General features: G+C 66.1%; 50 protein-coding genes, 2 tRNA genes and 1 pseudogene (2 of these 53 cut by a window edge). 21 read left to right on the top strand and 32 right to left on the bottom strand.

Features of this window, described 5'->3' with window-relative positions; translation table 11 throughout:
- The 3 genes from orn to ACNQVK_RS14860 form a co-directional block, all read left to right on the top strand.
- Positions 1 to 499: the 3' portion of an oligoribonuclease gene (gene orn, locus ACNQVK_RS14870; protein ID WP_418030111.1), read on the top strand. The gene continues 149 nt to the left of window position 1, outside the view; the window shows 499 of its 648 coding nt (coding positions 150–648); its start codon lies beyond the left edge, outside the window; the stop codon is at positions 497 to 499.
- Between the two features lie 40 nt (positions 500 to 539).
- Positions 540 to 612 (top strand) — tRNA-His (locus tag ACNQVK_RS14865).
- A 138-nt stretch (positions 613 to 750) separates the two neighbouring features.
- The gene (locus ACNQVK_RS14860; protein WP_418030110.1) at positions 751 to 1,149 is read left to right on the top strand and encodes a hypothetical protein; all 399 of its coding nucleotides are present in this window, start codon (positions 751 to 753) and stop codon (positions 1,147 to 1,149) included.
- A 29-nt stretch (positions 1,150 to 1,178) separates the two neighbouring features.
- On the opposite strand, the gene ACNQVK_RS14855 is transcribed toward ACNQVK_RS14860, so the two are convergent.
- Together ACNQVK_RS14855 and ACNQVK_RS14850 are read right to left on the bottom strand one after the other, a co-directional pair.
- Positions 1,179 to 2,693, bottom strand: a complete 1,515-nt coding sequence (locus ACNQVK_RS14855; protein ID WP_418030109.1) for a PPE domain-containing protein — start codon at positions 2,691 to 2,693, stop codon at positions 1,179 to 1,181.
- A 339-nt stretch (positions 2,694 to 3,032) separates the two neighbouring features.
- Positions 3,033 to 3,806 (bottom strand): SDR family oxidoreductase, encoded by a 774-nt coding sequence (locus ACNQVK_RS14850; protein ID WP_418030107.1) that lies wholly within the window; start codon positions 3,804 to 3,806, stop codon positions 3,033 to 3,035.
- A gap of 141 nt (positions 3,807 to 3,947) precedes the next feature.
- Between ACNQVK_RS14850 and ACNQVK_RS14845 the strand changes: the two genes are divergently transcribed.
- Positions 3,948 to 4,634 (top strand): DUF899 domain-containing protein, encoded by a 687-nt coding sequence (locus tag ACNQVK_RS14845; RefSeq protein ID WP_418030106.1) that lies wholly within the window; start codon positions 3,948 to 3,950, stop codon positions 4,632 to 4,634.
- Complete coding sequence (locus ACNQVK_RS14840; protein WP_418030105.1) at positions 4,631 to 5,110, top strand: ATPase; 480 nt, start codon at positions 4,631 to 4,633, stop codon at positions 5,108 to 5,110. The genes ACNQVK_RS14845 and ACNQVK_RS14840 overlap by 4 nt, the downstream gene beginning before the upstream one ends.
- On the opposite strand, the gene ACNQVK_RS14835 is transcribed toward ACNQVK_RS14840, so the two are convergent.
- Both ACNQVK_RS14835 and ACNQVK_RS14830 read right to left on the bottom strand, forming a co-directional pair.
- Positions 5,111 to 5,482, bottom strand: a complete 372-nt coding sequence (locus ACNQVK_RS14835) for a nuclear transport factor 2 family protein (RefSeq protein ID WP_418030104.1) — start codon at positions 5,480 to 5,482, stop codon at positions 5,111 to 5,113.
- A gap of 97 nt (positions 5,483 to 5,579) precedes the next feature.
- Entirely contained in the window at positions 5,580 to 6,800 is a 1,221-nt protein-coding gene (locus ACNQVK_RS14830; RefSeq protein WP_418030103.1) for a L,D-transpeptidase, read from the bottom strand.
- A gap of 147 nt (positions 6,801 to 6,947) precedes the next feature.
- Here ACNQVK_RS14830 and ACNQVK_RS14825 point away from each other — a divergent pair.
- Positions 6,948 to 7,023, top strand: a tRNA-Lys gene (locus tag ACNQVK_RS14825).
- 65 nt (positions 7,024 to 7,088) lie between these two features.
- On the opposite strand, the gene ACNQVK_RS14820 is transcribed toward ACNQVK_RS14825, so the two are convergent.
- Together ACNQVK_RS14820 and ACNQVK_RS14815 are read right to left on the bottom strand one after the other, a co-directional pair.
- A complete protein-coding gene (locus tag ACNQVK_RS14820; RefSeq protein ID WP_044522430.1) occupies positions 7,089 to 7,271 on the bottom strand; it encodes a hypothetical protein in 183 nt (60 codons plus the stop codon).
- Between the two features lie 1,130 nt (positions 7,272 to 8,401).
- Positions 8,402 to 8,629 carry a DUF3618 domain-containing protein gene (locus tag ACNQVK_RS14815; protein ID WP_044524135.1) on the bottom strand — a complete coding sequence of 76 codons (228 nt, stop codon included), beginning with the start codon at positions 8,627 to 8,629 and terminating at the stop codon, positions 8,402 to 8,404.
- 105 nt (positions 8,630 to 8,734) lie between these two features.
- Here ACNQVK_RS14815 and bcp point away from each other — a divergent pair, with 105 nt between their 5' ends.
- Positions 8,735 to 9,208, top strand: a complete 474-nt coding sequence (bcp, locus tag ACNQVK_RS14810; RefSeq protein WP_044524133.1) for a thioredoxin-dependent thiol peroxidase — start codon at positions 8,735 to 8,737, stop codon at positions 9,206 to 9,208.
- A gap of 10 nt (positions 9,209 to 9,218) precedes the next feature.
- Here bcp and ACNQVK_RS14805 read toward each other — a convergent pair whose 3' ends face one another.
- The 6 genes and pseudogenes from ACNQVK_RS14805 to ACNQVK_RS14780 all read right to left on the bottom strand — a co-directional run bounded on the left by ACNQVK_RS14805 (position 9,219) and on the right by ACNQVK_RS14780 (position 23,299).
- Positions 9,219 to 10,208, bottom strand: a complete 990-nt coding sequence (locus ACNQVK_RS14805; RefSeq protein ID WP_418030102.1) for a calcium/sodium antiporter — start codon at positions 10,206 to 10,208, stop codon at positions 9,219 to 9,221.
- A 6-nt stretch (positions 10,209 to 10,214) separates the two neighbouring features.
- Positions 10,215 to 11,543 carry a dipeptidase gene (locus tag ACNQVK_RS14800; protein WP_418030101.1) on the bottom strand — a complete coding sequence of 443 codons (1,329 nt, stop codon included), beginning with the start codon at positions 11,541 to 11,543 and terminating at the stop codon, positions 10,215 to 10,217.
- A 104-nt stretch (positions 11,544 to 11,647) separates the two neighbouring features.
- Positions 11,648 to 12,040, bottom strand: coding sequence for a holo-ACP synthase (locus tag ACNQVK_RS14795; protein WP_044522422.1), 393 nt, complete (start codon positions 12,038 to 12,040; stop codon positions 11,648 to 11,650).
- Positions 12,041 to 12,075: 35 nt separating this feature from the next.
- Positions 12,076 to 21,329 (bottom strand): annotated as a pseudogene (locus tag ACNQVK_RS14790) (fatty acid synthase subunit beta domain-containing protein).
- 520 nt (positions 21,330 to 21,849) lie between these two features.
- Positions 21,850 to 22,584 (bottom strand): DUF1906 domain-containing protein, encoded by a 735-nt coding sequence (locus tag ACNQVK_RS14785; RefSeq protein WP_418030100.1) that lies wholly within the window; start codon positions 22,582 to 22,584, stop codon positions 21,850 to 21,852.
- 100 nt (positions 22,585 to 22,684) lie between these two features.
- Positions 22,685 to 23,299 (bottom strand): MerR family transcriptional regulator, encoded by a 615-nt coding sequence (locus ACNQVK_RS14780; RefSeq protein ID WP_418030098.1) that lies wholly within the window; start codon positions 23,297 to 23,299, stop codon positions 22,685 to 22,687.
- Positions 23,300 to 23,617: 318 nt separating this feature from the next.
- Between ACNQVK_RS14780 and ACNQVK_RS14775 the strand changes: the two genes are divergently transcribed.
- Positions 23,618 to 24,886 carry an MFS transporter gene (locus ACNQVK_RS14775; protein ID WP_418030097.1) on the top strand — a complete coding sequence of 423 codons (1,269 nt, stop codon included), beginning with the start codon at positions 23,618 to 23,620 and terminating at the stop codon, positions 24,884 to 24,886.
- On the opposite strand, the gene ACNQVK_RS14770 is transcribed toward ACNQVK_RS14775, so the two are convergent.
- Complete coding sequence (locus ACNQVK_RS14770) at positions 24,871 to 26,091, bottom strand: low temperature requirement protein A (RefSeq protein ID WP_418030096.1); 1,221 nt, start codon at positions 26,089 to 26,091, stop codon at positions 24,871 to 24,873. The genes ACNQVK_RS14775 and ACNQVK_RS14770 overlap by 16 nt on opposite strands.
- Before the next feature lie 203 nt (positions 26,092 to 26,294).
- Between ACNQVK_RS14770 and ACNQVK_RS14765 the strand changes: the two genes are divergently transcribed.
- Positions 26,295 to 26,993, top strand: coding sequence for an AfsR/SARP family transcriptional regulator (locus ACNQVK_RS14765; RefSeq protein ID WP_418030095.1), 699 nt, complete (start codon positions 26,295 to 26,297; stop codon positions 26,991 to 26,993).
- A 22-nt stretch (positions 26,994 to 27,015) separates the two neighbouring features.
- Here ACNQVK_RS14765 and ACNQVK_RS14760 read toward each other — a convergent pair whose 3' ends face one another.
- The 5 genes from ACNQVK_RS14760 to ACNQVK_RS14740 form a co-directional block, all read right to left on the bottom strand.
- On the bottom strand, positions 27,016 to 27,669 hold the full coding sequence (locus ACNQVK_RS14760; protein WP_418030094.1) for a twin-arginine translocation pathway signal: 654 nt from the start codon (positions 27,667 to 27,669) through the stop codon (positions 27,016 to 27,018).
- A complete protein-coding gene (locus tag ACNQVK_RS14755; RefSeq protein WP_418030093.1) occupies positions 27,666 to 28,574 on the bottom strand; it encodes a hypothetical protein in 909 nt (302 codons plus the stop codon). Before ACNQVK_RS14755 ends, ACNQVK_RS14760 begins: the two co-directional genes overlap by 4 nt.
- 143 nt (positions 28,575 to 28,717) lie before the next feature.
- The gene (locus ACNQVK_RS14750) at positions 28,718 to 30,229 is read right to left on the bottom strand and encodes a FadD3 family acyl-CoA ligase (RefSeq protein ID WP_418030092.1); all 1,512 of its coding nucleotides are present in this window, start codon (positions 30,227 to 30,229) and stop codon (positions 28,718 to 28,720) included.
- Positions 30,226 to 31,416, bottom strand: a complete 1,191-nt coding sequence (locus ACNQVK_RS14745; protein WP_418030091.1) for an amidohydrolase family protein — start codon at positions 31,414 to 31,416, stop codon at positions 30,226 to 30,228. The genes ACNQVK_RS14750 and ACNQVK_RS14745 overlap by 4 nt, the downstream gene beginning before the upstream one ends.
- A gap of 79 nt (positions 31,417 to 31,495) precedes the next feature.
- The gene (locus tag ACNQVK_RS14740; RefSeq protein ID WP_418030090.1) at positions 31,496 to 33,067 is read right to left on the bottom strand and encodes an AMP-binding protein; all 1,572 of its coding nucleotides are present in this window, start codon (positions 33,065 to 33,067) and stop codon (positions 31,496 to 31,498) included.
- A 58-nt stretch (positions 33,068 to 33,125) separates the two neighbouring features.
- Between ACNQVK_RS14740 and ACNQVK_RS14735 the strand changes: the two genes are divergently transcribed.
- Positions 33,126 to 33,842 (top strand): enoyl-CoA hydratase/isomerase family protein, encoded by a 717-nt coding sequence (locus tag ACNQVK_RS14735; protein WP_044522398.1) that lies wholly within the window; start codon positions 33,126 to 33,128, stop codon positions 33,840 to 33,842.
- Between the two features lie 25 nt (positions 33,843 to 33,867).
- On the opposite strand, the gene ACNQVK_RS14730 is transcribed toward ACNQVK_RS14735, so the two are convergent.
- Positions 33,868 to 34,392: a VOC family protein gene (locus tag ACNQVK_RS14730; RefSeq protein ID WP_418030089.1), complete on the bottom strand. Its 525-nt coding sequence runs from the start codon at positions 34,390 to 34,392 to the stop codon at positions 33,868 to 33,870.
- An 88-nt stretch (positions 34,393 to 34,480) separates the two neighbouring features.
- Between ACNQVK_RS14730 and ACNQVK_RS14725 the strand changes: the two genes are divergently transcribed.
- Both ACNQVK_RS14725 and ACNQVK_RS14720 read left to right on the top strand, forming a co-directional pair.
- The gene (locus ACNQVK_RS14725) at positions 34,481 to 34,924 is read left to right on the top strand and encodes a Zn-ribbon domain-containing OB-fold protein (protein ID WP_409542965.1); all 444 of its coding nucleotides are present in this window, start codon (positions 34,481 to 34,483) and stop codon (positions 34,922 to 34,924) included.
- A gap of 13 nt (positions 34,925 to 34,937) precedes the next feature.
- On the top strand, positions 34,938 to 36,083 hold the full coding sequence (locus ACNQVK_RS14720; protein WP_409551530.1) for a thiolase family protein: 1,146 nt from the start codon (positions 34,938 to 34,940) through the stop codon (positions 36,081 to 36,083).
- 80 nt (positions 36,084 to 36,163) lie between these two features.
- Here the strand turns inward: ACNQVK_RS14720 and ACNQVK_RS14715 are convergent, their stop codons facing one another.
- On the bottom strand, positions 36,164 to 36,769 hold the full coding sequence (locus ACNQVK_RS14715; RefSeq protein WP_418030088.1) for a TetR/AcrR family transcriptional regulator: 606 nt from the start codon (positions 36,767 to 36,769) through the stop codon (positions 36,164 to 36,166).
- 188 nt (positions 36,770 to 36,957) lie between these two features.
- Here ACNQVK_RS14715 and ACNQVK_RS14710 point away from each other — a divergent pair, with 188 nt between their 5' ends.
- The 3 genes from ACNQVK_RS14710 to ACNQVK_RS14700 all read left to right on the top strand — a co-directional run bounded on the left by ACNQVK_RS14710 (position 36,958) and on the right by ACNQVK_RS14700 (position 39,342).
- Positions 36,958 to 38,250 carry a cytochrome P450 gene (locus tag ACNQVK_RS14710; protein ID WP_418030087.1) on the top strand — a complete coding sequence of 431 codons (1,293 nt, stop codon included), beginning with the start codon at positions 36,958 to 36,960 and terminating at the stop codon, positions 38,248 to 38,250.
- 168 nt (positions 38,251 to 38,418) lie between these two features.
- A complete protein-coding gene (locus ACNQVK_RS14705) occupies positions 38,419 to 38,892 on the top strand; it encodes a hypothetical protein (protein WP_418030086.1) in 474 nt (157 codons plus the stop codon).
- 15 nt (positions 38,893 to 38,907) lie between these two features.
- Positions 38,908 to 39,342, top strand: coding sequence for a hypothetical protein (locus ACNQVK_RS14700; RefSeq protein ID WP_418030085.1), 435 nt, complete (start codon positions 38,908 to 38,910; stop codon positions 39,340 to 39,342).
- A 76-nt stretch (positions 39,343 to 39,418) separates the two neighbouring features.
- On the opposite strand, the gene ACNQVK_RS14695 is transcribed toward ACNQVK_RS14700, so the two are convergent.
- Complete coding sequence (locus ACNQVK_RS14695) at positions 39,419 to 39,790, bottom strand: hypothetical protein (RefSeq protein WP_418030084.1); 372 nt, start codon at positions 39,788 to 39,790, stop codon at positions 39,419 to 39,421.
- A 213-nt stretch (positions 39,791 to 40,003) separates the two neighbouring features.
- Between ACNQVK_RS14695 and ACNQVK_RS14690 the strand changes: the two genes are divergently transcribed.
- Positions 40,004 to 40,513, top strand: a complete 510-nt coding sequence (locus tag ACNQVK_RS14690) for a hypothetical protein (protein WP_418030083.1) — start codon at positions 40,004 to 40,006, stop codon at positions 40,511 to 40,513.
- 73 nt (positions 40,514 to 40,586) lie between these two features.
- Here the strand turns inward: ACNQVK_RS14690 and ACNQVK_RS14685 are convergent, their stop codons facing one another.
- From ACNQVK_RS14685 to ACNQVK_RS14640, 10 genes are all read right to left on the bottom strand, one after another.
- Positions 40,587 to 42,329: an MCE family protein gene (locus ACNQVK_RS14685; protein ID WP_418030082.1), complete on the bottom strand. Its 1,743-nt coding sequence runs from the start codon at positions 42,327 to 42,329 to the stop codon at positions 40,587 to 40,589.
- Positions 42,330 to 43,700, bottom strand: a complete 1,371-nt coding sequence (locus ACNQVK_RS14680; protein WP_418030081.1) for an MCE family protein — start codon at positions 43,698 to 43,700, stop codon at positions 42,330 to 42,332. It abuts the gene before it with no gap.
- Positions 43,697 to 45,160 carry an MCE family protein gene (locus tag ACNQVK_RS14675; RefSeq protein ID WP_418030080.1) on the bottom strand — a complete coding sequence of 488 codons (1,464 nt, stop codon included), beginning with the start codon at positions 45,158 to 45,160 and terminating at the stop codon, positions 43,697 to 43,699. The genes ACNQVK_RS14680 and ACNQVK_RS14675 overlap by 4 nt, the downstream gene beginning before the upstream one ends.
- Positions 45,160 to 46,242 (bottom strand): MCE family protein, encoded by a 1,083-nt coding sequence (locus tag ACNQVK_RS14670; protein WP_418034166.1) that lies wholly within the window; start codon positions 46,240 to 46,242, stop codon positions 45,160 to 45,162. The genes ACNQVK_RS14675 and ACNQVK_RS14670 overlap by 1 nt, the downstream gene beginning before the upstream one ends.
- Positions 46,242 to 47,267 (bottom strand): MCE family protein, encoded by a 1,026-nt coding sequence (locus ACNQVK_RS14665; RefSeq protein WP_418030079.1) that lies wholly within the window; start codon positions 47,265 to 47,267, stop codon positions 46,242 to 46,244. The genes ACNQVK_RS14670 and ACNQVK_RS14665 overlap by 1 nt, the downstream gene beginning before the upstream one ends.
- Positions 47,264 to 48,541 carry an MCE family protein gene (locus ACNQVK_RS14660; RefSeq protein WP_418030078.1) on the bottom strand — a complete coding sequence of 426 codons (1,278 nt, stop codon included), beginning with the start codon at positions 48,539 to 48,541 and terminating at the stop codon, positions 47,264 to 47,266. The genes ACNQVK_RS14665 and ACNQVK_RS14660 overlap by 4 nt, the downstream gene beginning before the upstream one ends.
- 9 nt (positions 48,542 to 48,550) lie before the next feature.
- The gene (locus tag ACNQVK_RS14655) at positions 48,551 to 49,408 is read right to left on the bottom strand and encodes an MlaE family ABC transporter permease (RefSeq protein ID WP_418030077.1); all 858 of its coding nucleotides are present in this window, start codon (positions 49,406 to 49,408) and stop codon (positions 48,551 to 48,553) included.
- A gap of 13 nt (positions 49,409 to 49,421) precedes the next feature.
- Positions 49,422 to 50,216 carry an MlaE family ABC transporter permease gene (locus ACNQVK_RS14650; RefSeq protein WP_047037647.1) on the bottom strand — a complete coding sequence of 265 codons (795 nt, stop codon included), beginning with the start codon at positions 50,214 to 50,216 and terminating at the stop codon, positions 49,422 to 49,424.
- 570 nt (positions 50,217 to 50,786) lie between these two features.
- Positions 50,787 to 51,995, bottom strand: a complete 1,209-nt coding sequence (locus ACNQVK_RS14645) for a CaiB/BaiF CoA transferase family protein (RefSeq protein WP_418030076.1) — start codon at positions 51,993 to 51,995, stop codon at positions 50,787 to 50,789.
- A complete protein-coding gene (locus ACNQVK_RS14640; protein WP_418030075.1) occupies positions 51,992 to 53,470 on the bottom strand; it encodes an aldehyde dehydrogenase family protein in 1,479 nt (492 codons plus the stop codon). Before ACNQVK_RS14640 ends, ACNQVK_RS14645 begins: the two co-directional genes overlap by 4 nt.
- Before the next feature lie 263 nt (positions 53,471 to 53,733).
- Here ACNQVK_RS14640 and ACNQVK_RS14635 point away from each other — a divergent pair, with 263 nt between their 5' ends.
- The 5 genes from ACNQVK_RS14635 (at position 53,734) to ACNQVK_RS14615 (ending at position 57,443) form a co-directional block, all read left to right on the top strand.
- The gene (locus tag ACNQVK_RS14635) at positions 53,734 to 54,435 is read left to right on the top strand and encodes an SDR family NAD(P)-dependent oxidoreductase (RefSeq protein WP_418030074.1); all 702 of its coding nucleotides are present in this window, start codon (positions 53,734 to 53,736) and stop codon (positions 54,433 to 54,435) included.
- Between the two features lie 45 nt (positions 54,436 to 54,480).
- Positions 54,481 to 55,356 (top strand): mycofactocin-coupled SDR family oxidoreductase, encoded by an 876-nt coding sequence (locus ACNQVK_RS14630; protein ID WP_090435247.1) that lies wholly within the window; start codon positions 54,481 to 54,483, stop codon positions 55,354 to 55,356.
- Positions 55,357 to 55,390: 34 nt separating this feature from the next.
- Positions 55,391 to 55,585, top strand: a complete 195-nt coding sequence (locus ACNQVK_RS14625) for a ferredoxin (protein ID WP_003880083.1) — start codon at positions 55,391 to 55,393, stop codon at positions 55,583 to 55,585.
- Between the two features lie 31 nt (positions 55,586 to 55,616).
- Positions 55,617 to 56,978 carry a cytochrome P450 gene (locus tag ACNQVK_RS14620; RefSeq protein WP_418030073.1) on the top strand — a complete coding sequence of 454 codons (1,362 nt, stop codon included), beginning with the start codon at positions 55,617 to 55,619 and terminating at the stop codon, positions 56,976 to 56,978.
- 117 nt (positions 56,979 to 57,095) lie between these two features.
- Positions 57,096 to 57,443 carry a hemophore-related protein gene (locus ACNQVK_RS14615; protein WP_276128572.1) on the top strand — a complete coding sequence of 116 codons (348 nt, stop codon included), beginning with the start codon at positions 57,096 to 57,098 and terminating at the stop codon, positions 57,441 to 57,443.
- A gap of 102 nt (positions 57,444 to 57,545) precedes the next feature.
- Here ACNQVK_RS14615 and ACNQVK_RS14610 read toward each other — a convergent pair whose 3' ends face one another.
- A protein-coding gene (locus ACNQVK_RS14610) for a spirocyclase AveC family protein (RefSeq protein ID WP_418030072.1) crosses the window boundary here: on the bottom strand, positions 57,546 to 57,671 show its 3' end. 654 nt of this gene lie beyond the right edge of the window; only the last 126 of its 780 coding nucleotides appear in the window; its start codon lies beyond the right edge, outside the window; it ends in the stop codon at positions 57,546 to 57,548.

Raw genomic sequence — 57,671 nt, 5'->3', positions numbered from 1 at the left:
GGCGCTGTCCTCCATGGTCGACGTGGTCAAACAGATGCACACCCGGTCCGGGTTGATCGAGGAAGTCCGGGTATCGACCGTCGATGTGGCCACCGCCGAGCAGATGGTGCTCGACTACATCCGCGAACACGTGAAGACAGCCAAGTCGGCCCCCTTGTGCGGCAACTCGATCGGCACCGATCGCGGCTTCATCGCCCGTGACATGCCCAAACTCGACGATTACCTGCACTACCGCATGATCGACGTCAGCTCGATCAAGGAGCTGTGCCGGCGCTGGTACCCCCGGATCTACTTCGGTCAGCCGGAAAAAGGTCTCGCACACCGCGCCCTGGCCGACATCCACGAGTCGATCCGCGAACTCAAGTACTACCGCTCCACTGCGTTCGTCGCCCAGCCCGGCCCTTCTACCAGCGACATTGCCGCCATCGCGGCCGAGCTCGGTCCGCCGAAGGACGACGCGCCAGAAACCGATTCGGCTCTGGAGCACCCGAGCAGTTAGTATCTACGAGCCGCATATGCCGAAAGGCTGAGCGGCGATGGTGGCTGTAGTTCAGTTGGTAGAGCACCAGGTTGTGATCCTGGCTGTCGCGGGTTCGAGTCCCGTCAGCCACCCCGATATCGGGAACGCCGTCTGCGCAAGCAGGCGGCGTTTCTGTTTTCGGTGCGCTGCCAGGTTTGCGACCAGCTCGGGCTCGGGGAGACCATCCCGAAGGTGTCGCCCGCCACCTCGCCTGCCCTACAGTCGGGATCATGAAAGTGCTTGTGGCCAAGCGTCCCTCACGACCGATGGCTGCCACTGACCGCTGGTCTGCCACCGAAGGAGAGGTCGTCGTCGCGCCTTTCGTCTGCAGTGATGCCGGGTGCGGATGCGACGACGTCCACCAGGGCATCACATCGCACGGCTACTCGACTCTGGCCGCCGTCGGTGAGATCCCGGCCGCGCCGGTCGACCTGATCACCGCCTGCCGGACGCATCTGGCGGCCAGCCCTTGGGCGGGCGTGGTGAACGAACCAGCCGAACTGGACCTCATCGCCGAGGACCTCATCCATGACATGTGCGACGTCGCTGCACGGCATCCGGCCGGGACACTGCTGCGCATGACTTTCGACCGGCGCCGCGGCAGCTGGGGCTACCAGCCGCTGGATTGACCTGCGGATTTGCGCAACGGCAGGTCCGCTCAGTCCTTCGGGTCCCGATCCCAGGTCGACGGCAACATCGGCGCCGTCGGACCGTCACCGAACCCGGCATCGCCCAGCGTCGTCAATCCCGTCGTCGTGGCATCCGTCTTGTCCCGCACACCAGAAAAGCCCAGTGGCCCCGCACCGCGATCCGACACCAGCGTCGGCGCCTCCGGCGCGGCACCTCCTTGCGGGTCATCCTGCAGGTCCATGTATTCGTTGCCATGGCCTCTGTCCCGCATCCCGGCTCGCCGACGTCGCCGAGCCCGCGCCTCACGGGCGTTGGCTCCGGCTCCGGTAGCGGCCATATCGGGCTCGGGGGCTTTCTTCTTGGCGGTCGTCGCCGCGGTGGCCCGTGTCGCGGCCGCGACGCCGACGCCGGGAGCCCCGATCAAGTACGGCGGGACGAATCCTGATCCACCGCCCGGAGCGGCCGAGGGCCCTGGCGCGGAGGTGACGGTTGCGGTCGCCGACGCCCCGGTGGCCGGCGCCGTGGGGGCCGAGGGAGCGGTCGGAGCCGGTGGGCTTCCGGACACCGTCGACGCGCTCCCCGCGGCCGGCCATGACCCAGGTTCGGCACCGGCCGGAATCTCCGCGACAACGGGTGCGGGCGGCTGGATCGCAGCCAGGCCGGCTATCGCCCACCCCAGGTTCGCGGTCACGATACCCAGAGCCGGCTGAATCAACGCCGGGGACAACTGGACGACGACCTGCAACAGCTGGGCCGCGTGGAAAGCCATGTCGGCCAACACCATAGGGAGGTTGGTCAACAAGGCAGCGGGGTCATTGAGCAGATTGTCGATCAGTAGGCTGATGTTCTCGATCTGTTCCTGGCCGACTTCCAGCCACCATCGCGGGTCGAGTGGGCTCAAGTCTCCGTGGCCATGGTCGTCGTGGTCGTGATCGTGATCGTGATCGTGGTCATGGTCGTGGTCATGGTCATGGTCATGGTCGTCGTGGTCGTCGTGGTCGTGCTCGCTGTGCAGGATCCGCGGGGCCGCCGGGGTGGGCGGGGTGGATGCCACGGCAGCCTCTGACACCCCTTGATAGCCCTCCATCGTGCTGGCGGCCAGGATCCACATCCGCACGTAATCGGCCTCATTCACGGCGATCGGAATGGTGTTGACGCCAAAGAAGTTGGTGGACACCAGGACTGCGTTCCGTGCATGGTTGGCGGCCAACTCGACCAGGGTGGGCATCACCGCCAAGGCACTGGCGTAGGCCGCGGCTGCGGTTTCATGCCGGGCAGCGACCGCTGCGCTGTCGGCGCCGGCCTGATGCAACCACGCCAGATACGGCAGATGAGCGGCGACGTACCGTTCCGCACTCGGGCCCTGCCACGCACCTGCCTGCACCCCACCGAGCACCGCTGCGAGTTCTTCTGCGACTGCGGCATATTCGACGCCCAACGACGCCCATGCGCCGGCGGCGGCCAGCATCGCCCCCGGCCCGGGGCCGCTGCTGAGCAACGCGGAATGCACCTCCGGTGGCGAGGCCATCCATACCGCGGCCATGAGAACCCTCCTTGTAGACCGTCTACTCGAAGCGTCCAAATTATTGAATATGATTGTCATTATCAATGAATCTGGTGAAACTCATAGAAACACCGGCCGGAGGCAGCTTCAGGTGCTGCAAGGTCGCCACAGCACCGCGCCGGAACGGAGCGGTGAAAGTTATTGCAGTTCAAGACATCTGGTGACGTACTGATGACACGTCGGCCACGCCCGGAAAGCACACGGCGGTCACCAACGGCGCACCGCAACAGTCAGGCAGTCAAAAATGTGCCTGCGCGGATACCGGCCCATCCACTACGGCGGCCAGAAATGATCGAGCCGGGACATCCCGGCCGACCGCTACTTCGGCGCGCGCCCGGCGCCCTTCTTGATCCGCGGGGCCAGCTGCACGACTTCGGGCACGACGGTCGGATTCTCGTACGCGGTGGTCACCAGCGACACCAGGGTGTTGGCGACGTCGCGCAGGGCCGACATCCGGGCCGGCAGGGCACCTTGGGCCACCCACGTCGTGACCAACTGGTCCAGCAGGTCGCGGTCGGCCCCGCGAAGGATCTCGGTGTCATCGGTGGGGCCGACGCCGACTCGGATCAGCGACAGCTCGGGATGCTCGATGCGCCACGAGTGCAGGATCTCGTCGAGGGCGGCCTTGCTTGCGCTGTACGCCGCGACACCGGCCCGCGGGCGACCCACGTCGTAGCTGGACGCCACCAGGACCACACCGTTCTCGGCCAGTCGGGGCGCCGCAGCGCGCAGCACATTGTTGGCGCCGACAGTGTTGACGCTGAATGCGTGCAGCCACGTGGCGACGTCGGTGTCCTCGATATAGGCGAACGGGATCACCGTACTGGTGAACACCACGGCATCCAGGCCCCCGAGGGCGTCCGCCGCGTCGTTGACCACTCGGTTGATCGCCGTGGAGTCCTCGACGTCGAGTTCGAAGGCGTGCCCGCCGGTGACCTCCGCCAGGGATTTCAGCAGGTCGATGCGCCGCGCCGCCACCGCGACCTTGGCGCCGCGTTCGGTGGCACTGACCGCAACAGCGTGGCCGATGCCCGACGAGGCACCGACGACGAGGAGACGCAGCCCGGCTGCATCGGCTCGCTGACTGCTCATTCTGGATCAACCTCCATGGCTCATCTCGAGGTGTTAGGTCACCCTTCGCTCGTCGGACATTACCGCGTGCGATGAGTTCCGGACGCGCGGCGGGTCCACTTAGGAGAACGAGATTCTCCGAACCGCAATCAGGAGTCCTTCATGACGACAGGAAAACCTCCGATAGTCGACCCGCAGGCATGGCGCACCGCGCTGGACGACCTGCGGCGTCGAGAGAAGGCCGCCACCCGCGAACTGGACGCGATCGCTGCGGCGCGACGGCACCTACCGATGGTGGAGTTGCCGGACTACACGCTCATCGGCGCCGACGGGCCGGTGCGGCTCGCCGACGTATTCGACGGCCGCACCCAGCTGATCACCTACCACCACATGTGGACCGACGGCGCCGAATGGCAGTGCGGCGGCTGCACGGGGTTCACGTCGCAGTTCACCCGCCTCGACTTCCTGGACAACTACGACGCCCGCTTCGTCATCGTCACCAACGGACCGATCGAGGAGGCACTGGCCTACCGCGACAAGGTCGGTAACCAGATGGACTGGTACTCGTCGTCGGACAGCTCCTTCGGCACCGACGTCGACGCCGCGCCGGGCGAAGGCTTCGCGGTCAATGTTTTCCTGCGTGACGGCGATACCGTGTACCGCACCTGGCACACCAATGGCCGTGGCACCGAACAGCTCAGCCACTCCTTCGCCCTGATCGACCTGCTGCCGTACGGCCGGCAGGAGGAATGGCTCGATTCCCCCGAAGGGTGGCCCTCGCGACCCACATACTCGGGCTGGCTCGACAGCCCGGACATTGCCCGCCTGTATGGAAAGGACCCTCGATGACCGCTTCAACCGACCAGGAACGCTTTGTCGTCACCCGCACCATCTCCGCGTCCCCGGCCCAGGTGTTCGCCGTCCTGGCCGACCCGGCCCGGCATTGCGACACCGAGCCGGGCGACTGGGTGCGCGACGCGATCGATCCCGAGCCGATCACCGGGACCGGCCAGGTCTTCGCGATCAACATGTTCCTGCCGGCCGCCGGCGGACACTACGTGATGCACAACCTGGTGACTGTCTTCGACAAGGACCGGACCATCGCTTGGCTGCCCGGCCAACTCGACGACGCCGGCCACATTGCACCGGGCGGCTGGAGCTGGCGCTACGACCTGGCCCCCAACGGCGACCAGACCGACGTCACCATCACCTACGACTGGACAGACACCCCGCAGAGTTTCCGCGACCAGATCGGCGGGATGCCGCCGTTCGACAGCGACTTCCTCGCCGAATCGCTTGCGGCACTGGACCGCGCGGCGAAGTAATCAGGCGGGCACCGCGGGCACCTGGTCCAGGAACCCGAGCACGGTCTGTATCCGTCCGTCGGGGTCGGTGGAGAGCACGTCGAAACCGACCACCACCGGCTCGGCATCGCGCGGACCGAGACCCCACTGGAAACGCGCCTGCTGGTGGTGGGCGTCCGGCCCGCTGACGAGCGTGAACACATAGCCCGGGAACTGGGCCTGTACGGCCTCGATGGCCCCGGAGATACCGTCGTGCCCACTCACCTGAGCCAGCGGATCGGTGTAGGTGACGCTCTGCGCCCAATGCCGTTCCAGCAGCGCCCGCCGCTCGGCGGTATCGGTGGCATTCCAGGTGCGCAGGTATGCGGTGACGGTGTCGTCGAACTCGGCCATATCGCCTCTTTCACGGTAATCAACTGGGACCCAGTCAGATTCGCCGATACAGGAAGCGTTGTCGATTACCGCCCAGGTAATCGGGCGATGCCGAGAATCAGGTGCTGGCATTGCCGGCGCGCCACTGGTCCCAGGGGATGTTCCAGTCCCCCAGGCCCTCGGTGCCCGACAGCACCGAGCCCACTGTGTTGACAACCTCGACGATGTCGCCGCGCTTGGTGTTCTCGTAGAACCAGCGCGCATTGCCCGTGCTGACGTTGAGGCAGCCGTGGCTGACGTTGCTGTAGCCCTGGCTGCCGACCGACCACGGCGCCCCGTGCACATAGATTCCGCTGTACGACATCTGGGTCGCGAAGTCGACCTCGGTGCGATAACCGTTGGGCGAGTTGACCGGTACCCCGTAGGTCGACGAATCCATCACCATGTGATCGAAGCGATCGCCGATGATGTAGACGCCGTTGTTGGTCGGAGAACTGTTCTTGCCCATCGAGATCGGCATGGCCTTGACGACCTCACCGTTGCGCCGGATGGTCAGCGTCTTGGTGTTGTCATCGGCGGACGCGATCACCTCGTCGCCCACCGTGAAGTGGGTGGACACGTCGCCCTGGCCGAACAGTCCGTCACCCAAGGCGACGCCATAGGTGTTGACGGTCACGTCCACCGAGGTGCCGGGCTTCCAGTATTTGGCTGGGCGCCAACGCACTTCGCGGTTGTTCAGCCAGTAGAAGGCCCCTTCGACCGGCGGGTTGGTCTTGACCGTGATGGCGCGCTGGGCGGCAAGCCGGTCGGTGATGTTCTCGTCGAAGCGGATTGCCACCGGCTGACCGACCCCGACCACTTCCCCGTCGTTGGGCAGGACGTAGGGCATCGTCAGGTTCGCCGGAGAGTGCGTCTCGAACCGCAGCCGGCGGTTGGCGACACCGCCGAGCCCCAGCGACTGCGCGTTGAGGGTGTACTGCTCGTTGTAGTCGAGCGGGTCGGTGGTCGACCACGTCAGCCCGTCTGCGCTGAACTTGCCCGCAACGCTGCCGCCCTCTTCGTTGGTCATGGTGACCCCGCCGAGCACACCGTTCTCCGCGCTCACCGTGACCGGTGCGTCGACGGTTACCCCCACCGCACCATCGGTCACCGAGGCGTTGACCCTGGGGACCAGCAAGTCGCCGTAAGGAGTGCCCTTGTCGGTGATCACCGGCGGCGGCCCTTGCGGATCTTCGCCCCCGCACGCCGTCAGGCCCAACATCATCGCCGGCACCATGGCAACCACCGCTCGACGGAGCACACCCCGATACGGACGGGTCAGCGTCTGGGCCTGCCCCATGTTCGTCCTACCCCTCGCACGGTCGATAGCAAATTCTTGGCAATAGTCTAAGGGTTCCAGCCGGATCGAGCCGACTTGAACGTGCCCCCAAGCCTGCCACCAGCGGATTTCACTGTTGAGTGAAACTCCTGTTATTGTCTCTCACGCGCGCCGTTAGCTCAGTTGGTAGAGCAGCTGACTCTTAATCAGCGGGTCCGGGGTTCGAAACCCTGACGGCGCACCAATCAAAAACCCTGCCTCGGCAGGGTTTTTGCGTTTCAGCGTTCGAGAGTTACTGCGGCGGTGCATCTATCTGGCTCGATACCTATCGGCGAGCCTGTCGCCGATGCTGGGTTCGGCTTCTTCCAACAACATCTCCACCGCACCGGCCAGATGCGCGGCGGCGTAGCCGTTATCGCGGTACTGCACGGTTTTGAAGCGGTCGAGTTCCCTGCGTAGATCGCCGAGCGTTTCATCGCTCACATGCGCCATATGGCTACCTCCAGTCGGTGTGACCACGGCCCACATCCCTACCTAGAGGTTCAACGTGGGCCATCGGGTGTTGTCAGCGAATCCCGACGATGAGTCCGTCGGGATCGGCGCTACCGGCGAAGGCACACGCAGCAATCCTGGCAAACGGAAAATAAGTTAGCTGCAACGCAATACCCCCTTGTCACACGTTCGTCGCGTGTTGCGGCCGAGCTCAACACCCAGGTCCGACTCCCCTATCCTGACCCGACGTCGACCTTAGCTGGACACCTATGCGCTAGCAACCGGTTCGACGAGAATGAGCCGTTCCCACGGTGCAATGCAGCGGATTTCAGCTACGGCGACTTTCGAGCACAAAGTTGCACAAGGCACCTCGAGCTACCAGACGGCTACGCGTTTGCCAATCATTTTTCCCACGAAATCCGGGCAAACCGGCACAGAGCGGCCAAAGGCGCAGCTCACGATGCCGATACCTCAGCAAACATTTCAGCCGATCGCGCCAATTTCGGCCGGAGGCGCGGCGCCAAATCCACACAAACCGTCCGATACGCCGATCGACTTTGCCGTGAGCACCCCCACGGCCGCCGAGACTCCGCTCGGCGATACGCCCAGATAATGTGCTGGTAACTCTGTCGTAACACTGGGGATCGTGATGGACCTCTCAGGTTGACGTGGTCGTAAGTTACTGCTTAGTATTCGACTTCAGCGCTTTCGCTGGTCAGACGCAAGAAACCATGTTAATCTCGAGTTAGCTGATCCATTGCGATTCAGTACCACGTGGCGATTGCGCCAGGATAAGAGGTGTTAGCTGATGGCTACCGCAGGTGGCGTCGACCCCACGGCTGCATCAACCTCCGCATTTGTTGCTACGAATCAGCCCGTCATGGTGTATAGCTGCAACCGTCTCGGGCGCGTCGCCAATCCCCCGAGCTTCTCGTTGACGGACTGGCTGCTGTTCCGCCGCCGCTGAGCGGCGAATCCGGCCAAAGCCGCTGAGCGGCGTATCAAGCTGGAGCCGCTGAGCGGCGTATCAGATACCGGCGTATCGAACCACAAAGGCCGCTGAGCAGCGCATCAAGCGTCGCCCAGCGGCCCGTGTGTCACGTCAGGGCGTACTCGCCCTGCAAATCAGCTCAGCGCCGCTTGATCCGCCGGACGACGACGAACACAACCAGCACACCCGCACCGGCCAACGATGCCGTCACTGCGGGCTTCTTGATGAAACCGATCACCGCCGACTTGAAATCATCGGCCAGGCGCTGCGGGTTGGCCCGCTCGGCCAGGGAGTCGACCGTCACCGCCAGTTGATCGCGAGCCTGATCGATGTCCCGCTTGATGCTCTCCGGGTCCCGGTTCGCCACTGTTTGCTCCTCCAAGCCGCTCCACGTCATGCTGCCCTGCCGCACTACCCTAGATCAGCCGGAGCCGTGACGACGGAACCGGTCGACAAGAAGGGATACCCGCGCATGCCGCCAACCCCGCGCCTCGAGGTGGGAGACACCGCCCCGGCTTTCAGCCTGCCCGACGCCGACGGCAACGTCGTCAAGCTCTCCGACTACAAGGGCCGCAAGGTCATCGTGTACTTCTACCCCGCCGCCTCGACACCCGGATGCACCAAGCAGGCGTGCGATTTCCGGGACAGCCTCGCCGAGCTGAACGGCGCCGGGCTCGACGTCATCGGCATCTCCCCCGACAAGCCGGAGAAGCTCGCCAAGTTCCGCGACAAGGAAGAGCTGACCTTCCCGTTGCTGTCGGACCCTGACCGTGCGGTGCTGACGGCCTGGGGCGCCTTCGGCGAAAAGACCATGTACGGCAAGACGGTTCAGGGCGTCATCCGCTCGACGTTCGTCGTCGACGAAAAGGGCAAGATCGCCGTCGCGCAGTACAACGTGCGCGCCACCGGTCACGTCGCCAAGCTGCGCCGCGACCTGTCCCTCTGACGCGCCCCGGTCAGGACTGAGTCGTCAGCAGGAACGCCAGGTAGCCGAGGTAGGCCGCGACCATCGCGGCCCCCTCGGCCCGGTGCACCTGCCGGCCAGAGATGAAGATCGGGATGCAGACGAGGCTGACCGCCACCATGATCGGAATGTCGATCCACACCAGGTTGTGCGTCAGGGTCAGCCCGTTGGCGGGCACCATGCATGTGATCCCCAGGATCAGCAGGATGTTGTAGACACTGCTGCCGAGCAGATTGCCCACCGCGATGTCGCGTTCGCCGCGGACCGTGGAGACGATCGCCGTCACCAACTCCGGGGCCGAGGTTCCGATCGCCACGACGGTCAGACCGATGAGGGCATCTGACACGCCGAATGCACGGGCTATCCCCACCGCCCCACCGACCAGCCACTCGGCGCCGAGAATCACCACCGCGATACCGGTGACGGTCATGGCGACGTGCTGAACTGTTTTGCCGCCAAGGCGTTTGGTTGCCTCACCGGGTTCCGGTACCGCCGGAAACGCCTGGGCGTACTCGGCCACCGTGGCCCGGCTCTCGCGCCGTGACATGCGAATCAGCACCACCGTGTAGACGATGGCGCCGCACACCAGGATCAGGCCGTCCAGCCGGGACAGCACCCCGTTGACGGCCAACACCCACAGCAGGACCGCCGCCCCGGACATCACCGGCAGGTCGAAGCGCAACGTCCGTCGTTCGATCGCCAGCGGACTGATCAGCGCACTGAGACCGAGGATGAACAGGATGTTGACCACGTTGGTGCCGGCGATGTTGCCGACCGCCAACTCCCCGCTGCCTTCCAATGCCGCGGTGACGCCGACCGCGAGCTCGGGCAGACTGGTGCCGATCGACACCACGGTCAGCCCGACCAGCATGGGGCTGATACCCAGCCTCGACGCCAGCTGCGCACCGCCGCGGACCATCACCTCGGCGCCGATCGCCAGGGCGACCAGGCCGACGACGAACCAGCCGACGCTGCTGGCCATCTCGGCCTAGCGCGCCAGCGCTTCGAGCAGCAGCGCCTCGGCCGTGGCCGCCTTCTGCAGCACTCCCAGATGCAGGCTTTCGTTCACGCTGTGCGCCTGGGTGCCGGGGTCCTCGACACCGGTCACCAGGATCGTCGCGGCCGGGAACGCTTCGGCGAATTCGGCGATGAACGGGATCGATCCGCCCATGCCCATGTCCACCGGGTCGGTTCCCCAGGCGGTGCGGAACGCCGAACGGGCCGCGTCGTACACCGACCCCGAGGCGTCGATCGCGTAGGGCTGACCGACGTCGCCCGGGCTGACCGTGACCTGGGCGCCCCAGGGAACGTGGGCTTGGAGGTGACGGGTCAACGCCTCGAGATGCGCATGGGCGTCGCCGCCGGGTGCGACCCGCATGCTGATCTTGGCGCGGGCGCGTGGGATCAGGGTGTTCGACGACTTGTCGATGGGCGTGGTGTCGATACCGATGACGGTGATGGCGGGCTTCGCCCACATGCGTTGCACGACTGAGCCGGAACCGATTTCGGACACGCCGGCCAACAGTCCGGATTCCTGCCGGACCCAGTCGGGGCCGCGGTCCACGTCGGCTGCCGTCGCCTCGTGCAATCCGGCGACCGCGACATTGCCGTCGTCGTCGTGCAGGCTGGCCAGCAGTCGCACCAGTACGCTCAACGCGTCCGGCACGACCCCGCCCCACAGGCCCGAATGCAGCCCGTGGTCCAGGGTGGCCACCTCGACGACGCAATCGGCCAGACCGCGCAGGGTTACGGTCAACGCCGGTATCTCGGTGCTCCAGTTGTCCGAGTCGGCGATGACGATGACGTCGGCCGCCAGTGCATCCTTGTGCGCGGCCAGCAGTGCACCCAGCGACGGCGAACCGGACTCCTCCTCGCCTTCGACGAACACCGTGACGCCTACCGGAGGTTTGCCGTCGAAGGCCCGTATCGCGGCCAGATGTGTTGCGATACCGGCCTTGTCGTCGGCGGTGCCGCGGCCGTAGAGCCGGCCGTCACGTTCGGTGGGCTCGAACGGCGCGGAATCCCACTGGGTCGGATCCCCTTCGGGTTGCACGTCGTGGTGGGCGTACAGCAGCACCGTGGGCGCGCCGGCCGGTGGCGGGTAGTGCGCGATGACCGCGGGCGCACCGCCCTCGCTGACGATCCGGACATCGGGAAAGCCCGCGTCCTTCAACAGCTTTGCGACCGCCTCGGCGCTGCGATGCACTTCGTCCCGCCGGGTCGGGTCGGCCCACACCGATTGGATACGGACCAGATCCTCCAGATCGGACCGCACCGAAGGCAACACCTGCGGGACCCGCGCCACCACGTCACTCATGGTGACGAGCGTAGTAGGTCCGCCGTCCACCGCGAGCGACCGCAAAATGCCATGAAACGCGGCGTGTCGGCGTACAGACACGGTCGCTCGCGGTGCAGAGGAGGTTAGGGCTCCTCGATGATGGCCACCGCGGCGGCGGTATCGGCCTCATGGGTGAGCGAGACATGAATGGTCACGGACTCAAGGTGCTTGGCGATCTCGCCGGACAGCCGCACCTTGGGCCGACCCCACATGTCGGTGACCACCTCGATGTCGCGGTGGATCCCCTCCGGCAGGGCCGGCCGCTTGGAGAAACGCGAGCTCGACCAGGCCTTGATCACGGCTTCCTTGGCCGCCCACCGGGCCGCCAGGTGCCGGGCCGCCGACGAACTCTTGTCCGCGGCGTCCCGGCGCTCACCTGGCGTGAACGTCTCGGCGAATACGGTTCCCGGCCGGTCCACCTGCTCGGCGAAATCAGGTATGGAAACCAGATCGATGCCTACTCCCACTATCGCCATGGAAGCGAACCTAGCTCACCTGTCCGTGCGCGCACTCACCGCACATAGAGATCGTCATCACCGAGTCGGGCGTCCGCGTTCAGCAACATCGCTGCCTCCTGACGCTTCTCCGGCACGTCATGGTCGAACCGGCGGTCGGCGGGCTTCTCGTACATCGGACGTCCACCGGCGATCGCCCCGGCCAGTCGACGCTGACCGGCCAGCGTGCGCAGCTCGGCACGCTTGCGGTAGTCGTCGCGCTCGGCCGGATTCAGCGCCGCGATGAACGCCTCCGGGTGCACCAGGGCAACCAGGCCCGACACGTGCCCGAACCCGAGGCTGGTGACCAGACCGGCCTTGAGCGGGAACTTGCCGCGCAGGTCGAGGGTTTCGCGCACCCAGACGAAGTGGCCGGAGGTGGCCAGCTCGTCGTCGACGCAGTCCAGGCTGCGGTTCGGCGGGATGACGCCGTCGCGCAGGATCTGGCACAGACCCATCATCTGGAACACCGCCGCGCCGCCCTTGGCGTGCCCGGTCAGCGTCTTCTGGCTGACGATGAACAGCGGGGCACCTGCCGAGCGGCCCATCGAGTCGGCCAGCCGCTCGTGCAGCTCGGTCTCGTTGGGATCGTTGGCCAGCGTCGAGGTGTCGTGCTTGGAGATCACCGCGATGTCGTCGGCACCCACGCCCAGCTTGGCCAGCGAGCGGGCCAGCTGCGAATCCTTGCCGCCACGCCCGGCGCCCAGGGCACCGAGGCCCGGAGCCGGGATCGAGGTGTGCACACCGTCGGCGAAGCTCTGCGCGTAGCCGACGACGGCCAGCACCGGCAGGCCCATCCTGGCGGCGAGGTCACCGCGGGCCAGCAGGATGGTGCCACCACCCTGGGCTTCCAGGAAGCCGAGACGACGACGGTCGTTGGCGCGGGAGAACTTCGAGTCGCTGATGCCCTTGGCCCGCATCATCTCGGTGTCGGCGGTGGCCGCCATGTCACCGAAGCCGATGATGGCTTCCAGGGTCAGGTCGTCGAAGCCGCCGGCCACCACCAGGTCGGCCTTGCCGAGGCGGATCTTGTCGACCCCCTCCTCGACCGAGACGGCCGCGGTGGCGCAGGCGCCGACCGGGTGCACCATCGCACCGTAGCCGCCGACGTAGGACTGCATGACGTGTGCCGCAACGACGTTCGGCAGCACCTCCTGCAGGATGTCGTTCGGCTTGGACTTACCCAGCAGGTTGCCGTGGTACATGGTCTGCATCGAGGTCATGCCGCCCATGCCGGTGCCCTGCGTGGAGGCCACCAGGCTCGGGTGCACCCAGCGCATCAGCTCGGTCGGGGTGAAGCCCGAGGACAGGAACGCGTCCACGGTCGCCACGATGTTCCACAGCGCAACCCGGTCGATCGAGTTGGCCATGTCCGGGGTGATGCCCCACACCGTCGGGTCGAACCCGGTGGGGATCTGGGCGCCGACCGTGCGCGACAGCTTGGTCTTGCGCGGAACCCGAATCTCGGTGCCCGCCTTGCGGATCACCTGCCAGTCACCGGAATCCGGCACCGGCCGGGCCACAGTGTGCTCGGGGTCGAAGGACACGAACGCCCGGGCGTCGGCCTCGCTGGACACCACGAAGCTGAAGTCCTTGTCCAGGAACACGCTGACCAGCAGCGGCGAGGCGTGATCGGGATCGATCGCACCGTCGTCGACGAACTCGCGGATACCGCAGCGCTCCACCACGGCGTCGTGGTAACGCTCCACGATCTCCGATTCGGGCACCAGTTCACCGGTCTGGGCGTCGTACCAGCCGGCCTTGGGATCGTCTTCCCACTTGACCAGACCGGTCGTCCAGGCCAGTTCCAGCACACCGGCCGCCGACAACTCGCCGGAGACCTCCATCTCGAAGCGGGTCCGCGACGAGCCGTACGGCCCGAGTTCGGCGCCACCGACGATGACGACCAGGTCCGCCGGGTCGACGTCGAGGTCTGCCCACTCCGGCGCGGGGGCCGGATTGTGTCCACGCGGCGGGGACGGCAGCGCGGCGATCGCACCGTCGTCCTCGTCGTCCTCGGATTCGCCTGCGGCACTGGCCATGTCCTCGCGGGCCTTGGCAGCCAGCTCGGCCATGTCGATCTTGATGTCGCCGAGTCCGCCGGTCAGGTCCGCCTTGACCGGGGCGTTGGCAGCGGCCACCTTGGCGTCCACCGTGCACAGGTTCAGCAGCATGGCTGCCATCTCCGCGGTGCTGTAGGTGGTGACGCCGGCCTCCTCGACCGCGCTGACGATGGCATCGTTGTGCCCCATCAGCCCGGTGCCCTTGGTCCAGCCGATCAGCGCATGCGCCAGGCTGACCCGGTCGGCCCAGGAAGCTTCGGCGCTCCAGCGGTTCACCAACGCGTCGAGCGCGGACTTGGATTCGCCGTAGGCGCCGTCGCCACCGAACATGCCGCGGTTGGGCGAGCCCGGCAGCACCACGTGCAGCCGCGACGCGATGTCACGCTCGGCACCGATCGTCGACAGGCCGCCGATGAGCCGCTGCACGGCCCACAGCAGCACCTTCATCTCCATCTCGGAGCGTGAACCCGCCTCCGACAGGTCCCCGGCCACACGCGGTGCGGCGAACGGGAACAGCAGCGTCGGGGTCTGCGCATCCTTGAGGTGGATCGATTGCGGCCCAAGGCTTTCGATCTGCTCGCTACCAACCCACTCGACCAGCTTGTCGATGTCGGCGTAGGACGCCATGTTGGCCGGGACCACCCACAGGGTGGCGCCGAAGCGGGCGTTCTCGCGGTAGAGCTCCTTGTAGAACGCCAACCGGTCGTCGTCCAGACGCGAGGTGGTGGCGATGACGGTCGCGCCGCCGTCGAGCAGCTGCCCGGCGACGGACGAGGCGATCGAGCCCTTCGACGCACCGGTCACCACGGCGACCTCATCGCTGTAGCGGCCCTTGCCCGGGTTCTCCGCACCGGCCGCGATGCGACCGAACAGCGAGGCGTGGATGGTGCGGCCGGCGGCCAGCGCCTTGCCCTGCCACCAATTCGCCTGGGTGGCAACGACATGTCCGGCGCCCTCGAAGCGCTCCGACAGGCGCGGCCACTCGGCGTCGATCTCGCCCTCGTCGGCCAGCCACAGCTTGACCAGGTCCTCACGGGCACTGGCCCAGCGGTCGTCGAACACGACGGCCTTCTTGGCGTCGAACGCCGGAGCCACCAATCGCGGCCAGTCCGAACCGAGTTCGGTGGTGACCAGGTCGATCAGCTCGGCGTCGGTCGCAGCCTCGGGGGCACCGACCGGTGCGTCCAGGCCGAGCTGGCCCAGCACCAGGCGCGCGGCCGAGGCCAGCACGCCGTCGGCACCGGTGACCTTCTCGGCGAACTCGTTCAGCGCGGCCGAATCCACCACGCCGCCGCCCCCGGCACCGCCGGCCGAGGGCAGGCTCACCGGCACACCCTGGCGGGCACCCACCGCGACCACCGCGGCATCGATGACCTTGTCGACGTCGGCGGCACTCGCCAGCGCGCCCGGGTGCAGCCCACCCAGATCGCCGCCACGAACGCTGCTGCCCTCACGGGTTCCCAGCGCCACCTCGACGGTGACGTGCTTGGCCCAGCCCGGACCCAGCTCCCAGGTCTTGGTGACACGCTCGGCGATGTAGGCCGGGCGCTTGCCCGACGGGCCGAACACGGTGCGCAGCTGATCGTTGATGGCGTCCGAGAGCACCGGGCCGAACGGCTTGTAGGTGCGGGCCAGCTTGCTGACCTGCCCCTTGAGCGCGCCCAGATCCGCCTCGGCGGCACCGTCGATGGCACCCAGGTTCAGCTCGGAACCCAGGTCGACCAGCAGCTGGTTACGGCGCGAGGACGCACCGTCGGTGATGGACTCGATGGAGTCCAGCCCCTCGATCTGGTCGATGCGCATCTTGGCGCTCAACGCGATCAGGCCGACAGTGGCATCGGCTGCGTCGAATCCGATGTCCTCGGGACGGGGTCCGCCCGACGGGGCAGCCGGGGCGGCCGCCGGTGCCGGGGCTGCCTCTGCGGCAGGCGCGGCCTCAGCGGACGGGCTTGCCGAGACCTCTTCGGCCTCCGGCTCCGGCTCCGGATCGGTGTCACTGGCGAACAGCACCGCGGCATCGCGCTCGGCGTTGAGCACCTCGACGGTGCTGTGCGCGAATTCGGGCAGCTTGAGCGTGTTGGTGGCCAGGCCGGCGACCGTCGGCGCGTTCTTCACGCCGATCTCGACGAACCGCTCGACCCCGAGTCCGCCTGCGGCTTCCTCGATGAACAGCAGGTCCTGGGTCTCGATCCAGCGCACCGGGCTGGCGAACTGCCAGGCCAGCAGCTCGATGACGACCTTGCGGCACAACTCGATCGGGCGCTCGTTACGCCAGGTGTCGTAGTCGGCGAGGATCTCGTCGAGCGGCTCGGCCGGCACCAGATCGCGGATCTCCTGGATGAAATCGCGGTCCAGCGTGAACGGCCGGGGCACCAGGTTCGGGATGTAGCGGCCGACGACCAGCTCCGGATCGCGGTCGCGCGGCAGCACGCGCTCCAGGCTGCGCCGGAAGTCGTCCACGCCCACCCGCAGCACGCTGGAGTGGAACGGCACGTCGATGCCGGGCACCAGGATGAAGGACCGCTTGCCGCCGCTGATCTCGCGACGACGCTCGACCTCTTCCTCCAGCGCTTCCAGACCGCGCACGGTGCCGGCGATCGCGTACTGCGAGCCGCGCAGGTTGAAGTTCACGATCTGCAGGAATTCACCTGTGCGCTCGGCGATCTCGGCGACGAAGTCCTCGACGTCCTCGTCGGCGAGGTCGATCTGCGACGGCCGGATCGCGGCCAGCCGGTAGTTGGAGCGGCCTCGCTCGTCGCGCGGCACGATGTCGTGCATCTTGGAGCCGCGGTGGAACACCGCCTCCAGCAGGCCTTCGAGCTCGATCACACCGGACACGCAGGCCAGCGCGGTGTACTCACCGACGGAGTGACCGCAGGCGATCGCGCCCTCGACGAACGCGCCCTGCTCACGCATCTCGGCAACCTGGGCGGCAGCCGTCGTGGCCATCGCGACCTGGGTGAACTGGGTCAGGTACAGCACGCCCTCGGGGTGCTCGTAGTGCACACCGGAGGCGATCAGCGACGTCGGGTTGTCGCGGACCACGTGCAGCACCGAGAAGCCCAGCGTGTCGCGGGTGAACTTGTCGGCCTTGTCCCACACCTTGCGGGCGGCCTTGGACCGGGCCCGGACCTCCATGCCCATGCCCTTGGACTGGATGCCCTGGCCGGGGAACGCGTAGACGGTCTTGGGTGCCGCGAGTCGCGCGGTCGCGGCCATCACCAGATCGGAGCCGATGCGGGCCTGAACTTCGACAACCTCTGCGCCGACGTCGATTCCGACCCGGTCGACGCGGAAGTCGACCTCGTCGCCCGGCTTGACCATGCCCAGGAAGCGGGCGGTCCAGCCGACCAGGTTGGCCGGCGGAATCGGCTTGCCGTCGGTGGCGGTGACGACGTGCTGCGCAGCGGCCGACAGCCACATGCCGTGCACGATCGGCGATTCCAGACCGGCCAGTAGCGCGGCGGCCCGGTCGGTGTGGATCGGGTTGTGGTCACCGGACACCACGGCGAACGGCCGCATGTCCACGGGCGCACCGATCGTGACGTCGCGACGGCGACGACGCGGGGTGTCGGTGGCGTTGTCCGAGATCGCGCCGCCGGCCCGCACCGGGTCGGTCAGCTCGGCCTCGCCGGTGCGGCCGCGGATCGCGAACCGCTCCTCCAGCGTGGCCAGCTCGGTGCCGTCGGCGGCAGTCACGACCACCGAAACCGGGACCACGCGGCCAACTTCAGTGTCATGTGCGGCCGAAGCCGTTGCGGTGACGGTCAATTCGGCGGGCTCGGTCGGCAGCGCGGCCAGCAGGTGCGCGGCGTGGTCCAGGTGGACCAGGCTCAGCAGACCTTCGACGACCGGGAAGCCTGAGTCGGTGGCGGCGGAGCCGATCGCGGCGAACACCGCGGGCCAGCAGCGGCCGACCAGGGCGTCCGGCACGACGGTCAGCGTCGGAGCCAGCGGCGCGCCGAAGGTGGCGGTGACGCCGGTGTGATCGGCGACCTGCTCGGGGTTCCAGGTGACAGTGACCTTGGCGGTCCCGTCGACGACGGGAGGCAGCGCGTCGGGTCCGTCCACCCCCGCGGCGATGGCGAGCACCGAACGCATCGCGGTCGCGGCATCGGAGACCTCGACGACCGGCGCACCACCGCTGCGGATGGCCTCGGTCAGAGTGAACCGGATCTCGATCCAGGTTCCCGACAGCGGCACCGACAGCACCACGTGCTGATCGTCGGCGACCTCAAGCCGTGCACCCGTGGAAGGGTGCGTGGCAGAACGGTTTTGAGATCCCTCGCGGACCTGCCACTCCGAGGCCGGGGCGATCCGGTGCACCGGGTTGACCGAGGTGCGACCGGCCCACAACACGTCGGGGGCGTCGAGCAGCACGGCCAGCGGACCGGCCACATCGCCACGGCCCTGGCGGCGCGACAGCACAGCCTGCGGCTGGGCGCCGGCGGCCAGCACCTCGTCGACGGCGGCCTGCTCGAAGCGGTCCAGCAGTTCACCGACGGGCTCGTCGACCCGGGTGATGCCGGCGACCGCGGCGGTGCCGGGGATGACGCACACCTGATCGGCGGCGTAGCGCGCATCGTGGGCCTGCCACAGCGAGTCGCTGCGCCACCAACGGCGCACGTCCTTGTCGATCACCGGGACGAAGTTGACCGGCTTGCCGAGCGTCTTGCACAGCTCGACGAAGAACGGCACATCAGCCGGGTGCAGTTGCACCGAAGCGGCGTCCGGGTACGCCGAGACCAGCGCGGCCAGCGCGGCCTTCGGGTCCTCCAGCAGCGCCTCGCCGTCGCCGGAAGCTTCGAACAGCGTCTCGATCGGACCGAAATCCTGTGCGTGCAAACGTGCTTCGGCACGCTTGAGCATCTGCTCGAAACGGTCGCGCCAGGTGATGTCCAGCCACGGCGAGTCGTCACGCTTGGTGTCGGCGGTGCTGTTGCCCTCGCCGATCGACAGTTCGAGGTAGCGGCGCAGCCACTGCAGGTAGGTCATGTCGGCGACATCGCCGAAGTACGGCTTGGCGGTGTCGGCCATCGCGGCGATGATCTCGTCGCGGCGCGCGGCCACCGCTTCGGCGTCACCGGCCACCTCGTCGAGCAGCCGGCCGCAGCGCGACGCGGTGTTGTCGATCTCGTGGATGTCGGCGCCGAGCTGGCTGCGTCCGGAGGCCATGCCGCCCGAGGCCTTGCCCGCACCCACCCATGCCTCGGTGCCCTTGGTGTCCACCAGCAGCTGCTTGACAGCGGGTGAGGTGGTGGCCTCAAGGGCGGCCATGGCGGCGGTGCCGACCAGGATGCCGTCGATCGGCATCAGCGGGTAGCCGTGGGTGGCCGACCAGCGGCCGGACAGGTAATCGGCGGACCGCTCGGGGGTGCCGATGCCACCACCGACGCAGATGGTGATGTTGGACCGGCTGCGCAGCTCGGAGTAGGTGGCGAGCAGCAGGTCGTCGAGGTCCTCCCACGAGTGGTGGCCACCGGCGCGGCCGCCCTCGATGTGAACGATCACCGGCTTGGTGGGCACCTCTGCCGCAATCCGGATGACCGAGCGGATCTGCTCGACGGTGCCCGGCTTGAACACCACGTGGCTGATGCCGAGGTCATTGAGCTCGCCGATCAGCTCGACGGCCTCTTCCAGGTCCGGGATGCCGGCACTGACCACGACGCCGTCGATCGGTGCACCGGACTGGCGAGCGCGCTGCACCAGCCGCTTGCCGCCGACCTGCAGCTTCCAGAGGTACGGATCGAGGAACAACGTGTTGAACTGGATCGCCCGGGCTCCAGCAGCTCGCCCAGCTCGGCGATGCGATCGTTGAAGATCGGCTCGGTGACCTGCCCACCACCGGCGAGTTCGGCCCAGTGGCCCGCGTTTGCTGCGGCCGCGACGATCTTGGCGTCCACTGTGGTCGGGGTCATACCCGCCAGCAGGATCGGCGAGCGCCCGGTGAGCCGGGTGAACTTGGTGGAGAGTTTGACCGATCCGTCGGGCAGGCTCACCACGGTCGGGGCGTAGCTCGACCACGGTCGGGCCACCTCGGGCACCGCGCCGATGGTGAACAGATTGCGCTGGCCACCGCGGGTCGCCGCGGGCACGATCCCGATGCCGAGGCCGCGCACCACCGGGGCGGTCAGGCGGGTCAGGATGTCGCCGGGGCCGAGGTCCAGGATCCAGCGGGCGCCCGCCTCGTGCAGGTCGGTGATCTCGTCGACCCAGTCCACCTGGCTGACGAGGATGGCCTCGGTCATCTCGCGGGCGAGCTTGACGTCGATTCCGACGGCCTCGGCCCAACGAGCGACGATGTCGACGCCGTCGGCCAGGCGCGGGGTGTGGAAACCGACCTCGACCTGCACCGGGTCGAAGACCGGGGCGAAGACCGCACCGCCGCGGACTTTGCTCTTGCGCTCGGCCTCTTCCTTCTCAGCGATCTGGTTGCAGTAGAGCTCGAACCGCGACAGCTGTTCAGGTGTGCCGGTGATCACAACGGAGCGACGGCCGTTGCGGATGGAGAGCACCGGGGGCAGCACGGTGCGAACGTCCTGGCTGAACTCTTCGAGCAGTTCGTAGATGCGCTCGGGCTCGGCGTTGGTGACCGACACCATCGGCGGGCGGTCGCCCAGCACGGTGATCCCGCGGCGACGGGCCACCAGGGTGCCTGCCGCGCCGATGAGCTGCGCCAGCGCCAGCAGCTGCACATCCTTGGCCCCCTTGGCGGCCAGGGCCTCGACAGCCAGCACGCCCTGGGAATGCCCGGCGACGGCCACCGGCGGGGTGGCGGTCAGGTCCATGCCCTGACGGGCCAGCGCACGCCCCGCGGCGATCTGGGTGAGCAGGACACCCGGAACCGAGACGGCGGCCGACGTCAGCTGCTTGTCGGACGGCACCGGCTCCTCGGCGGCCAGCGCGCGGACCCACTGCAGCGGCTCGAACCCGATGGGCCGCACCACGACGAGCTCGGAGGCGACCGGCTCGAGCAGCAACTCGGCCTCGCCGGCCAGGGTCGCCAGTTCGGCCTCGATACCGGCCGAGGACACCAATTCCTCAAGGGTCTCCAGCCAGGCGCTGCCCTGGCCACCGAAGGCCACTGCGTAGGGCTCTCCGGCGCTCAGCCGGTCGACGAGCGCGTGGGTGGAGTCAGCCTGCCGACCGTCGGATCCTGAGTCGTCGTTGCGACCGGCGGACACCCGGTCGTGTTCGTAGATCGTCACTGGCGCTATCTCCTCGTGCTGCTCTGGTGTTGTCGCGTGTGGCTGTCGCGTGCGGTGTTAGGTATCTGTCTGCATGTCTGGGGCGGTGTGGCTGCCCGGGCGACAGGCCAACGGCGATTCAGCGTCGAATCAGGCCGGAACGCAGGCCGCCGGAGCTCTCCGGACGGTGTCGCTCACGTTCCCGCCGTACTAAGAGTGTCATAAGAGCAGATGGGCTTTTTCCGCCCAGATTGGTTACTGGCGAGTTCTACGCATGGGTAACCGCCGGTAACGTAACGCGCCACCGACCGGCGGCCAAAGCCATTCGGGACAAACGTCCTGTTGGCAGGTGGTTACGGTCGAGTAGCCACAACTGCGCAGATCAAGGCAGTATTGTTATCGAATCGTTATCTAAATTTTCCGCCACATCGGAGGCCTCGAAGCGGCCGCGATCCAGCAGACAATCAGGCCGATTCTGTCTAGCGAATCCGGCGCATCCGAGCAAAAAGTTTGCTGGAATATCTTACTCGTCGGTAACTATTCAGTCCCACTGGCCGAATCGCGGCTTGAGGATGTGGTTGACGTCCACCCCGACACCGCCGACATTGCGCTGGTCGATCTCGACCTGATGAAGGTGTGCCGCGGGATGGGCGATCCGCCCCGGCGAGCCCCAGTTGTGCTGCCAGAAGTATGCGCCGAGCCCGTCCTGCACAGCCCATTCGATCGTCTTGGAGTTGGCGTACACGCCGACGCGTTGATGCCCGAGAACGGTCTCCCAGCCGCGCAGATACGGCGCCACCTGCCGTTTGTACTGATCGAAGCTCGGATCGTCGTCGATCGACGCATAGATCGGGGCGCCTACCGAACCGCCCGCCGAGGAGTGCAATTGCCAGCCGCGTTTGGCGTGCTGAATCCCGGCGCGCTGCCCGCCCAGCCAGTCGGCGGTGTGCTCCTTGCCGTACTGATAGCAGGACACGATCTTCAGGCCGTTCTGGTACAGATCACGGGTTTCGGGCAGCTGAATCGGCTTACCGAGCATCCACGCGCCTCCGGGCCGGCGGTCCGAGACGTACCGAATTGCTCCGATGGCTCCTGACGTGCGGATATCAGCGGCACTGATGACGCCGGCGGCGTAATCGAGCAGCACGCCCAGTGGTGCGGCCCCGGCCGGCGGCGCGGTCACGCCGGCGCCGACGGACGCCAGGCCCGTACCCAGCCCGATCAGCGCGGGGGCAGCGGCCGCGTATTTGAGCAGTTCGCGTCGGGATATCGACACGTGCCTCAGATTACGACACGTACCTCAATATTCACTTCAACGCCACTGGTCACAGACATATCCAGATTCACACCCGCACCGTTCGGCGATCGAGCAGGCCTCAATCGGCCGGGGTCAACCCCGCCCGCAGGGCCCGGTCCACCCCTGCCGACACAACGGCCCGGGTCAGCTCAAGCAGGCGGTCGTCGGATGGCGCGCCTTCATGTTCGGCGACGGCCGCGGCGGTCGATTCGGCCAGCCGATCGATCGCCATGTCCGTCGATCGGGCGAGCTCGGCCATGGTCCGGATGCAAAGCCCCTGATCCTCGGCGCCGCTGAGGAACGCGACCAACGCGGGGTCGGTCACCTCCACGGACCCCTCGGCGATGCGCACCAACCCGAACTCCACGAGTGCGCGGACATCGTCGTCGGCCGGATCCACATTCAGGGTCAGCGCTTTCGGCCTGCACCAGCCCGAGCTCTGGATGCCCAATGTGTCGGGCAGGTCCTTGCCGCTGCGCAAGCCGGCGAAGAACTCGGCGATGTGCGCAGAGTTGTAACCCTTGGCGAGTAGCTGGCTGATCGCCGTCAATTGAGCCAGGTGCCGCTCGCCGTAGTACGCCGAGCGCCCGACGCGCCGCGGCGAATCCAAGAGGCCGCGCTCACGATAAGCGCGGATATTGCGAGCGCTGACGCCGGAAATGCGCGCCAGGTCTTCCAGCCGATACTCAACCAAGCCGACGTGCTCCGCGTCGGTTTGAACAGCGATTCATGCCGACACCCTACCCTCCGATTAATACCGCGAGCGAATTTAGACTTGGATGAATCGATCATCGGCGGACTCCGCAAGTACGCCGGTTATCAGCGCATATGTCGCAACACTGGTCACAAGCCTTACGCGTGGCTGCATTTTCAGCCAACTCCGCGAATCAGGTGAAAGCCGGCCCCGCGGCCAAATTCACAGCCGCCACAAAGAAGTCCGTTCGCTTCGGCGCCCGCGGTACGAGAGCATGTACGTCTGTCCCGAGAAACACATTTGGCGAAAGGTGCCCGCGTGCGTCCCTGGATCGTTTGGGCCACCGGACTACTCGCCTACATCATCGCCGTCCTCGACCGCACAACCCTCGGCGTCTCGGGTCTCCAGGCCGCGGACAGATTTGCCGCGAGCCCGGGTGTGCTGTCCACGTTCGTCGTGCTGCAGGTGGTCGTGTACGCGGCGGCTCAGATTCCCGCCGGATTGCTGTTGGACCGCTTCGGTTCCCGTGTGCTCATCGTCTGCGGGGCCGCGCTCATGACTGCCGGCCAGCTCGTCCTCGCACTCAGCGAGTCGCTGCCCGCGGCCATCGGCGCACGGGCGATCGTCGGCCTGGGTGACGCCCTGACGTTCATCTCGGTTCTCCGCCTGGTGCCGCACTGGTTCGAGCCGGCTCGCGTCCCGTTGGTGGCCCAGTTGACCGGAATCTGTGGCCAGCTCGGTCAGGTCCTGTCCGCGGTCCCGTTCCTCGCGATCCTCACCGGCTCTGGGTGGACGCCGGCATATCTGTCGGTCGCCGCGTTCGGACTCGTCGTGATCGTGTTGGCACTGGCCCTGATCCGCAACACCCCACACGGTTCGGCGAAGGCGTCCGAGCCGATCTCCCTGCACACCACGCTGTCTCGTATCAAGACCGTCTGGCTGCGGCCCGGCACCAGGCTCGGATTCTTCACCCATATGGGCACCCAGTTCTCGGTCACGGTGTTCGCGCTGATGTGGGGAGTGCCTTATCTGACCGTGGCGCAGGGACTTTCAGAGACGGCGGCGGGGTCCCTGCTGACCGTCTCGGTGGTGGCCGCCATCACGGCCGGAATCATGATCGGCGTGTTCACGGGCCGCCATCCGCACCGTAGGTCGCGTCTGGTGCTGTGGATCATCGCCAGTAACGCCGTGGTGTGGACCGTGGTGCTGGCCCTCCCCGGCCCGGCGCCGGTGTGGTTGTTGGTGGTCCTCATCGTCGTCATCTCGGTCGGCGGTCCCGGTTCGATGGTCGGCTTCGACTTCGCCCGCACCTTCAACCCGAGCCACACTCTCGGTACCGCCCAGGGCATGGTGAACATGGGTGGCTTCCTGGCGGCACTGCTGGTGATGCAGGCCATGGGCCTGATCCTGTCCGGTACCGACAGCTACTCGTTCGCGTCGTTCCGCCTGGCGTGGTCAGTGCAGTACGTGGTGTGGATCCTGGCCACGATCGGAATCCTGATCACCCGCAGCAAGACCCGCCGGCTGCTGGCAGCCGAACAGGAACGAATGCTGTTGGAGAGCTTCGAAACTCACCCCGGGCGGTGAACGTCCAGGCGCCGACCGACGATCTCGGCGGCGTGCCGGTGCCCGACCGCCTCGAACCCGACGACGACCACCACCGGGGCCGCGGTCACGACCAGTAGGCACACCGCCATCGAAGTCCCGCCCGCCGCCAGTGCCACCGCGGCCACGAGCACCACCGCGGCCAGCACCAGCAACAGTGCGTGCAGCAGATCGAAATCGCCGACCAGGAGTGAGTAGATGACGAACATCGCGACCAGGTAGATGCCCACCGGAATCGCCACCGCCAGCACGGTCTCGACGGAGTCCAGCTTCGATTGACCGTCGACGTAGTAGGCCGCCACGTGTAGTCCGGCGCCGGTGGCCACGATCGCCGCGTACACCGCCAGGTGCAGATACCCGTACCAGAACGAGAGCCTGCGCTGGGCATGCAGCAATGCACCGGCCGGCACAAGAAAGTACACCCACCACATCCCGAAGGTGAGCCCGATTCCGGAGGCGACGAGCAAGATGGCGTCGGTGGTCCAGCCGTGCTCCCCCACCGCCGCGGTCAGGGACGCCACCGTGCCGACCACGCCTTCGCCCAACGCGATGATCGCGAGCAGTCCGTAGCGCTCGGCGACATGGTGCGCGTGCCACGGGGTGCCACCCATCAGCCGCTCGGCCAGGATCGGTCCGCTGATCTCCACGACCATCAGCACCAGTGCGGTGACGAAGAAGACCGTCAGCGAGGTCGATACGAAGATCTGCGCCACCCAGCCGATCTGGGCGACCACCACCGCCGACGCGTAGGTAAGACAAGCCCGCCGGCGCGGCGGATCCTGCACGGCAGCGCGCAACCACTGCCCCACCAACGCGATTCGCATCACCACATAGCCGGCCACCATCACCACGTTGTCGACGTGCCCGCCGTGTTCGATGGAGGCGAAAACCGGGGGAATACCCAGCGCGAGGATGATGACGCCGACCATCTGCAGCATCGTCATCACCCGGTAGATCCAGTCGTCGGTGTCGTAGGCGGACGCGAACCAGGTGAAGTTCATCCACGCCCACCAGATCGCGAACGCGGCGAACCCGAAACCCGCCAGCCCGGCCGACACGTGGCCCTCGGCCATCAGATGCGCGAATTGCGCGGCCGCCACCCCGAAAGCGATCACAAAGGTCAGGTCGAACAGCAATTCCAGCGGGGTCGCCACCCGGTGCTGCTCGTGCGGGTCGCGTCCCGCCATCCGGCTCAACCGGTGCGTTTGAACCGGACCAGGTCTGTCCTCGTTCACACTGATATGTCCCTTCGTCGCCAGATTTCACCGCAATTCCATCGCATCGGGGCGCCGGACCACGGATTGCCCACGGCGTGGTGGAAGAAATGTGCGCCAAATACAGGTAGTGCACTACTGATGTCAGGGCCGCAGCCAGGCTCGAGGATGAACGTGTGTCCAAGCAATTCACGCTGAATCTCCTCGGCGAGTTCGCCGTCTACCGCGACATGGAGCCGCTGGTGCTACCGCCGTCATGCCGCCGGTTGGTGGCATTGGCCGCGGTGAAGCGCCGCGAGCTGCACCGCAGCTGGGTCTGCGACCTGCTGTGGCCGGGCAGCCCGCCGCACAAGGCGGTGTCCTCGCTGCGATCCGCGCTGTGGCGATTGCGACCACTGGGCGCCGACACCCTGCTGGTCGTGCGACACCAGTACGTCAGCCTGGCGCCCGAGGTGAAGGTCGACTGGCACGAGGCACTCGCACAGCACGAGGCGATGGCGGTGATCGACGGCCGACCCGTACCCGCGCTCACCCATCCCGCCCTGCACCGGCTGGTTCGGAGCGGTGACCTGCTCGAAGGCTGGTCGGACACCTGGTGTGTCGCGGAGCGCGACCGCTGCCCGGGCCGTCAAGCGGTCCGTCCTGGACATTCCCGAGGGCGGGCCGAGGCAGGTAACGCACTACGCAGGCCCGGGCGCACCGCACCGCCCCGGCTCGCTCGGGGGCCGGCACCACAACGACAACGCGGGGTGCCTGCCATGAGTGCGCTACTGCTCTGCCTCGTCGTGATGGCCGCACTGGTCACCGCGTTGGCGGTACACGAACTCCAGACATGGCTGGAGCGGTGGGCATACGAACGGCACGCTCAGGACTGACGCCGTTCGGCTGAAGGCGCTGCTACACCGGGTCGAACGACGAGATCAACCAGTTGCCGTCGATCTTGTTCATCCCGACCTTGACCGCGCTCGCCGCGAAGCTCCCGTTCGGATTCTCGGCGCTGGTGGTGGCCTGGTTGACGAACACCAGCACCACCGCCGAATCCGGATGGATCTCCGAGACGGCTGAGCGCACGACTGCTGCCGTGGTCTTGACCGCCTTCTGCTTGGCGGCGGGGGCGACGATCTCCTGCGTGAACTGGGTGTAGTACGACAGGAAATCTCCGGTCAGGTGCGACTTGGCGGCGGAGAAATCTCGGTCGAGACTGTCCGGTGCGTAGGTCAGCAGGGCCGTCGTGCCTTCGCTGGCTGCCTTGAGCACCGTCGCCGACGCCGCCTCACCGGTCTGCTGATCGACGCGGAACTGCGCGAAGTACAGCCAACCGGCCAGCGCCGCCGACGCGATCAGCGCCACCACCAGAGCCAGCGGGAACCACAGCCTGGTCAGCGTCTGCCGCCACCCGCGGGCCGGCTCGGCGCCGGCCGCGTCGCTGTCGCCGTCGGCCGGATCAGCCTCGGCTGCGTCCTGCTCCTCGACGGCTTCTGCGGTGCCTTCCGGCTCGACGGTCGTCTCGGAATCTTTCTCGGTCTCTTTGATGTCCTGGTCCAGGGTCACGGCACGAACTCGACTTTCGACAGCTTGATCTGGTCACCTTCGCGGACCATGTCGACGGCCACCCGCCAAGGCCGTGGTTGTTTGTTGGCACCGGTGGTGTTGGTGACCTGGGTGTTGACGGCGACCAGGACGACGGCGTTGTTGTCGCTCATGGTGTCGACGGCGGCGGCGGTCACGTTCGCCTCGGTCACCACCTTTGCGTCCTGGGCAAGCTTCACGAAGTCCTTCGACTGCGCCTCGAAGTCCTCCCGGAACTCGCCCGTCGAGTTGTCGAGGATGTTCTTGACGGCATCTTGGGCGTGGTTGAAGTCCAGGGACATGAGGGTCACGACGGTTTGGCGGGCCGCCGCGGTGTATTCGGCCGCCAACTGCTGGCGATGCTCGGCCTGCCGGTGGTGCCAGATCATCCAGCCGCTGACGCCGAGCAACGCGGCGATGACGATGAGTGTCAGGCAGCTCGCCAGGACCTTCCAGAACAGACGCGAAACCCGCACCCGCGGCAGGCGGCGGGCCGACTTGCCCTCTCCCTCGCCGGCCTCGACGTCGACTTCTGGCTCCGCTTCCTCCAGCGGCTCGGCTTCGACCGCCTCCGCCTCTGTGTCGACGCCGGCGGTCTCGGTGATCTCAGGGGTGCCGGACGCATCGTGATCGGCGGTGTCGGCGGGCTCGGTGGCCGGCGCTTCGTCGGCCACATCTTCGGCCACGGTCGCGTCCACGTCGTCCTTGTCGGCGGCAGCCTCGTTGCGCAGCCGGATGGCGCGGGCTCTTGCCCGCGCGGCGACCGCCACGGCCTCGGCCTCTGCGGCCTCGGCTTCGGCCTGTTCGGCCAACTTCAGTGCGTCGCTCGGTGACGCGTCATCTTCGCTAGTATCGAGTACCGGCGACGAAGGCTTGCGGGACGGCATGCCGACCTCCTGTCCGTTCAGCAGCCTGCTTAACGAGAATTACGTTATCAGTTTGCGGTAGTGACCCGAGAGTACATCATCGATAGCAGGCGCATAAATGGCTATTTACCTGCGGAAATGATGTTTACGTGCTGTGCGCGCACTTAGTTCGGACTCGCCGTCACTCGCGCCTCTAGCTCATTCTTCATCACCTTGCCGGTGGCATTGAGTGGAAGTTCGTCGAGAAACTCGACATACCGGGGCACCTTGTAGCCAGCCATGCGCTCGCGGCCCCAGGCGATCACGTCCTCGGCGGCGATCGGCGCGGCACCGAGGTCGTCCCGCAGGACCACGAACGCCTTGCCGACCTGGCCCATCCGCTCGTCGGCGACACCGATGACGGCAACCTGCGCAATCGCCGGATGCTCGAGCAGGAATCCCTCGATCTCGGCCGGGTAGGCGTTGAAGCCTCCGACGATGAACATGTCCTTCTTACGTCCGACGATCCGCAGCCTGCCGGACTCGGTGAACTCGCCGAGATCTCCGGTGTGCAGCCAGCCGTCGGTGTCGATCGCCTCGGCACTGGCCGCCGGATCGTCCAGGTAGCCCTGCATCACGTTGTAGCCGCGCACCAGAACCTCGGTGTCGTCGGCGATGCGAACGTCGATCCCCTCGCACGGCAGCCCCGCGGTGGTGGCCACATCCTCGGCCGAGTCACCTGGCCGTGACAGCGTGACGTTGCCCGCCTCCGTGAGGCCGTAGCCGGTCATCAACGTCTGGAACGGCAACTCCTCGCGGATGCGACGCACCAGTTCCACCGGGATGTCGGCGGCACCCGTCACCCCTGCCCGCAGGGTCGCCAGCCGGTCACGGTCCGCGACGGCCAGCAATGAGTGGTAGAGGGTGGGCGGGCCCGGCAGCATCGTGATGCGTTCGCGCTCAATCAGTTCCACCACATTGTCGACGTCGAACACCGCAACCGGCAGCATCGTCGCACCGCGGAGGAATGACGCCACCAACCCCGCCTTCAACCCGAAGGTGTGGAAGTACGGGTTGATCATCAGGTAGCGATCGCCCTCGCGCAGATCCGCCAGGGTGGCCCACTCCTCGTAGGCCCGCAGCGTCTGGCGATGGTTCATCATCGCGCCCTTGGGTCTGCCCGTGGTGCCCGAGGTGAAGATGACATCGGCGATGTCGGAGGGCTCCACATCACGCGTGAACGGACTTCCACTACCCAGGAAGTCCGACTTGAGATCGATGGCCGGAACATCGAGATCAGCCTCGGCGAACGTGAAATCCTGCCCGAGGAAACCGTTTTGGATCATCACCGCCTTGGCGCCGCTGCGCACCACCACGTCGGCGGCCTCTTCGGCCTTGAACCGCGTGTTGACCGGGACCAGGACGCCGCCGGCGGCCATGATCCCGAATGCGGCGATGATCCACTCGGCCGAATTGGGAGCCCAGACCGCAACCCTGTCCCCCTTGTCCACGCCGAACTCGGCGAACGCACCCGAGGCTTTGCGGATGCGCTCGGCGAGCTGGGTGAAGGTCAGACGCAGCGGACCGTCGGCCCCGGCCGGATTGTCGCCATAGTCGACGACCGCCTCCGTATGGCCGAAACGGTCCGCTGCACTCAAGACCATCTCGGGGATGGTCTGCCAATTCGACTGCGTCACAGGGTAACGAGACGACCCAAGTTGCCACCCATGATCTTGGCCTGATCCTCGACAGACAGGTGCTCGAGCGCGGTCACGTAGTGCGTCGGCTCGGCCAGACCCTCAGGGTGCGGCCAGTCGGAGCCGTACAGCACCTGGTCCACACCGATCAGGTTGATCAGGTCGTCGATGCCCTCCTCGTAGAACGGGCTGACGTAGATCCGGTTCTTGATCTCCTCGATCGGGTTGCCCAGGAACGCCTCGGGGGCCTTCTTGTAAACCTCGGCCATGGAGTCCAGCAGCGGGAACATCCACTTCGATCCGGCCTCGACGATGCCGACCTTGAGCTTCGGATGGCGGAACAGCGCACCGTGAATCACCCAGGAGCCCACCGCGTCCTGAATCGGCCGCCACTCGTTGAGGATGTTCATCGCGTTGGTCTGGAACGGCAGCATCTCCTGCACCGTGCCGTCCCACTCCGAGGTGTAGCGCGAGTAGCCGCTGTCGGAGGAGTGCATGCCGACGAACACGTCGTACTCGACGCAGCGTTCCCAGAAGGGATCGAACTCGGGCAGCGCGAACGAACGCGGGCCACGGAAGCCGGGCACCGGGGCCGGGCGGATCAGGATGGCGCGAGCGCCGCGCTTCACACACCACTCCAGTTCCTCGATCGCCTTCTCGACGATCGGCAGGGTGATGACCGGGGTGGTGAAGATGCGGTTCTGGTAGTTGAAGCCCCAGACCTCGTCCAGCCACTGGTTGAGCGAGTGGACGATGACGTGGATGGCGACCGGATTGTCGCGCAGCCGCTCCTCGATGAGGCTGGCCAGCGTCGGGAACATCAGGCTGCGGTCGACGCCGAGTTCGTTCATCAGCTCCAGACGCGGCTCCGGCTCGAAGAACGCCGGGATGGACCGCATCGGCTCACCGAACAGCTCGCGCTTGCTCTTGCCGTCCGGGTTGCCGAACTTGAAGTACTCCTCCCAGGCACCTGGCTTGGCGACATGCGAGAACGTGGGGTTCGGGATGTAGTTGCTGATGTGGCCGTCGATCGCGATCTTGGTGCGGCCGTTGACCTCGACGTACTGGACGATGTCCTTGTACTCCTTGGGGAGGTACTTGGTCATCGCCTCGGGCGGCTCGTAGAGGTGGTTGTCCGCGTCGAACAGCGGAAACGGAATGTCGACCCTATGCGACAGTTGTCCCATGGAAAACTCCTTTGCAATTCTAGAGAATCATATTCTCACTTGATAGCTGCCGCAATGCCCAGCTCGGCCCGAGGGCTGCTCACCGGGCGATTGCAGCAATCTCCTGACGGATGACGAACTTCTGAACCTTGCCGCTGGCCGTGCGGGGAAAATCTTCGGCCTGATGTAGCTCTTCCGGCCATTTCTGCCGGGCCACCCCGCAGGACTCGAAATGCGCCCGGACCTGATCGAGGGTGGGCATCGTGCCGCCGTCGCGCACCCGAAGGACTGCGGCCACCCTCTCGCCCAGGCGCGCGTCCGGTGCGGCCACCACGATCGCCTCGATCACATCGGGCAGGCCGAGCAGGACCTCTTCCACCTCCAGCGCGCTGATGTTCTCGCCGCCCCGGATGATGAGGTCGGTGGTCCGGTCGGTGATGGTGAGGTACCCGTCGTCGTCGAGCACTCCGATGTCGCCCGTTCGATACCAGCCGTCGGAGTCGAAATGCTTTGCGGTGAGGGCATCGTCGGTATAGCCGAGACACAGATCCGGTCCACGGCTGAAGATCTCGCCGTCCGGCCCGAGCCGGATCTCGACACCGGGACGCACATTGCCGTCGGTGTACAGACGCTTGGCCTCGGGCGCACCTGCACCGGATCCGGTGATCGACGGATGTTCGGTGCTGCCGTAGGAACGGAAGACGAACAGGCCCAGGTCGGCCAGTCGGCGGGTGACGGCCGCGGGCACGGTCGAGCCGCCCAGACCGACGGTGGTGAACCGGGCCAGATGGCGTTCGCTGAACTGCGGGTGGTCCATCAGGCTGGTGACGAAATACGGTGGCCCGCCACCGATCGACAGTTCGTCACGCTCGATCAGTTCCAGCACCTTGCCCGGATCCCAGACGTCGCACAGATCGATCGGGGCACCCTCCAGCACCGGGATCAGGAACGCGCCGAGCATGCCGATGAAGTGCCCGACGGGCGTGGCGGTGAGCTGACGACCCCGGTCCGGCGGGTAGTTCTCCAGCAACTGGCGGGTTTCGAAACCCAGCGTCTGATGGCTGTGGACAACACCTTTGGGCTCGCGGGTGGTGCCGGAGGTGAAGGCGATCAGGGCCGGCGCCGCCGGATCCGCGGTCAGGGTGCCGCTCATCGGCTCGTCGGCGAGGAGGCCGGTGAACGAGCTGTGCCGACGCTCCGCGCGCGCGTGCTCGTCGGCGCCGACCAGACCCACGATCGGGACATCGGCACACAGATCGGGTTCGAACTTCATCCGGCCGAATTGCTCGGTGGTGATGAACACCTTCGGCCTCGCCGTGGCCATGATGTGGCCGAGTTCCCTGCGTCCGTAGAAGTGCACGATCGGCACCGTCACGGCCCCGAGGAATGCCGAGGCCCAGAACGCGGCCGCAGCCTCCATCCAGTTCGGCAATTGCAGGGCCACGACGTCACCGGGTCCGACCCCGCGATCGCGCAACCCGGCGGCCAGTCGCCGCGCGGTGCGCTCGACCTCGCCGAAGGTGCCCTGGTACGGACGGGTCGCGGAGTGCACGTAGAACCCGGCATCGGGGCTGGCGGCCAAACCGTCGGCCAGCATCTGGCCCAGGGTTTCAGGCCGCCACCAGCCTTCTTCGACGTACCGTTTGGTCAGCTCAACGGGGATGTCGCGCACAACGATGATGTTATTCTCATCAAACGAGAATGCCAATCCCGGAACTGGAGAACGTTTGATGGTCGACCTCGAAATCGACGGCGAACTGGCGGTCATCACGATCGACCGTCCGCAGGCGCGCAACGCCATCTCGCTGGACACCATGGATGCGCTGAACAAGGCCTTGGACGGCGCTGCAGGCGCGTCCGCCCTGGTGATCACCGGCGGCGGCGACCGCGCCTTCGTCTCCGGGGGCGACCTCAAGGAACTGGCAGCACTGCGCACCGAACTCGAGGCTTCCGAGATGGCTTGGCGGATGCGCACGATCTGCGACCGCATCGCGGGTTTCGACGGACCGGTCATCGCGGCGCTCAACGGCCATGCCCTGGGCGGCGGCGCCGAGGTCGCCGTGGCGGCAGACATCCGAATCGCCGCCGATGACATCAAGATCGGGTTCAACCAGGTGGCCCTGGCGATCATGCCCGCGTGGGGCGGGGCCGAACGGCTCGCCACCCTGGTCGGCCGCAGCCGGGCGCTGCTACTCGCCGGAACCGGTCGCATCCTCGGCGCGCGCGAGGCCGAGCAGGTCGGCCTGATCGACCAGGTCGTCCCCCGGGCCGAGTTCGCCGAGACCTGGCGGTCGACGGCGCAGCTTCTGGCCCGGCGTCAGGCCGGCGAGGTCAAGCGCGTGATCAACGGGGTTTCGACCACCGAGGCGGTCGCGGCCTTCGCCCGGCTGTGGTGCTCCGACGAGCACTGGGCCGCCGCGGACAAGGTGATGAACAAGGGCAAATGAGCCCACCGGCGCCGTTGGGCGGACGTCAGCCGCCCAACTCCCGGACCGGATCACCGCCGTCCCAGCCGGCGGCCTGCGCGCGCACATACGCGGCCATGCCGGCCGAGGCCTCGGTCAGCTCCATGATCTCGACGATCGAGGCACCCGTCGGCGGTTCGAAGTAGGCGAAACGCACTCCCTCCCCTTCTCCGCCCGACCACACCTGGGGCCAGCCCGCCTCGCCGAGCTTGGTCATCGCCGCATCGAAATCGTCTGCCCAGTAGGCAAGTTGGTGAAAGCCTCCCGCGCGGGAGCCGTCGAGGAACTCGGTGAAGATGCTGGGAGTGTCGTCGAGTTGCTGGATCAACTCGACCTGGAGGTCACCGCTGTTGGACAGCGCCAGGGACAGTTTCACCTCGCACGGCGCGCCGCGGTAGGTCACCCGCTGCGGCAGGTCGCGGATCACGAACCACGGGCCGACGCCCATCTTCAGCCAGCCCCCTATCGCCTCGTCCAGATCGGTGACCACATATCCGATCTGACGGACCTCCCCCGGTAGAACCTCGCTCACGCCGCCTCCATCCGTCCACACCGTCTCAACTGCACCAGCGAGCCTACCGAGAGTCGGTTCTCACTAGACGAGAATTGCATTTCCAGTTATCGTCAGCGACGTGTCAACTCAGAAGGCTCTGGCGCCCGAGATCTCGACGTGGCCCGACGCCGAACCCCAGCTGATCGGCAGCCGCTGCACCGACTGCACGGCCACCACGTTCCCCGCCCAGGCCCGCTGCCCCAAATGCTCCGGCGGCAACACCGAACAGGCCCTGCTGCCCCGACGCGGCACCGTCATCGCCTGGACCACCCAGGGCTTCCCACCCGGCGCCCCCTACAAAGGACCCACCGGGAAAGCCTTCGTCCCCTTCGGCGTCGGCCTGGTCGAACTCGCCGACGACACCGGCCCCGTCCTACGCGTCGAAGGCCGCCTCACCGAAAACGACCCGGCCAAACTGCAATTCGGCATGGACGTCGAACTCACCATGATCCCGTTCACCACCGACGAAGAGGGCAACGAAATTGTCACCTTCGCCTTCCAGCCCGTCTAGAGAGGCCTCGCACATGACCAATGACGTAGCGATCATCGGCGTCGGCCTGCACCCGTTCGGCCGATTCGACAAGACCGCGATGCAAATGGGTGCCGAGGCAATCCAATTCGCTCTCGAGGATGCGGGCCTGGAGTGGAAGGACATCCAGTTCGGGTTCGGCGGCAGCTATGAGGTGTCGAATCCCGACGCGGTCACCAGGCTGGTCGGGCTGACCGGCATCACGTTCACCAACGTGTTCAACGCATGTGCCACCGCCGCCAGTGCGATCCAGCAGACCGCCGACACGATCCGGCTGGGCAAGTACGACATCGGCATCGCGATCGGCCTGGACAAGCATCCACGCGGTGCGTTCACCGATGACCCGGCCAAACTCGCCCTGCCGCAGTGGTACGCGGAAAACGGCCAGTTCGTCACCACCAAGTTCTTCGGCATCAAGGCCAACCACTACATCCACAAGCACAACATCTCCGAGGAGACGCTGGCCCGGGTGGCCAACAAGAACTTCCGCAACGGCGAGAAGAACCCGAATGCGTTCCGCCGCAAGGAGATCTCCGTCGAGGAGATCATGGCCTCGCCGGTGCTGAACTACCCGCTGCGGCAGTACATGTTCTGCGCCCCCGACGAAGGCGCTGCCGCGGTGATCATGTGCCGTGCCGACATCGCCCACAAATACACCGACAAGCCGGTGTACGTGCGCGCCAGCGAGATCCGCACCCGCACCTACGGCGCCTACGAGGTGCACGGCACCTCCGCGCCGCTCGACGAGGATCCCTCACCGACGGTCTATGCGGCCAAGGCTGCCTACGAGGCCGCAGGCATCGGACCGGAAGACGTGGATATCGCCCAGCTGCAGGACACCGATGCCGGCGCCGAGGTCATCCACATGGCCGAGACCGGGCTGTGTGCCGACGGCGACCAGGAGAAGATGCTGATCGACGGCGCCACCGAGATCGGTGGATCGATCCCGGTCAACACCGACGGCGGCCTGATCGCCAACGGCGAGCCGATCGGCGCCTCGGGTCTGCGCCAGATGCACGAGCTGGTGCGCCAGCTGCGTGGCGAGGCCGGCGACCGGCAGGTACCGGGCAACCCGCGGGTCGGCCTGGCTCAGGTCTACGGCGCGCCTGGCACCGCTTCGGCCACCATCCTCTCGCTCTAGCTCCCTGGCGAGCAGACGTGAATGTCCCCCGTAGCCATTGGCTCGGGGGACGTTCGCGCGTGCTCGGGCAGCGACGAGCCTCAGGCAGGCAATTCCAGCGGCTGCGGCTCGCCCTCGAGGCGCCGCAGCCAGTCCTCGCAAAACTTCAGCACCTCGGCGTGCCCCGACGACATACCCAGCGCCTGCTCCATGACCATCACCCGCGACACACTGGCCGCCATGAAGGTCCAGACGATGGGCGGCACCTCGGATACGTCGATGCCGTAGCTGGCCAGCGCCGCCGTCATCGCCTTGGTCTGCTCGTCGCGGAACAGCTCGGCGTAGCGGGCGATCTCGGCCCGCAGCGCCTTGCGATGATTCGCCAGGCCCATGATCTCCATGGTCAGCCGCGTCGCGCTGGGATCGATGCCCAAGCGCCACAGCGCCCACAGCGGCTGCGGCGAGTTCAACGCCTCGGCCTGGATCACCAGGCCTTCCTCGGCCCTTCGCGCGAACACCGCCAGGAACAGGTCGTCCATGGTGCGGAAGTAGTAGTGCACCAGCTGGGGCTTGAGACCGGCCCGCTCGGCGACCCGGCGGGACGTGACCGCGACGTAGCCCTCCTCGATCATCAACGCCTCGGCAGCGTCGAGCAGCACGATCCGGTTCTTCGCGTCCGGCGCCCCGATCCTTCGCGCCGATGCCATCGATCCTCCTCACGACATGTTCCCGACAATGTATGGCTGATCGTAACTTTCGTGCAGCCAGGTGATCTTGACCACGACTCTAACGACATGCTAAGCAGGTGCTCAGCAATTTTCGAAAATTCTTCGCGCGGTGCAGCCCGCCGCGAAACCACCGCAGCGCACATCGAATTCGGGAGGCAGCGCACATCATGAGCGATTCCGGCACGACCAACTACGACACTGTCGACTACTTCACCGACCAATCGCTGGTTCCCGACCCGCACCCGTACTTCGATCATCTGCGCAGCAAGTGTCCCGTCGTGAAGGAACCGAATTACGGCGTCATGGCGATCACCGGGTTCGAGGAGGCCACCACGGTCCTCAAGGACACCGACACGTTCTCGTCCTGCATCGCGGTGGCCGGACCGTTCCCACCCCTGCCTTTCACCCCCAAGGGCGACGACATCACCGAGCAGATCGCCGCGCACCGCGCGCAGATGCCGATGTTCGAGCACATGGTCACGATGGACCCGCCCGACCACACGAACGCCCGTTCCCTGCTCAATCGGCTGCTCACACCGCGGCGGTTGAAGGAGAACGAGGACTTCATGTGGCGGCTCGCCGACCAGTGCCTCGACGATTTCATCGCCGGCGGCAAGTGTGAGTTCCTCAGCGCCTACGCAAAGCCCTTCTCCCTGCTGGTGATCGCCGACATGCTGGGCGTGCCGGAAGAAGACCACGAGGAGTTCCGCACGGTGCTCGGCGCCCCCCGGCCGGGGGCTCAGGTCGGATCCCTCGACGGCGACCTCGTTTCCAGCAACCCGTTGGAATGGCTCGACGAGAAGTTCAGCGCCTACCTCGAAGACCGGCGATCAGAACCCCGCGACGACGTTCTGACGGCGCTCGCCACGGCGAACTACCCGGACGGTTCCGTACCGCCCATCATCGAAGTCGTTCGGTCCGCGACGTTCCTCTTCGCCGCCGGCCAGGAGACCACCACCAAGCTGCTGTCAGCCTCGCTGCGGGTGCTCGGCGACCGTCCGGACATCCAGCAGGCCCTGCGCGACGACCGCAGCCGCATCCCTACCTTCGTGGAAGAGGCCCTGCGGATGGACGCCCCGGTCAAGAGCCAGTTCCGGCTGGCCAAGAAGGACACCAAGCTCGGCGACATCGAGGTCCCCGCCGGCACCACCATGATGGTGTGCCCGGGCGCGGTGAACCGCGACCCGGTCCGCTTCGAAGACCCGCACACCTTCAGCCTCGATCGCAAGAACGTCCGCGAGCACATCGCATTCGGCCGCGGTGTGCACAGCTGCCCGGGTGGCCCGCTGGCTCGCGTCGAGGGCCGTGTGTCGTTGGAACGGATCCTCGACCGCATGGCCGACATCGCTATCGACGAGGAGTTCCACGGCCCCGCCGACGATCGTCGTTACACCTATGAGCCGACCTTCATCCTGCGCGGGCTCACCGATCTGCACATCACGTTCAAGCCGGTGCGCTGACCCGATCGCCCGACAGACGAATCCGCGGATCTCGTCTCCGCCGTATTTGTTATTCTCCGATTGCGAGAATGACAATCTCGCTGGCGAAGACGAGATTCCGGTTTCGGCACGGTGAAGCCTGCTCTCGTTCTATAGTCAGCCGACCAGTGCCGAGCCGTGGAGGTGCCTGTGAAATCCAGCTTGATCCGTGTGGCGATGAGCGCCGCGCTCGGGTTGGGGACAGCGATCGCCTTGGCACCACCGTCGCAGGCCATGTATTTCGGCAATTACGCCCTGAACATCCCGGACCGCAGGGACTTCCACACTTGGTTGTGGTCGGCGATCACTCCCTGCCGCGACCCGGGGTCCGACGTCCGGCAGCACGACTGCATCACCATCCGCACGATCCCGCAACCGGTCGCCAAGGCGGTCCCCAACACCGGGAACGCGAGACTGGTCGACGGTCGCTACACCTTGACGATCGACGAGTTCTACGGCCTGCGGTGCGGGGACATCTACTACGGGCCGACCATCCCGACTCACGACGTCTACACGTGGGATGCGAACACGCTCGCGGGCGAGATGGTCTCCACCTTCGACGCCGGCTGCGATGGCGCTCCCGGTGGTGCCTTCACCTACCCGTTCACCCTGACGAGGATGTGATCGATGCACCACTCGATGAGCCGAGTCCTGACCATTGCGACGTCCGCCGCGCTGGCGGCCGGCGCGATCGCCAGCGCCGCACCGGCATTCGCCGACGATCCCGAGCCGGCCGGACCGCCACTGCACCACGTGCAGTACACCGTGACCGCAGACGCGCCGTACTGGGCTCACATCTACTACCGCGACAACGATCCCGCGCAGTTCTCGGACTACAGCCACAATCCGTACGAATTCAGCCCGCGAGCCGATGTGGACATCGCGCCGGACAAGCCATGGGTGTTCGACGCCATGCTGGCCGATCCGGACCTGTGGGCCATGGTGCTGGTGCAGAGCGGTGAGTCACCCAATCTTCCGACCCCCGGGTTCAAGTGCAAACTGGCGGTCGACGGTGTGGTGGTGAAGACCAACAGCGGCCCCAAGGGTGCGCTGTGTTCGATCCGGAACTGGTAGCCCCCACAACCGAAACATCAAAATGCTTGAGGGCGACGCGAACCGCGTCGCCCTCAAGCGTCTTCAGGCAATTGACTCAGGCGTCGCCGCGGAGCCAGCGCGTCTCGCCATTCATCGGCACGCAGCTCAGGAACAGCCCGTCCGGGGCCTGGGCCACCGAGTTCTGTTCGTTGATGCACAGGCTGTTCTCGTCGCGGATGCCCACCATGGGCGGGGACCGGAACCACCGCGGCTCGTAGCGCCGCGGCGAGCCGCAGAACACCAGCCGGCCCCACCCGTTGCGCGCGTCGACCCCGAACACGTAGTAGGAGGTGTTGTCGCACGGGGCACCGAGTACCGCGTTCGGGTTGATGCCCGGCGTGCAGAAAGCGTCATTACATGTCTGCGGTCCCGCGTTTGCCTGCGGAGCAGCCAGCATCCCGGCGACAATCATTGAAGCGGTCGCCATCACCGTCACACGCACGTTGCTACTTTCGCATAGCTGGAAATTAAACTCTCAGTTTTCGAGAATATTACTACGAACGGCCCGTCGCTGGTCCACAGGCCGTGACCCTCGTAGGTTGCCCTGGTCGAATCCATCATGGAGCAGGCCTTGATAGTGATATTCTCCGAAACTGAGAACATGGCTACCGCCTCGTCAGGTCGGCCAGAAGGAGCGTTCATGTCAGTCTCCCGGGTAAGTGCAGCCGCGGTGGCAATCGCCGCCGCAGCAGCCGTCAGCCTGAGCGGCGCCGCCCCCGCGGTCGCCGGCGAGCAGTGGGGTATCAACGGCACCTTTGCCACGTCGTCCAACGGCGAATGGGCCAAGATCAACGACCGCTACGAGAACCAACCCTCCACCCGTAGCACCTGGACCATCTCGACCCAGTGCATCTCCCCCACCGAATGCAGCGGCACGGTGAACAGCGACGCGGGCTGGAATGCACCCATCTACACGACGAACGGCCTCTGGTATGTCAAGCGGGTCGTACCCAACTGGCGCTTCTGCGCCGACGGCACCCCCGTCGAGGGCATGCAGATCTACAAGATCTACCCGGTGGGCTTCGACGGCCACGTGGACCTGGCCTCGACCGAATACACCGGCGAGGACGTGACCACCGGCCCCAGCGGCTCGTGTGGGCGCAATCAGTGGCCCGCCGTCCGGATGCCGTTCTACATGCGGCCCGCCTAGCCGCGAAAACCGAACACAGACAAAGGAACTGGCCCCGGGCTGTTGCCCGGGGCCAGTTCCTTTCTGAATCGCACTACGTCGGCATCAGGTCCTGCCACGACTTGGGTGCGGACACCAGATCTGTCTGCTTGTACAGGTTGCCGTCAGGACCCATGTACTCCCCGGTGCGCGGGTTGTACTTGGCGATCGCCACCGACGGCCCGTTTCGGGCACCGCCTTCGAAGGCGCTCGGCGCCACGCCCGGTTGTGCGGGCATGGGAAGCTCAGGCGCGTCCGGGAAAACCCCCTGCCCGTGCGGGACGGGCGGAATCTCGGTCGCCTGCGGCTGGTCCACCGCAGGCACGGGCACTGCGTTGGGATCTCCTGGCGGTGGCGGTGGCACGCCGGGCACGGGCGGCTCCAGGTACATCGGCTGCCCCGGCAGCATCGACCCCGGATTGGTCCCGGCGAAGTTAGGTGCCGGCTGCGGTTCCGGCGCTGCGCCAGGCGGCGGAGCGGTCACCCCCGGCGGCAGCGGTGTGCCCCCGAGCGGCCCGAAGATCTTCTCGTCCGGCAGGACTCGGGTGTCCGGTGGTACGCCCTGAGCGATCAGGTTGGGATCGATCGGGTACGGACCGAGTGCATGCTGACGCTGGGCGAGCGGCTGGAATCCCTTGGGATCGTTGCACAACTCGACCGTGGGAGCCCGCTTCCCTGGATGCCCCATGCACGGATAGTTGCGTGCACCGCGCACACCGATCGGGGAATCCTGTGGCAACTTGCAGTAGATGTTGTCCGGAGTGTCGATCACGGTGGTGTCAGCCGGAGAACGCCAGGCCGAGGGCGGCAGGAATCCGACCGTACACGTCGGCGGATCACCCAGGCCCAGCGAGAAGTCGGCCATCGGCAGACCGCTCGTATTGTTGGTCGGCGCGTAGGTCTGCAGCTGGGCGACATACGGCGGCAACAACACCAACAACTGCTCGATCGACGGGTTGTAGGTGACCGCGATCTGGCCGAACGTGGTCAGATTCGCCAGCAGGATCGGCAGGGTCGGCTTGATCTGCTCGAGCAGCTTGGTGGTCTCCTGGGCGAACCCCGGGCCGTTGCGCAGCAGCGAGCGCACCTCGGGATCGTTCTCGGCGACCTGCCCGGTGATGCCGGCCATGCTCGCCGCCCAGGTCCTGATCGAATCGGTGGTCTGGGCCTGCGCATCGAGGAAAGGCTTCGAGTCGTCGATCAACGCACGCGTCTGGTCGGAAACCGCATTGGAATCCCTGGTGATCGTCGAGGCCGAGTCGAGCAGCGAACCGAAGTCATAACCGGTGCCGTTGAACGCGTTGTAGGACTCGTCGAGCAGCTGGCTCAGCTTGTCCTTCGGAATCGTGTCCACCAGAGCACTGAGCTGATCGAGCATCGGACCGACCTGCTGCGGGATCTTGGTGTTCGACACCGCGATCACCGAGCCGTTGTCCAGGTAGGGCCCGGAATTGGTGCGCGGCAACAACTCGACGTACTGCTCGCCGACCGCCGACATGCTCCGGACCTCAGCTGCGAGGTCGGCGGGCACCTTCGGCGAGCGGTCCAGCGACAGCGTCGCCTCGGCACCCTTTTCGGTCAGCTCCACCGAGGTGACCTTGCCGATCTGGGACCCGCGATAGGTGACATTGCTGAACTGGTACAGGCCTCCGGTCGCCGGCAGTTCCATCTTCACGGTGATACGGCCGACGCCGAGCAGCGTCGGCAGCTGCATATAGGCGAACAGCATGACGGCCACGCCGACCACCGAAGCGACGGTGAACAGGATCAGCTGTGTCCGGATGAAGCGGGTGAGCATTTATCCGCCACCCCCTGTCGGTGGAGTAGGTACGGGGGGCGCCGGCGGCTGATCACTAGGGGCCGAACCGCTCTGAGGCGCATAGGGTCCCGCGAAGATCGACGTCGACCCACCGGATGGGGCCTCCGGCTGGGGCATCCCCCCGGGCATGGTCAGCGGCGCCGGTGGCACCACCGGGAGCACCGGGCCCGAATAGGTGGGAGCCGGGAGACCCGGTGGGGGCGGCGCGTCCGGAGCCGACGGGAAGGCGTCCGGCGGCGGCGGGTTGACCCCGGTCTTGAGCGGGTCATAGGTGTAGTTCAGGTATCCCGGATCACCTGGCACCGGAACATTCTGCGCGTCGCCCTGTTCCCAACGTGTCCCCATCATCAAACTGCGCTTGAGGTGCGGGATGGTCATGTCGAAGTACGCGAACAGGTTGTAGTAATCGCCGCGGATCACCCGGTCCATGAAGCTCTGAGTGAACGGGAAATGCGGGGCGTATTCGAGCACCGACGTCAGGTCCGGCCCGACGTTGGCCAGAGCCTTCAGCGCGGGCTCCAGGTTCTTCAGGTTCCTGACCAGATCAGCCTGCGACTCGTTGACGAACTGGTTGGCGGTGGCACTGAAGGTACCGAGCTTCTGAAGCGCGGTGGTGAATCTCGGCCGCTCCTTGATCAATACGTCGAGTGCCGGCGGAATCTTCTCCAGAGCGCGCGTGATCACATCGCGTTGCCCGGCGAAGGTCGAGGCCAGCTGATTCAGGCCCTGGATGGAGGCAACGATGTTGTCGCGCTGGGCATCCAGCGCTCCGACGAAGGTATCCAGTCGGGTGAGCAGGTCGCGAAAATCAGTTTCCCGGCCGTTGATCGCAGCACTGAAGTTGTGGATGATGTCGCCCATCTGGCCGAGGCCGCCGCCGTTCACCACCGCGGCCAGTGAGGACAGCGTCTGCTCGGTCGTCGGGTAAGTCGACGAGTTGTTGAGCGCAATCGTGGCTCCAGGAGCCAGTTTCCCGTCGGGGGCCTGACCGGCGGGCGGGTTGATGGCCAGATGCATCGAACCCAGGAGGCTGGTCTGGCCGACGCTGGCGACTACGTTGGCCGGCACCACGACGCCCGGCTTGACCGAGAACTCGACGTCGGCGTGCCAGTCCTTCACCGACAGGCTCCGCACGCTACCGACGACGACGTCATTCATCATCACCGGTGAATTCGGTTCGAGCGTCGCCACATTCGCGATCTCGACGTGGTACACGCTGGAATCCGCCCCACGGCCGACCGCCCCGGGGAGGGGCAGCGAGTTGACGCCCTGAAAGGCGCACCCACTGGTGGTCAACGCGACGCAGGATCCGACGGCGATCGCCAGTCGTGCCGGCTTTCCCCTGATCATGCTGGTGGCGTCCCTTCTGCTGGTGGCGGCGCGGCAGGCGCAGGCACTTCCGCGGCCAGCGGACCTGGCGCGGGCCCCGGCGGCGGACCCGGTTGTCCGCCAGTCGGATTGAGCATGTCCGACACCGTGTTCGGCATGTTGGGCGGGTAGAACTCGCCGCCTGGAAGCAGCTGCTGAGCCCCCGGCGGTGGCTCCCCGGGCCCCCTACCGGTGAACGGCGGTGGCGGCTCGGGCCCAGGGCTGTAGGCCGAGATCGCCGGCGGCGTCTCGGGCGGAGTGGGCGACCCACCGTCGCCACCGGGTGCCAGTCCCGGCTCGGAGTACTCGATCTGCTCGGGGCTGGCCGACGGCATCAGGTACGGCGAGATCGGGAACGGCAGGTAGTTGAAGTTGAGCAGCCGCAGCGCCGGCCCCAGATACTGCGAGCACAGTTTCGCGGTCTCGGGTGCGGTCGTGTTCTCGACGGCACCGATTGCGCCGCAGATGAACTCGACCGGGTTGGAGAAGTTGTTCATCACGAACTGACCCACGGCGCTACCCGTGTCCGGATTGTAGATGTTGTAGCCGTTCATGAACGCGTTCGGTGCGACGTGGAGCAGGTTCTCGATGTTCATCTTGTTGTCGACCAGGTTCTGGGTGACATTGGCCAGCCGCTGCACCTGCTCGGAGGTCTGATCACGGCTGCCCGCGACGAACCGCTGCACGTCGACCACGGCCACCGACAGGTTCGTCAGCGCCGCATCGAGGTCCGACCGGCTGCCGTCGACCACGCTGGTCAGGGTGGCCAGTCGATTCTGAAACTGCACCACCTGCTGATTGCTGTCTCGCAGCGCGGTGACGAAGGTCTGCAGGTTCTTGATGATGTCGACGATGTTGCCGCTGCCCTCGGCCAGCACTCGGGCAACGCCGGACAGCTGCGAAATCGTCTGACGCAGTTTGTCACCGTTACCGGCCATCGCGTCGGCCGTGCTGTTGATGAACCGGGACACCGACGTTCCGTCGACACCGCTCTTCGGTCCGAGATCGGTGGACAGCCGCATCAGCTGTTCCTTGACCTGGTCCCACTCCACCGGGACGGCGGTGTGGTCCAAACCGATCACCGCGTCATCAGGCAGTGTCGGCCCGCTCGACCGGTAGGCAGGCGCGAGCTGGACATAGCGCGCGGCCACCAGGTTCTGGGCCACGATCACGGCTTTCGCGTCCGCCGGGATCGGCACATCGTGGTCGATCTTGAGGGTCACCCGGGTTTGGGTGCCCTCGGGCTTGATCGACTCGATCGTTCCGACCTTGACGCCGGACACCCGGACATCGTCACCCGGGTACACGCCGGTGGCCGAGGTGAACAGCGCGGAGATGGTCTTCTGCCCGAAGAAGGTCTGGCGGAGCAGCACTGCCACTCCGACGACCAGCAGGGCGACCAGCGCCACCGCAAGCCACTTACCGAGACGACTGCGGTTCATCAGCGTGAACCTCCCGGAATTCCGTTGTAGGGCAAGGGCAATTCGGCCCGCGGGCCGGCATTGTCCGGTGGCTGTCCGGCATTCGTCCCACGCCGGAACCCAAATGCGTAGTCCATGAACGGCTGCAGCAACTGTGCGGGCTGCAGGTTCGGGACATAGGCGTTGTAGTACGCCCCGTTCGCCAGCGTTTCGGCCTGGGACAGCTGGAACTTGTTCAAGTTCGGCAACGCCTTGGTGATGTTGTCGCGATTGCGTTCCAGCATCGCGGTCACCGAGTTGAGCCGCTTGAGCGTCGGCGCCAACTGTGCCTCGTTGTCGGCGACCAGTCCGCTGAGTTGCTGCGACACCGCGGCAGTGTTGGCGAGCAGGTCGACGATGGCCTGGCGCCGGTCGTTGAGGACACCGAGCAGATCATTGGCGTTGAGGATCAACGTGTTCAGCTGATCGCTGCGCTGCGAGAGCACGACGGTCACATCGCTGGCGCTCTTCAGCAGGCCGGCCAGACTCTCGTTGCGGCCGTTGATCGATTTCGACAGCCGGCTCAGGCCGTCGAACGTCGGACCGAGCTTCGGGGCCACCTGGTCGATGGTCGCCGACAGGGTGTCCAGGGACTGGTTCAGCGACGCGGTGTCGGTACCCGCCGAATTCGTGGTCAGGTCGCTGACTGCATCGGTCAGCGAGTAGGGCGACGACGTGCGCGACGTGGGGATCACGTCCGTGGTGCGCAGCGTTCCGCTGCCGTCGGACTCCAGGGTCAGCACCCGCTCGCCCAGCAGCGAACCGGTGCGGATGTGCGCGGTGGTCAGCGACCCCAGCGGGTACTTGCCCTCGGTGGTGAACGTGACCAACGCGTCGCCGTTCTCCAGCGATACGTCGGTCACCGCACCGATCTTGATTCCGGACAGCGTCACGTCGTTGCCGGCGGCGATCCCGCCGGCCTCGCTGAACAGTGCCTGGTGGCGCACCGAGGAGGCCCACTGCTGCAGCCGTTCGGGCTGTAGCCCGACGGCGATGATGAGCATCATCAGCACGACGCCGATGAAACCTGCCTTGATCAGGTTTGATTCGCGGTATTTGAGCATCAGGGCTCCGCGCACCTCCCGCCTTCTTGTTTGATCATCGGGAAGTGCGCAGTGCGCCCCTGTAGATCGGTGACACGGATACCAAGTCCGCAGATGTAGTACATGATCCAGCTGCCGTAGGAACCCAGCCGAGCCAGTTTGCGGAAGTTGTCGGGGGCCTTCTGCAGACCCCGGTCCAGGACGATCTGGTGGTCATCGAGCAACGGCGCCAGCCGGTTCATCTGATCGACGGTGCCCTTGAGCGGCGGCCGTGCCTCGGTGAGAAGACTTGCGAGCGAGGCAGTTCCGTTGTCGAGCTGGGTCACCGCCGTGCCCAGCGGGTCACGGTCCTGCGACAGGCCGCTGATCAACTGCTCCAGCTTGTCGACGGTTCCGTCGAATTTCTTACCGTCCTTCGCCAGGGTTCCGACCACCGAATTCAGGTTGTCGATCAGCTGCTGGATGACCTGGTCGTTGTTGGCCAACGTATTCGAGAACGACGAGGTCTTGCTCAGCAGCGAGTCCAGGGTGTCGCCCTGCCCCTGGAAGATCTGGATGAGCGAGGAGGTCAGTGCATTGACGTCCTGGGGGTTGAGCCCCTGGATCACCGGACGCAGGCCACCGAGCAACAGATCGAGGTCCAGTGCACTCGCGGTCCGGTCCTTGGGAATCTGCGATCCGGCCGGCAGGAGCTTCGTCGAGCCGGGGCTGTCGATCAGTTCCAGATAGCGGTCCCCGACCAGGTTCAGGTAGCGCACCGCGACCTTGGTGCTGGTGGTCAGCGCAACACTGCGGTCGGTGTCGAAGTCGACCAGCACCGACTTGTCCGGTTGCAGCGAAACACTTTTCACGGTTCCCACCCGAACGCCGGCGACCCGCACCGAGTCTCCGGACTCCAGCCGTGATGCGTCACCGAAGACTGCCGAGTAACCCGAGTAGGAACCGCCGCGGTACTCCGAGAATGTCATGAACAGGAAGGCCGTGAGGACGGCCATCACCACCGCGAACGACGCGAACTTGATGAATGTGCTTCTGCCGCGTTTCATCCCGGTTGTCCGATCTGTGCGGTATTGCGTGGCGGGCCGTCCAGCGGGCCGAACAGGATCTGCTTGAGCCCGTCGGAGTTGAGCAGGATGCCCTGGTTGCCGTACTTGAACGGGTTGGCGTTCGTATCGGTGACGAGGTACTTGGCCTTGTTGCCGAATCCGATGTACGGCAAGCCCATGCAACGCGGGCCGCCCTTGGCCGCCACCTTGGGTAGGTTCTGCGGGTAGCGGTAGCGCTCGATACCGAGCGTGAAGGCCACGTTGACCACGACGCCGGGTTCCATCTGCGGAGGCTGGTGGTAGAGGTACAGCATGCCCTTGAGGCCGCACTCGATTCCGGGTGCGTACTCGTTGAGCAGATCGGTGGTGGGTGCCAACAGGTTCAGTGTGGTGCTCAGCGCCTGGCGGTTGCCGCCGATGACGTCGTTACCGGCGTCGGCCAGGCCGATCGAGCTGACCAGGAAGTTGTCGAGGTTCTGCTGCTCGGCCACGATGCTGTCACTGAGCCGGTTCGTGTTGTCGACGGTCTTGAGCAGGTCAGGTGCCGCGTCGCCGTAGGCCCGCGATACGGCAGCCATGCTCTCGATGTCGCCGGTCAGATTGGGCAGGCTGGGCTCGATCTTCTTCAGGACCGCATCGAAGTCGGACAGCGACTGCCCCATCGCTTCGCCGCGTCCGGAGAAGGCCGAGGACAGCGCCCCCAGGGTCTCGTTGAGCTTGGCCGGGTCGATCTTGTTCAACACGTTGGTGAGCTGTTGGAAGACCGTATTCATCTCGACGGTGACATGATCGCCCTGCAGCGTCTGGCCGGGCCGAAGCTTCTCGGGCGAGGGATTGTCCGGCGCGACGAGTTGGACGTACTTGGCGCCGAAGACGGTGGTGGAGGCGATGTCGGCCTGCACGTTGCCAGGGATCAGGCGCAGCTGTGACGGGTTCATCGCCAGGTGCAGCACGGCCTTGCCGTCGGCACGCTGCTCGATCGAGCTGACGGTGCCGACCTGCACGCCCCGCATCTTCACCTTGGCGTCCGGGTTCATCACCAGGCCGGCCCGGTCGGAGATCAGGGTGACGGGCTCGGTCTTGGTGAAGCTGCCTCGGAACAGCGCGACCGCCAGACCGAAGATCAGGCCGATGGCGACCACGGTCGCCAGACCGGCCAGTGGCCGCGCGGAGCCGCCCGCGCCGAAGCTGCGGCCGGGGCGCGCCGCCACCGGCGAAGCGCTACTTGTGGTTTCGGACCGGTGGGCTGGGCCCGGTCCAACGTTTCGTGTCAACTCTTCTCCCTATCCCGACAGGTTGAAGTTGCCGTTGGAGCCGTAGACCGACAGTGACACCAGCAGCGTCACCGAGACCACGACGATCAGCGAGGTACGTACGGCGTTGCCGACCGCGACACCGACCCCCGACGGTCCGCCGGAGGCGAAATAGCCGAAGTAGGTGTGGATCAGCAGGATGGTGATGGCCATCAGGACGGCCTGCAGAAACGACCACAACAGGTCGATCGGGTTGAGGAACGTCGTGAAGTAGTGGTCATACAGACCGCCGGACTGCCCGAGCAGCACCACGGTGGTGAACTGGGACGCCAGGAACGACAGGATCACCGCGATCGCGTACAGCGGGGTGATGGCGATCATCCCGGCCACGATGCGGGTGGACACCAGGTACTCGACCGGACGGATGGCCATGGCTTCCAGGGCGTCGATTTCCTCGTTGATCCGCATCGCCCCGAGTTGGGCGGTCACGCCGGCGCCGAAGGTGGCGGCCAGGCCGATCCCGGCCACCACGGGCGCGGCGATACGGACGTTGATGAAGGCTGCCAGGAATCCGGTCAGCGCCTCGATGCCGATGTTGCCCAGCGACGAGTAGCCCTGGATGGCCAGCACACCACCGGTGGCCAGGGTCAAGAAGCCGACGATCACCACGGTGCCGCCGATCATGGCCAAGGTGCCTGCGCCCATCGAGATCTCGGCGATCAGCCGGACCAGTTCCTTGCGGTAGTGCATGGCCGCGTGCGGGGTGCCCGCCAGTGCCTTCAGATAGAACAGCGTGTGATCGCCGATCCGGCTCAGCGTCGAGACCGGCTTGTTGAACTGCTGGGTGACCCGCGGATAGGTCGACCGCAGGATCGTCATCGTTCCCATTGCGTCCCCTGCCTCAGTGCGCCGTCATGCGGATACCGATGGCCGTGACGACCACATTGATGACGAACAGGGCCATGAAGGCGTACACCACGGTCTCGTTCACCGCGTTACCCACTGCCTTGGCTCCGCCGCCGCTGATGGTCAGCCCGCGGTAGCAGGCCACGAGCCCGGCGATCAACCCGAAGAGCGCGGCCTTGACGCAGGAGATGATCACCTCGGGCACCCCGGTCAGCAGCGTGATGCCGGCCGCGAACGCACCCGGGTTCACGTCCTGGATGAACACGGAGAACACATAGCCGCCCAAGATGCCGATGATCACCACCAGACTGTTCAGCAGCAACGCGACCAGTCCTGAGGCCAGCATCCGCGGGGTCACCAGGCGCTGGATCGGGTTGATGCCCAGCACTTCCATCGCGTCGATCTCTTCGCGGATCGTGCGCGATCCCAGATCCGCGCACATCGCGGTCGCCCCGGCCCCGGCCACGATCAGCACCGTCACCATCGGACCCAGCTGGGTCACCGCGCCGAACGCCGCACCCGCACCCGACAGGTCGGCCGCACCCAACTCCCGGAGCAGGATGTTCAACGTGAACGAGACCAGAACCGTGAACGGGATCGCCACCAGCAACGTCGGGGCCATCGACACCCGCGCCACGAACCAGCACTGCTCCAGGAACTCCCGCCCCTGAAACGGCCGCTTGAAAATGAACCGGATCGCATCCAACGACATCGCGAACAACGCCCCGACGGCCTGCATAGGACCCGACAGGTTGCGTAGCGATACTCCGGTCGACCACTTATCCGCCATGCGTACTCCTGTCCCGGCTGACGGCTGCGGACACCGCAGTCGGTGCGCCGATGTTAGGTGCTGCACCGCGCCGGTGCTCGATTAGCTCCACTACGTACGGTGCGGCCTTCGGCCCCAACGGGCTCATGCCGCAACCCCTGACCCAGAACAAGCCAACCGGCCGGTCGGGTGCCCGAGCTTTACCGAATCCAACTGGGATGCAACGTCATTCATTCGCACATCGATTCGATCACCGAATGGGCCGACCATGAGCGGCAATTGCGGAGTGCGCTGGGACATCTGACGCACCTCCTGCTTTCGCTGGGTTCTCTTCGCTTCACCGGACCTACCGGTGACGCCGGACAGACTTGCCCCACGACCGCCCCCCGACCGCATGATGCTATCGGACGGGGTATCTGTCGCGAGGGCAAATAACTCAGAACTTGCTCGGGTAGTTGACAATTGGGGCCGGACGCTCGGCAGCCCCCCGCGCAGTTGCACGAGACTGCCGGTCTCGTCGCGGGGCGCGATGGCAGCCGCCCGCGACAGACAGGTTCCGATGGTGGCGTTGAAGGGCATTGCGACGGTGGCCTAGGTGACGGCGCCGGCGGTCTTGAGTTCGATGATGCGATCCCAGTCCAGGCCGAGTTCGCCCAGGATGTCGTCGGTCTGTTCGGCGAACCCCGGCGCAGGCCCGGTGCTCGGTGCCGTGACGTCGAATTGCACTGGGTTGGCCACCAACTCGAGTTCGCCGGCCTGCACGAGGTACTCGTTGGCCCGGATCTGGGCGTCCTGTGCCGCCTGCAGGGTGTCCTGCACCGGAGCCCACGGACCGGCCAGCGTGGTGAATCGCTCGCTCCACTCTGGCAAAGTCCGCTTTTTCATCGCCTCGGTGAGGATCTCGACCGCATCCGGTGTGTTTTCGGCGAACGATTCGGCAGTCGCGAACCTCGGGTCGTCGATGTAGCCCTCCAGGTCCATGTGCCGGCAGACGTCGGCCCAGAACTTGGTCGGCTGCATCATCACGAACGAGATGTAGCGGTCGTCCGCGGTGCCGTACAACCCGACGAGCGGGTTGATCGGCGACCCGTGCACACCAGGTGGCGGCGTCACCATCAGCTGGTTCAAGTGCTGGGTGAGCGCCACGGTGTGGCCCATCGACCACAGGCCGCTCCCCAGGAGCGATACGTCCACCACCGACGGCTCACCGGTGCGCTCCCGCTTGAACAACGCCGCGGCGATGCCGCCGGCCAGGTTGGTACCGGAGATGGTGTCGCCGTAGGCGGGCCCGGGTGGGGCGATCATGCCCTCCATCCCGGCCGGCGTGATCGTCGCGGCGGTGCCGGCCCGGCACCAGAACGCGGTCATGTCGTAGCCGCCCTTGACCGACTCCTCGCCGCGGGGGCCGAGAGCGCTACCGCGGGCGTAGATGATCTTCGGGTTCACCGCGCGGATGTCGTCGACGTCGATACCGAACTTCTGCCGGTGCCCGGGCAGGAAGCTGGTGAGGAACACATCGGCCTTTTTCGCCAGTTCGAGCAGGATCTCGCGCCCTTCGGGCACCGACATGTCCAGCCCGATGCTGCGCTTGCCACGGTTGGCGTGCTCGATGTTCGGGTTGGGATCACCCTCGACGCGCAGGGGCCCGGTCTGACGCAGCCCGCGTTGAGGGTCGCCGGTGACTGCGTGCTCGACCTTGATGACGTCGGCACCCCACTCCCCCAGCACGGCTCCGGCCGAAGGGACGAACCCGTACATCGCGACCTCGAGGACGCGGACTCCGTGCAACGGGCCGGTCATGAGAGCACCCGGGCGAAGGTCTTGGATTCCATGAACTCCTCGAGTCCCGCGGTGCCCATCTCCCGGCCGATGCCGGACTGCTTATACCCGCCGAACGGACTGTCGGGGCTGAAGTAATTGCCGCCGTTGATAGAGAAGGTGCCCGTCCGGATCCGCCGGGCCACGCCCAGGGCGCGGTCCTCGCTGCCGAACACCGCTCCGGACAGCCCGTAGATGGAGTTGTTGGCGATGCGCACCGCGTCGTCGTCATCTTCGTAGGCGATGACGGCCAGCACCGGCCCGAAGACCTCCTCCTGGGCGATCTCGCTGTCGGGATCGACATCGGCCAGCAGCGTCGGGGTGTAGAAGAAGCCGGGGTCGACCTTCTCGCCGCCGGTGACCAGGGTCGCGCCGGCCTCGACGGCACGCTTGACCATGCCGTCGACCTTGTCGCGCTGCTTCTCGCTGATCAGCGGCCCCATGTACGTCTTGGGATCGGTCGGATCGCCGTACCGCACGAGTCCGAAGTTGTTCTTGATCAGCTCGACGATCTCGTCCTTGTGCTTCGCGGGCACCAGCAGCCTCGAGGTCAGAGCGCAGCCCTGACCGGCGTGGGTGACCATGCTGAAGGCCGAGAACAGTGCGGCGGTGTTGAAGTCGGCGTCGTCGAGGACGATCGCGGCCGACTTGCCGCCGAGTTCCAGGAACACCTTCTTCAAGGTCTCGCTGGCCGCGGCCATAATGCGCCGGCCGGTGGGCGTGGAACCGGTGAAGGTGACCATGTCGACGTCGGGACTCGTGGTGAGCACCGCGCCCACCTCGGGGTCGGCGCCCGACAGCACGTTCACGACGCCGGCCGGAATGTCGGTGTGGTTCGCGATCAGCTCGCCGAGCGCGAGCGTGACCAACGGGGTGTCCGGAGCGGACTTGAGCACCACGGTGCAGCCGGCGGCGAGCGCCGGAGCGAGCTTGGCCAGGGCCAGCTGGTTCGGATAGTTGTAGGCGATGATCGCGGCCACCACGCCGCCCGCTTCCTTCTCCACCCACCGGTGGTGCTGCATGCCGCGGCTCTCGATGTTTCCGAGATCTTCGGTCAGCGGGTAGGTCTTGAGCAGCTCGGCGTAGTACCGCACGATGTCGATCGGACCGTCCAGCTGCGCACCGGCGCACAGCGCCGCGGTCGCGCCCACCTCGGTGGTGGTCAGGGCGGCCAGCTCGTCACGATGCCCGGTCAGGGCCTGGTGCAGTTGCTCCAGGCAATGGATCCGCAGCTCGGTGTTGGTGGACCAGTCGGTGTTGTCGAATGCCTGCCTCGCCGCGGCGACCGCAGCCTCGGCATCGGCGACCGTGGCGTCCGGCGCATAGCCGAACACCTCGCCGGTAGCTGGATTGACGGAAGGAAACGTCCGCGGCGTCTCGCGCAGCTCTCCACCGATCAACAACTTCCGGTCAGCCCGCTGTTCTTGCGCGATGGTCGGCGCTTCCTGCTGCATCATCCTCCTCAGGCGATTCCCTACTGTGATGGAAACTGCATTCTCATCACCGGCGAATCATACATTCGCTCGATGAGAACTCAAGTGAAAGCTAGATCAGCTAGTCATGCCCTGTTCGCTGCGGATCCGCCATCCGCGCAGGCGGCGCGCTGGTTGCACTCAGATCTTGCGGTGCACACCGCTCCGAGAGTACGGTTCTCATAATCGGAAGGATGATTCTTGACCCCTGAGAAAGTCCGGCTTCGCCCGGCGGCCGGAGAACTGTCATGAAGAATGCCGTTGTCACCGGAGGAGGTTCGGGTATCGGGGCGGCCATTGTCGCCCGGTTGCGCGCCGACGGCCTCAACGTCGCGATACTCGACCTGCAGCCATCGGATGACGACTTCGCGCATGTCGCGGACGTGACCGACCGCGCAGCTGTCGACACCGCACTCAATGCGGTTCGGGCTCAACTCGGCCCGATCTCGGTACTGGTCAACGCCGCCGGCCTGGACTGCTTCAAGCGCTTCAGCGATGTCTCGTTCGAGAAGTGGCAGCAGATCATCGACGTCAACCTCAATGGCGTATTCCACTGCATCCAGGCAGCGCTGCCCGACATGCTCGAGGCCGGCTGGGGTCGCATCGTCAACATCTCGTCGTCGAGCACGCATTCGGGCCAGCCCTTCATGTCGCCCTATGTCGCGGCGAAGTCCGCGGTGAACGGCCTGACGAAGAGCCTGGCGCTGGAACTGGGTCCCAACGGCATCACGGTCAATGCCGTGCCGCCGGGCTTCATCGACACGCCCATGCTGCGCAAGGCCGAAGGCAAGGGCTTCCTCGGAGACACCGACCGGCAGATCGAGCAGACCCCGGTGCGGCGCATGGGCAAGCCGGAAGACATCGCCGCCGCCTGTGCCTTCTTCGTCTCCGAAGAGGCGGGCTACATCACCGGCCAGATCCTCGGCGTCAACGGCGGCCGTAACACCTGACGCGCACGCGGCGCACCCGAAACATCATCAGCGAAAGGAACAAACGTGGGAAACAGCGCAGAAGGCCGGGTTGCCGGGAAAGTCGCATTCATCACCGGTGCGGCCCGTGGCCAGGGCCGCAGCCATGCAATCCGGCTGGCCGAAGAGGGCGCCGACATCATCGCGGTCGACATCTGTAAGAACTACGACACCGTCGGCTACCCGATGGCGACGGCAGAAGACCTCGAAGAGACCAAGAACTACGTCGAGAAGACCGGTCGGCGCATCGTCACCGCGCAGGCCGACGTCCGCAACGAGGCCGAACTGCGAAGCGCGCTGGAATCGGGACTCGCGGAATTCGGCAAGCTCGACATCGTCGTGGCGCAGGCCGGCATCGCCGCGATGAAGGGCCAGCCCGCGATGCAGGCCTGGACCGACGGCATCAACACCAACTTCGTGGGCACCATCAACGCCATCCAGGTCGCGCTGCCGCACCTCAAGGAGGGCGCATCGATCATCGCGACCGCATCGGCCGCCGCGCTGATGGACGCCCACAACAAGCCCAACCCCGGCGCCGATCCCGGCGGCATGGGCTACATGATCTCCAAGCGCCTCATCTCCGAGTACGTGCACGCACTCGCCACCGAGCTGGCGGTGCGCGGCATCCGCGCCAACGTCATCCACCCCACCAACTGCAACACCAACATGTTGCAGAGCGAGCCGATGTACCGCTCGTTCCGGCCGGATCTGGAGAACCCGACCCGCGCCGACGCCGAGCCGGTGTTCGGTGTGCAGCAGGCCATGAAGGTCAACTTCATCGAGCCCGAGGACATCAGCAACGCGGTGCTGTGGCTGGCTTCCGAGGAGTCACGCTTCGTCACCGGCATGCAGCTGCGGGTCGATGCCGGCGGCTACCTCAAGTGGTACGACTACCACGTGTGATGCGGTGCCCATTGATTCGAAAGGAGTTGTCGTAGTGAAGGTTTCGGTCGATGCCAGTCGCTGCCAGGGACACACCCTGTGCTCGATGATCGCGCCCGACTCGTTCGTCCTCGACGACGTCGACGGTCACGCGTCACCGGTCTCCGACGTGGTACCCGCGGATCAGGAGGACGCGGTCCGCGAGGCCGCGCACTCCTGCCCTGAGCAAGCCATCGTCATCGAAGATTGACGCCGACCAAATATCAAGGGAGCCAAACGCCGTGAGCATCGAGGATGTCGCGACTGACGACGACCGTAAGAAGAACAACTATCACTTCGACCGGCACACCCCGGAATATCGGGAGCAGTTCGAGAAGATCACCGAGGAGATGCAGTCCAAGTGCCCCATGGCCTGGACTGACGTCTACAACGGGCACTGGGTCGCCGCCGACAGCAAGCACGTCTTCGAGCTGGCCCGCTGCCCCGTGGTCTCCAACCACCACGACATCAGCGGTGAGACGCCCTACCAGGGCATCACCATTCCCAAGGCCAGCCGCGCCACCGTGGTGCGCGGCGGCATCCTGGAGATGGACGAGCCGGAGCACAGCGCCTATCGCGGCGCGCTGAACCCGTACCTGTCACCCGCCGCCATCAAGCGGTGGGAACCGTTCGTCGACGAAATCACGCGCGCCGCCCTGGACGAGCACATCGAGTCCGGCCGCATAGATTTCGTCGAGCATCTGGCCAACGTGGTGCCGGCGGTGTTCACCCTGGCGATGATGGGTATCGAGCTCAAGAAGTGGAACGTCTACAGCGAGCCGACGCACGCCTCGGTGTACACCCCCGAGCACTCCCCCGATCGCGAGAAGATCAACGAGCAGCACCGCGAGATGGGCATCGACATCATCAACAACATGATGGAGATCCGGGAGAATCCGCGCCCCGGACTGGTGAACGCGATGCTGCAGTTGCGGATCGACGGTGAGCCGGCCCCCGACATGGAGATCCTCGGCAATCTCGGTCTGGTCATCGGCGGCGGTTTCGACACCACCACGGCCCTCACCGCGCACGCCCTGGAATGGCTCGGCGAGCATCCGGACGAGCGCGAGCGGCTGTCCCGTGAACGCGACAACCTGCTGCATCCCGCGACCGAGGAGTTCCTGCGGTTTTTCACCCCGGCGCCCGGTGACGGGCGGACCTTCTCCGAAGACGTCGAGGTCGAAGGCCAGCAGTTCAAGCAGTACGAGCGGCTGTGGCTGTCCTGGGCGATGGCCAACCGCGATCCGTCGGTGTTCGACCAGCCCAACGAGGTCATCCTGGATCGCAAGGGCAACCGGCATTTCAGCTTCGGGATCGGTGTGCACCGCTGCGTCGGGTCGAATGTGGCCCGCACGGTGTTCAAGTCGATGCTCACCGCCGTCCTCGATCGGATGCCGGACTATGTCTGCGACCCCGAGGGCGCGGTGCACTACGACACCATCGGCGTCATCCAAGGCATGCGCAACCTTCCGGCCACGTTCACGCCGAGCAAGCCACTTGGTCCGGGCCTGGACGAGACGCTGGAGAAACTGCAGCGCATCTGCGTCGAGCAGGAACTCGCCCTGCCGATCACCGAGCGCAAGGAGCGCGCGGTCATCGACTGAGGCCGGTTTTGTGGGGACGCCTTGTCCGTCTGCCGCCTGTTAACCTCGAATGAGGTCGGGTCCGGCAAACGTGCAAGGCGTCGCCTTTTTGGGCGAACAACATGGGGGTTCCAACAGGTGATCAAGTCTTCTTTCAAGTACATCGCGGCCGCCCTCGGCGGGTTCGCCGTGGCGGTTCCGCTGACTGTGCTCTCTTCGGGGGTGGCATCCGCCCAGCCCGACTTCAGCGGCGTGGTCAACACGACATGTAGCTACGAGCAGGTGATGGCGGCGCTCAACGCTCAGCGTCCCGACCTGGCGCAGCAGTTCAACGCTTCCCCGTTCGCCCAGGGCGCGTTGCGCAACTTCCTGGCCTCGGGGCCCGCCCAGCGTCAGCAGACGGTGGCCCAACTGCAGGCCAGCCCGGCCGCTCAGGAGTACTTCGGGCCGATCAACTCGATCGCGGGCAGCTGCAACAACTACTGATCGTCCGACGCTGATCTTTCCCGCATTGTCACGCTGGAGCGGCCCCGGATCTCGACCGCCACTTCAGCGTGACATTTGCGTGCCCGGGCAGGCTCCGGCCGGCTATTTCGGCTGATTCGGCACTCCTGGGAACAACTGCTCGGTCGGCCCCACGGTCACCCACCCACCCAGTTTGGTGACCAGGTGGGGCGCGAAGACCGAGGCGTAGACCGCGTGTCCGACCACGAT

Origin of the sequence: Mycobacterium sp. 134 (assembly GCF_048282715.1) — a bacterium.
GTDB lineage: Bacteria > Actinomycetota > Actinomycetes > Mycobacteriales > Mycobacteriaceae > Mycobacterium > Mycobacterium septicum.
Note: the sequence above shows the minus strand (reverse complement) of the source record. Positions and strands in the feature narration are given on the sequence as shown.

Coding starts and splice junctions, on each gene's coding strand:
- ACNQVK_RS14860 (WP_418030110.1), top strand. CDS start 751: ATGAAAGTGCTTGTGGCCAAGCGTCCCTCACGACCGATGGCTGCCACT.
- ACNQVK_RS14855 (WP_418030109.1), bottom strand. CDS start 2,693: ATGGCCGCGGTATGGATGGCCTCGCCACCGGAGGTGCATTCCGCGTTG.
- ACNQVK_RS14850 (WP_418030107.1), bottom strand. CDS start 3,806: ATGAGCAGTCAGCGAGCCGATGCAGCCGGGCTGCGTCTCCTCGTCGTC.
- ACNQVK_RS14845 (WP_418030106.1), top strand. CDS start 3,948: ATGACGACAGGAAAACCTCCGATAGTCGACCCGCAGGCATGGCGCACC.
- ACNQVK_RS14840 (WP_418030105.1), top strand. CDS start 4,631: ATGACCGCTTCAACCGACCAGGAACGCTTTGTCGTCACCCGCACCATC.
- ACNQVK_RS14835 (WP_418030104.1), bottom strand. CDS start 5,482: ATGGCCGAGTTCGACGACACCGTCACCGCATACCTGCGCACCTGGAAT.
- ACNQVK_RS14830 (WP_418030103.1), bottom strand. CDS start 6,800: ATGGGGCAGGCCCAGACGCTGACCCGTCCGTATCGGGGTGTGCTCCGT.
- ACNQVK_RS14820 (WP_044522430.1), bottom strand. CDS start 7,271: ATGGCGCATGTGAGCGATGAAACGCTCGGCGATCTACGCAGGGAACTC.
- bcp (WP_044524133.1), top strand. CDS start 8,735: ATGCCGCCAACCCCGCGCCTCGAGGTGGGAGACACCGCCCCGGCTTTC.
- ACNQVK_RS14805 (WP_418030102.1), bottom strand. CDS start 10,208: ATGGCCAGCAGCGTCGGCTGGTTCGTCGTCGGCCTGGTCGCCCTGGCG.
- ACNQVK_RS14800 (WP_418030101.1), bottom strand. CDS start 11,543: ATGAGTGACGTGGTGGCGCGGGTCCCGCAGGTGTTGCCTTCGGTGCGG.
- ACNQVK_RS14795 (WP_044522422.1), bottom strand. CDS start 12,040: ATGGCGATAGTGGGAGTAGGCATCGATCTGGTTTCCATACCTGATTTC.
- ACNQVK_RS14770 (WP_418030096.1), bottom strand. CDS start 26,091: ATGGCGGGACGCGACCCGCACGAGCAGCACCGGGTGGCGACCCCGCTG.
- ACNQVK_RS14755 (WP_418030093.1), bottom strand. CDS start 28,574: ATGCCGTCCCGCAAGCCTTCGTCGCCGGTACTCGATACTAGCGAAGAT.
- ACNQVK_RS14745 (WP_418030091.1), bottom strand. CDS start 31,416: ATGGGACAACTGTCGCATAGGGTCGACATTCCGTTTCCGCTGTTCGAC.
- ACNQVK_RS14735 (WP_044522398.1), top strand. CDS start 33,126: ATGGTCGACCTCGAAATCGACGGCGAACTGGCGGTCATCACGATCGAC.
- ACNQVK_RS14720 (WP_409551530.1), top strand. CDS start 34,938: ATGACCAATGACGTAGCGATCATCGGCGTCGGCCTGCACCCGTTCGGC.
- ACNQVK_RS14715 (WP_418030088.1), bottom strand. CDS start 36,769: ATGGCATCGGCGCGAAGGATCGGGGCGCCGGACGCGAAGAACCGGATC.
- ACNQVK_RS14710 (WP_418030087.1), top strand. CDS start 36,958: ATGAGCGATTCCGGCACGACCAACTACGACACTGTCGACTACTTCACC.
- ACNQVK_RS14700 (WP_418030085.1), top strand. CDS start 38,908: ATGAGCCGAGTCCTGACCATTGCGACGTCCGCCGCGCTGGCGGCCGGC.
- ACNQVK_RS14695 (WP_418030084.1), bottom strand. CDS start 39,790: ATGGCGACCGCTTCAATGATTGTCGCCGGGATGCTGGCTGCTCCGCAG.
- ACNQVK_RS14690 (WP_418030083.1), top strand. CDS start 40,004: ATGTCAGTCTCCCGGGTAAGTGCAGCCGCGGTGGCAATCGCCGCCGCA.
- ACNQVK_RS14685 (WP_418030082.1), bottom strand. CDS start 42,329: ATGCTCACCCGCTTCATCCGGACACAGCTGATCCTGTTCACCGTCGCT.
- ACNQVK_RS14680 (WP_418030081.1), bottom strand. CDS start 43,700: ATGATCAGGGGAAAGCCGGCACGACTGGCGATCGCCGTCGGATCCTGC.
- ACNQVK_RS14675 (WP_418030080.1), bottom strand. CDS start 45,160: ATGAACCGCAGTCGTCTCGGTAAGTGGCTTGCGGTGGCGCTGGTCGCC.
- ACNQVK_RS14670 (WP_418034166.1), bottom strand. CDS start 46,242: ATGCTCAAATACCGCGAATCAAACCTGATCAAGGCAGGTTTCATCGGC.
- ACNQVK_RS14665 (WP_418030079.1), bottom strand. CDS start 47,267: ATGAAACGCGGCAGAAGCACATTCATCAAGTTCGCGTCGTTCGCGGTG.
- ACNQVK_RS14655 (WP_418030077.1), bottom strand. CDS start 49,408: ATGGGAACGATGACGATCCTGCGGTCGACCTATCCGCGGGTCACCCAG.
- ACNQVK_RS14650 (WP_047037647.1), bottom strand. CDS start 50,216: ATGGCGGATAAGTGGTCGACCGGAGTATCGCTACGCAACCTGTCGGGT.
- ACNQVK_RS14645 (WP_418030076.1), bottom strand. CDS start 51,995: ATGACCGGCCCGTTGCACGGAGTCCGCGTCCTCGAGGTCGCGATGTAC.
- ACNQVK_RS14640 (WP_418030075.1), bottom strand. CDS start 53,470: ATGATGCAGCAGGAAGCGCCGACCATCGCGCAAGAACAGCGGGCTGAC.
- ACNQVK_RS14635 (WP_418030074.1), top strand. CDS start 53,734: ATGAAGAATGCCGTTGTCACCGGAGGAGGTTCGGGTATCGGGGCGGCC.